This window comes from Pseudomonas sp. GL-RE-29 (assembly GCF_019947275.1).
Classification (GTDB): Bacteria; Pseudomonadota; Gammaproteobacteria; order Pseudomonadales; family Pseudomonadaceae; genus Aquipseudomonas; species Aquipseudomonas fluorescens_A.
The window spans coordinates 1-56,107 of sequence record NZ_JAGYGD010000015.1 but is presented as its reverse complement, the minus strand read 5'-3'; the positions used below and the strand labels follow the sequence as shown (position 1 = coordinate 56,107).

The following is a 56,107-nucleotide window of genomic DNA, read 5'->3' as shown; positions in this document are numbered from 1 at the left end:
ACACGGATATTCGATTGCGGCCACTGAGCGCTTACCCCGGTTTGGCGACACCGCCCGAGAGTGACGCGGCGCGGTTGCTGGCGTTGTTGAGCAACTCTTCAGACTTTGGAACGGTGGCGTTCGGGACTGAGGGAGGGCTGTTTGATCAGGCTGGCATCCCCACGGTGGTCTGTGGTCCAGGCAGCATGGATCAAGGGCACAAGCCTGATGAGTTTATTGCGGTGGAGCAGTTGAGCGGTTGCGATGCGATGCTGGTGCGATTGGCTGACTATCTGCGTGGCGACATTTAACTGTAGGAGCGAGCCTGCTCGCGATGGTCGTTAACGATAACGCGTGTTTACTGGCTACACGCGGCGCTCTTGAGTCCATCGCGAGCAGGCTCGCTCCTACAGGGGTTCTGCTACTTTCTGGGTCAGCTGCTCGCGGCAGAAGTCCACGAACAACTGCGCAGGCTTGGTCAGTTGACTGCGTTTGAGGTGGGCGGATGCCAGGCCGGACATTGTCACCGGTTCTTTGATGTTCACCGAGATCACCTTCTTGCCATCGTAAGTGCATTCCGAATGCGGGCGGGTGACCAGGATCGAGAAGCCGAAACCCTGGCCAACCATGCCGCGCACCATCTCGATCGAAGGTGAGCTGAACACGATGTTGGGCGTCAGATCCAGTTCGTGGAACAGGCTCACGAAATAAGTCCGGCTCGGCTGCACATCGAGCAGAATCATCGGCTCGCTGCACAAGTCCCGCAGCGATACTTCGTTCTGGTCGGCGAAGCGATGGCCTTCAGGCAACAGGACGTAAGGCTTTTGCGGTGGCATCAGCGGCGTGGTCTGGATGGTGCCGTCCAGCCCGTGATCGTAGAGGAAGGCCACGTCGAAAGTGCCTGCGGTCAGGCCTTGCACCAGCTCTTGTTGTTCGCCATCGCGAATGCGGATGTCCACGCCCGGGTACAGCTTGCGAAAACCGGCGATCAGTTGTGGCAAATACAACGGCGCGACGGTCTCGAAGCAGCCGATGTCGATTTGTCCGGACACCGTGTCGTTATCCGCCAGCGCATTCTGTTCAAACTCCCGGGCCATCCGCAGCAGTTCCTGCGCCTTGTGGTAGAAGCGCGTGCCGGTGGGCGTCAGGGAAACGCCCTGGGCGTGGTGGCGGATGAACAGTTGGACGTTGAATGACTCTTCCAGACTCTTGATCGCCGTGGAAACGGAAGGCTGCGCGATGTACAGCTGTCGCGAGGCTTCGGCGACGCTGCCGGCTTCTACCGTTGTGACGAAATACTTGAGTTGCCGCAATGTATAGGAAGCCACACGCACCTCGTTTTGCTCTGTTTTGCGCTGAAAGACCGGATGGCCGTCGCACAGATTGTTGACTGAACCTTACCCTATGCGGGTTCTGGACTGGGGCAGCGCTTACCCAGTTTTTTCTTATACCCCGAGCACATTTTTAATAATTTTCCTCTGCGTACGGTTGCCGCACTATCTCTCCAACCTCTGATAACAACCCCGACCACCCAGGCGGTCGTAAAGGGAGCGTAGCGTGTTCGACCTCGACTATTGGCAGCAACGAGCTGCCCGGCAAACCTTCTCTGATAAAGCCTTGATCGATGGCCGGCAGGTCGCTGCCGCTTCAGGCGCGACCTTCGATTCGATCAATCCGGCGACCAATCAGTTGCTTGCCCGTGTCGCCGCGTGTGGCGAAGTGGAAGTGGAACTGGCCGTGCGCAGTGCGCGTCGCGCTTTCAACGAAGGCCCGTGGGCACGGATGGCACCGGTCGAGCGCAAGCGGGTGATGCTGCGTCTGTCCGAGCTGGTGCTGGCTCACCGCGAAGAACTCGCGCTGCTGGATTCGCTGAACATGGGTAAGCCAGTGATGGACGCCTACAACATCGACGTCCCCGGTGCCGCCCATGTGTTCGCCTGGTACGGCGAGTCGCTGGACAAGCTGTACGACCAGGTCGCCCCGACCGCGTCATCGGCACTGGCGACCATCACCCGTGAAGCGCTGGGCGTTGTTGCGGCCGTCGTGCCGTGGAACTTCCCGCTCGACATGGCTGCCTGGAAACTTGCCCCGGCGCTGGCGGCCGGCAACAGCGTGGTGCTCAAGCCTGCCGAGCAATCACCGTTCTCGGCGCTGCGTCTGGCCGAACTGGCGCTGGAAGCCGGTTTGCCGCCGGGCGTGCTGAACGTGCTGCCGGGGCTGGGCGAATCCGCCGGCAAGGCGCTGGGCTTGCATCCTGACGTCGACTGCCTGGTGTTCACCGGGTCGACTCAGGTGGGCAAATACTTCATGCAGTACGCCGCGCAATCGAACCTCAAACAGGTGTGGCTGGAGTGTGGCGGCAAGAGCCCGAGCCTGGTGTTCGATGATTGCCGTGATCTTGATCTGGCGGCGGAGAAAGCGGCGTTCGGCATCTTCTTCAATCAGGGCGAGGTGTGCTCGGCCAACTCGCGGCTGTATGTGCAGAACTCGGTCAAAGATGAGTTTATCGAGCGTCTGTTGGAGAAAGCCAAAGCCTGGATGCCCGGCGATCCACTTAACCCTGCAAGCCCGGCTGGCGCGATCGTCGATTCGACCCAGGCGTCGTGCGTGATGAGTGCGATCGAACGCGCCCACGAAGACGGCGCCCGACTGCTTACCGGTGGCCGTCGCTTGAGCTTCAACGGCTCCGACAACTTTATCGAGCCGACCATTTTTGCCGACGTTGATCATGACTCGCACCTGTCCCGTGAAGAAGTGTTCGGGCCGGTGCTGGCGATTTCCACCTTCGACAGCGAAGAACAAGCGGTGCGCCTGGCCAACGACAGCATCTATGGCCTGGCCGCTTCGGTGTGGAGCGACGATCTGAATCGCGCACACCGAGTGGCGCGTGCACTGAAGGCCGGCACGGTTTCGGTGAATACCGTGGACGCCCTCGATGTCAGCGTGCCGTTCGGTGGTGGCAAGCAATCGGGTTTCGGCCGGGACCTGTCGTTGCACTCGTTTGATAAATACACCCAGTTGAAAACCACCTGGTTTCAATTGCGTTGAGTGTTTCCTGAGTGAATAGCCGCACGTTATTTGCGTGCGGTTAAAGAATAAAAAGATGTTCTCGCGCGGCTTGTAGTGCGCGTACTTGCGGCCGCGTGGTCGTGACTGCCTCAGTAACTAATCACAATTAAAAAGTGAGGGAGCTTCCATGTTCAAATATTCAACTTCGAGTGTTACAGCAGCGGCTGGTTTAACTGCGCTACTGGTCGGTACGGTGCCGGTTATTGCACAGGCCGAAAGTCTCACGGTTATTTCGTTCGGTGGTGCGACCAAGGCGGCGCAGGAGGGGGCTTACTTCAAACCCTTCGAACAAAGCGGTGCTGGCAAAGTTGTGGTCGGCGAGTACAGCGGAGAACTGTCCAAAGTCAAAGCCATGGTCGATGTCGGCCAGGTCAGCTGGGACGTGGTCGAAGTGGAAAGCCCTGAGCTGCTGCGTGGCTGTGAAGAGGGATTGTTTGAGCGGCTGGACCCGGCGCTGATCGGGGATTCAAAAAGCTATTTGCCGGGTGCGGTCAGCGAGTGCGGCGTGGCCAGTTACGTGTGGTCGATGGTGCTCGCCTACAACTCGAACAAGGTCAGCGCAGCGCCCACGTCTTGGGCGGACATGTGGAACCTGCAGCAATTCCCCGGCAAGCGTGGCCTGCGCAAAGGCGCCAAATACACGCTGGAAGTGGCGCTGCTCGCTGACGGGGTCAAACAGGATGACCTGTACAAAGTGCTGGGCACCAAGGAGGGCGTGGACCGGGCGTTTCACAAGCTCGACCAGATCAAGCCCTCGATCCAGTGGTGGGAAGCCGGCGCCCAGCCGCCGCAATGGCTCGCGGCCGGTGACGTCGTGATGTCGGCCGCCTACAACGGCCGGATTGCCGTGGCGCAGAAGGAAGGTTCGAAACTCGCCATCTCGTGGAACGGCCACCTCTATGATCCTGATCACTGGGCGATTGTTCGCGGCAGTCCGAACAAGGCGCTGGCCGAGCGTTTCATCGTGTTTGCCAGCCAGGCGAGCGGTCAGAAATCCTTCTCCACGCAGATTCCCTACGGCCCGATCCGCAAGGACGTGCTGGCGCAGCTACCGGCCGACACGCTGGCCCAACTGCCAACGGCTCAAGCCAATTTGTCTGAAGGTCAGTTGGTGGATGCCACGTTCTGGGTCGATCACGGCGAAGAGCTGGAGGAACGTTTCAACGCCTGGGCGGCACGCTAAGCCGCTGTTGTCATCAATCGCCACTCAAGGATGAGTCGCGATGTCCCTGCCTTCCACGCGGAGGCAATCAACAACAAGAAAACACGGGGAGTTTGTCATGAGTTCAACTACAACCGCGTCCATCCAGGCGCCGTCCGGTGGTTTGCGCCGGGTCCTGGGGCTGGGCTCGCTGCTGGCCGTTGCGGTGGGCGTCGTGGTCTCGCAAGGCGTCATGGTGCTGATGCTGCAAGGTGCGGGCATTGCCGGTTTCGGTTTTATCATTCCGCTGGCCATCGCCTATGTGCTGGCGATCACTTATGCCTGGTCGTTTTCCGAGCTGGCCTTGATGATCCCGCGAGCGGGCAGCCTCAGCAGTTACACCGAAGTGGCGATCGGGCATTTCCCGGCGATTCTCGCGACCTTCTCGGGCTACATGGTGGTGGCGATGTTTGCGCTGTCTGCCGAATTGCTGTTGCTGGACCTGGTGATCAGCAAGGTCTATCCGGATGTCATTCCGCACATGGTGGTGGCCTACGGCGTGCTGGGGTTGTTCACCGTTTTGAACCTGTTCGGCATTGATGTCTTCGCCAAACTGCAGAATGTGCTGGCGCTGGTGATGGTGGTGATACTCGTCGCCATGGGCCTGGCGTCACTGAGTAACGGCCAGGCGAGTTTGCAACTCCCGCTGGATCAGGGCTGGAACCCGCTGGAGTTCGGCGCAATCACCTTGGCGGCCATGGCTGTCTGGGGTTTTGTCGGGGCGGAATTCGTCTGCCCGCTGGTGGAAGAAACCCGCAATCCGGAGCGCAATATTCCACGCTCGATGACCATTGGCTTGACGGTGATTTTCGGCGTGATTGCCTTGTATTGCTTCGGCGCTTTGCTGTGCATCCCGCGTGAGCAATTGGCCAGTGATGCCTTGCCTCATTACCTGCTGGCCACCACGGTTTTCGGTGAGGCCGGCAAGTTGTTCCTGGTGGTAGCGGCCATTACCGCGACTTGCAGCACCGTGAATTCGTCCTTGGCGGCCTTGCCGCGCATGCTCTACGGCATGGCGCAAAACGGTCAGGCATTCCCGCAATTCAAGAAGCTTACGGCGCGTGGTCGCACGCCTTGGGTGGCGGTGCTGTTCGTTGCAGCGATCACCGGCCTGCCGATCCTCATTCTGGGGCACGACGCGGCGGCGATCAGCTTGCTGCTTCTGGCGGCCGCGCTCGCCTGGCTGCTGGCCTACATCATCGTGCACATCGATGTAATCGCCTTGCGCCGGCGCTATCCCCATCTGGCCCGTCCATTCCGCTCACCGTTTTATCCATGGCCACAGGTGGTCGGCATTCTCGGCATGCTGTTTGCGATCTACCACGTGTCGCCAACGCCAGAGATGACCGCCAGCATTTTCGGTTGCGCCGGTGTGGTGCTGGGCGTGATATCGGTGATTGCCGTGGTGTGGGTCAAGTTCGTGATGCGCAAACCACTGTTCACGCCAGAACCACTCATTCAAAACCAATCCCAGGGCAACGACGTGCCGAAGATGACACCGATCGCCACGGTGTCCGGGAACTGAACCTTTATTCAATTCAGGAGAATAAGAGATGACAACTGACTACAAACCCCAGCGCGAAACCAAGGACTATCAAGCGGCCGACGCCGCCCACCACATTCACGCATTCCTCGATCAGAAGGCGTTGAACGAAGAGGGTCCGCGCGTGATCGTCGGTGGCGACCGTCTGCATCTGTGGGACAACGACGGCAATCGTTACCTCGATGGCATGTCCGGTTTGTGGTGCACCAACCTCGGTTATGGGCGCAAGGATCTCGCCGCAGCGGCGACCCGTCAGCTGGAACAGTTGCCGTACTACAACATGTTCTTCCACACCACTCACCCGGCCGTGGTCGAGCTTTCCGAACTGCTGTTCAGCTTGCTGCCCAAGCACTACAGCCACGCGATCTACACCAACTCCGGCTCCGAGGCCAACGAGGTGCTGATCCGCACTGTGCGCCGTTACTGGCAGGTGCTCGGCAAGCCGCAGAAGAAGGTCATGATCGGTCGCTGGAACGGATACCACGGCTCTACCCTGGCTGCCAGCGCGATGGGCGGGATGAAGTTCATGCACGAAATGGGCGGGGTGATTCCTGACGTCGCGCACATCGATGAACCCTACTGGTTCGGCCATGAAGGTGATCTGACGCCCGCCGAATTCGGCCTGCGCGCGGCTCAACAACTGGAAACCAAGATTCTCGAACTGGGCGCGGAAAACGTTGCCGCGTTCATCGCCGAGCCGTTCCAGGGTGCTGGCGGCATGATCTTCCCGCCAGAGAGCTACTGGCCGGAAATCCAGCGAATCTGCCGCAAGTACGACGTGCTGTTGTGTGCTGACGAGGTGATCGGTGGCTTCGGACGCACGGGCGAATGGTTTGCCCACCAGCACTTTGATTTCGAGCCGGACACCCTGTCGATCGCCAAGGGCCTGACGTCGGGTTACATCCCCATGGGCGGACTGATTCTGAGTCGGCGCATGGCCGAAGTGCTGGTCGAGCAGGGCGGTGTGTTTGCCCACGGCCTGACCTATTCCGGTCACCCGGTGGCGGCGGCCGTGGCGATTGCCAACCTCACGGCGTTGCGCGATGAGGGCGTGGTCAGCCAAGTGAAGAGCGACACTGGCCCGTACTTTCAGCAGTGCCTGCGCGAGGTGTTTGGCAATCACCCGCTGGTGGGTGAGATTCAGGGTGTCGGCCTGGTCGCGGCGTTGCAGTTTGCCGAGGACAAGGCGACCCGCAAGCGCTTCGCCAACGAAGGCGACATCGCCTGGCGTTGCCGCACGATTGGCTTTGAAGAGGGCGTGATTATTCGCTCGACGCTTGGCCGCATGATCATGGCACCGGCATTGATCGCGACCCGCGCTGAAATCGATGAATTGGTTGCCAAGACCAAGATTGCAGTTGATCGAACCGCGCAAGAAATTGGCGTGCTCTAAATAACGATCAGGCTCGCTCCATGAACTGTAGGAGCGAGCCTGCTCGCGATGGTCGTTAACGATAATGTGTATTGCCTGAATGAACGCGGTGCTTTCAAGTTTATCGCGAGCAGGCTCGCTCCTACAGTGACTGTGTTTATCCAGAAAGTACCGAACTTAGTTGTTGGTTAGTTTTTTCATGGGCAGCAACTACAAAAATCATAATTTCGTTCTTGGCATTCGCTAAGCACAATAAAACTACCCCGCCTGCAAAGTTGTTTACGCGGAATTAATTATTCAAACAGCAGAATTGTCGCGACATGTCGCGCCATAGTCGCCTCTCTGAAGGACACAAGCATGAATGATAAAAAGATAGAAATAGATACGCTTGTTGTCGGTGCCGGCCAGGCTGGCGTCGCCATGAGCGAGCACCTGAGCAAACTCGGTGTGCCGCATCTCGTCCTTGAGCGTAATCGCATCGCAGAAGCGTGGCGCACCGGGCGCTGGGATTCGTTGGTTGCCAACGGCCCGGTCTGGCACGACCGCTTTCCCGGATTGGCTTTCGAAGAGCTGGAACCGGATGCCTTCGCCTCAAAAGATCAGGTGGCGGCTTATTTCGAAGCCTATGCCGAGAAATTCGAAGCGCCGATTCGTACCGGTGTAGAAGTCAAAAAGGTTGTACGCAACGCCGATCGCCCAGGCTTCACCATCGAAACCTCAGAAGGCGTAATCGAAGCCAATCGCGTGGTGGCGGCCACCGGTCCTTTCCAGCGCCCGGTCATCCCACCGATTGCGCCGAAAGACGACACCATCACACAGATTCACTCGGCTCAATATTTCAACCCGCAGCAACTGCCCGAGGGCGGCGTGCTGGTGGTAGGCGCAGGCTCCTCCGGGGTGCAGATTGCTGATGAGTTACAGCGCGCCGGTAAACAGGTTTATCTTTCGGTCGGCCAGCATGACCGTCCGCCTCGCGCCTATCGCAACCGTGACTTCTGCTGGTGGCTCGGGGTTCTGGGGCTGTGGGATCTGGAAACCATGGAGCCGGGTCGTGAGCACGTCACTATTGCGGTGAGCGGCGCGCGTGGCGGGCAGACCGTGGATTTCCGAGTGCTGGCCCAGCAAGGCGTCAAACTGGTGGGGCTGACCCAGTCGTTCAACGACGGCGTGGTGACGTTCCAGCAGGACCTCGCGCGCAACATCGCTGCCGGAGACGAGAATTACCTGTCGCTGCTGGATACCGCAGATGCCTACGTGGCGCGCAACGGCCTCGACCTGCCGGAAGAGCCCGAAGCTCGCTTCACCCTTCCTGATCCTGACTGCGTTACAAACCCGATTCTTGAACTGGATCTGGCGGAAGCGGGTATCACCTCGATCATTTGGGCCACCGGCTATGCAGTCGATTACAGCTGGCTACAAGTCGACGCCTTCGACGACAAGGGTAAGCCTCGTCATCAACGTGGCGTGTCGAGCGAGCCCGGGGTTTATTTCGTCGGTCTGCCGTGGCTGTCGCGCCGGGGTTCGAGCTTTATCTGGGGCGTTTGGCACGACGCCAAACACGTCGCCGGGCACATCGCGACCCAGCGCCAGTACCTGGAATACCGCGACCCGTCGCAGCGCTGAGAATCGATCGAGGAATGGCCCGCCGGCCATTCCCACAACCTTATCAATCAAGTTTCAGGGGAGTCAGTTGATGCCTACTCACACGCGAATCCGCATGTTCAATACCAAAGACACCTATCCCAATCAGTCGCTGGATAACGATCTTTGCCAAGCCGTACGCGCCGGCAACACGGTGTATGTACGCGGCCAGATCGGCACCGATTTCGACGGCAACCTGGTGGGCCTTGGTGATCCGGGCGCGCAAGCGGAACAGGCGATGAAAAACGTCAAACAGCTTCTGGAAGAGGCGGGCAGCGATCTGTCCCATATCGTCAAAACCACCACCTACATCATTGACCCGCGCTACCGCGAGCCGGTGTATCAAGTGGTGGGCAAGTGGTTGAAGGGCGTGTTCCCGATCTCCACCGGCCTGGTCATCTCCGGGCTCGGCCAACCGCAATGGCTGATGGAAATCGACGTGATCGCGGTCATCCCGGACGACTGGAAAAAAGACTGACTTGTAGGAGCTGTCTCGCGAAGCGAGGCTGCGATCTTTTGACTTTGATTATTAAGATCAAGATCAAAAGATCGCAGCCTCGTTTCACTCGACAGCTCCTACAGGTTTTGTGTCCGGCGGGTTATGGCGCGGCGGGCAGGAGGAACCGCGCAATCACCGGCAGATGATCGGAGATGCGCAAGGTATCGTCCTGTCTCACCGTTGCCTCGACCCGTTTGATGCGCGGGCTGTAGAACAGGTAGTCGACCGTGCGGTCCGGGCCGCTCACACCCGGATCGTTCGGGTAATGGGTCAGCCAGCGCGCGCGGTCGGCTCCGCCGGCTTCGTTGTTGGTGGGGATCATCGGGTATTTGTCCCACAGCAGATGCAGCGCGCTGTCGGCGGAGTAGGGCGTGCGTTGTTCGTCGGGCAGGCGCTGAAATTGCCCCAGCGGCAGCAAATTGAAATCGCCGCCGATCAACCACGGCGTGCCACGGCTTTCAAATTTGTCGAGGAACCTGGCCACGGCCGAGATTTGCCTGTTCACGCTATCGTCAGGTTGCGCTACGCGGTCCAGATGGGTGTTGAGAATGGCCATCTGGCCGCCGTCGCTCAATGGCAGGTAAGTGACCAGCAAGGCGTTTCTCGGGCTGAACTGGCGGCTGACGAGGTTGCCCTGGATGACTGGCAGTTGCAGGCGTTCGGCGTGTTCGATCTGGTAGCGGCTGAGGGTCGCCAGTTGCCGGCCGACGCTGCCGAAGATGTGCAGGTCAGGGACGAAGTCGGCTTTCCAGTCGAAGGCATGGGTGCTGCAGGGGTAAAGATCGGCGACCCGTTCCTGGAGCAATTTGAGCTGGTTCTGATAAGCGCTGGCCTTGGCGCCGTCATCGAGCTCCTGCAACAGCACGACGTCCGGCTCCTCATCGCGAATCACGCGCGCCACTTCATCGAGGCTGAAAGCCATGTCTTCCGTCGTGGGGGATTCATCGGTTCCGGCCGCCAGGTCATTCCAGAACACGTAACGCTTGCCCGCCAGGTACTGGACGTTCCAGGTCATGACTTTCAGCGCCTGGCCGGGAGCCAGGGTCGGTGCCTGAGTGCTGCAACTGACCGGCAACACTTCCTTGGCGTCGGGGCGCCAGGTCAGGCTGTAGATCATCACGACGATCAGGCCGATGACGATCAACGATGCCAGCAGGGTGTAGCGCAGTAGTCGGGTCATGGCTCGGCTTATAGCGTTACGAAAGTTGACCCCGAGCATACCCGACTGACGGGCGGTCGCCCACGGTCAACGTGGCCCATCGATTTTTTCCGGTACTTCGCTGATCAGCATGAACAGCCGGAACAGCACCACGCTGGTGAACAGTTGCAGGAAGCTGTGGGCACTGTCGATCAACAACGAGACCACCGGGTTCTGCGGCTCGGGGTAGACCGCCAGCGTCGCGCCCTTGAGCAGCCACAAAGGCGCCATCACACACAGGATGCACACCAGGATGCGCAGGAAATGCCCACGGGTCAGGCGCAGGCTTTCCTTCATTGCCGCCAGCGGGGCTAGGCCACGCAACACCAACAGGTATTCGCCGAACGCCAGGGTCACCATCAGGTAGATACCCGGCAGGAAGTACAGCGACAGGCCGAGCAGAATCAGCAAGGTATTGAGCGCCGTCAGCACGGCGAAGCGCGGCCACAGGTAAGCGGACCTCGACAGCAGGGCGCGAGTGCTCGGCGATTCGCCACGGCTGCGGGCGTCGAGAAACAGAATCAGCGCGGCGGTGTACAGCGGATAAACCAGCAGGCCGACCATCACGCTGATACCGGGAAAACTGTCCGGCTCGGTGGAGCGGTCGACCACTAGCTGCAACAGCGCCTCGAAAATCACCAGCGGCAGGCACAGCTGCACGATCTGGCCCAGATTGCGCTTGAAGAAATAAAGGGAGTCACGCAGCACATCTAACGGATTCATCAGTCGGTATCGCAGGTGGAAAGCAGTGGCCCACTTTAACCGATGATGTGAGGGAGGGCGCAAACGTAAACGTTCGGTAAAGGACATTGAAACGACTTGTTTCAGCCTCCATTAAGGTCGGGCACCTTATCCTCTGTGGATAAAGGCAACGATTTCCCCGGCAATCTACGAGGTCGCCATGAACAGCGAAGAACAAACCCTGATCGATGGACTGTTTTCCCGGCTGCAACAGGCCGAAACGGACTCAGCCCCGCGCGACGCCCAGGCCGAGGCGCGGATCAAGGAACACCTGACACGCCAGCCGGCGGCAGGTTATTTCATGACCCAGGCGATTCTGGTGCAAGAGGCGGCGATCAAGAGCCTCGACGAGCAGAACAAACAACTCACCGCTCAAGTCCGGCAATTGCAGGCCGACCTGCAACAGGCCAAGGCTCAGACAGCCGCACCGGCGCCGAGCAGCGGTGGTTTCCTGTCGAGCATCTTTGGTGGCGGCAATCGTGATCCGCAACCTGCGCCCGCGCAAAGTGCGCCGGTGTCGAGCGGTGGCGGCTGGCGAGAACCGGCGCGTCCTGCATTCAACTCGCAGCCGCCACAGCAAAACTTCGGCGCGCCGCAGCAAAACTACGCCCCGCAACAGCAGGCAGCGGCGGGCAGCAGTTTTCTCGGTGGCGCGTTGAAGACTGCGGCCGGTGTCGCCGGTGGCGTGATGTTGGCGCAAGGCATCAGCAGCCTGTTCCATCACAATCAGCAGCCGGAAGAAATCGTCGAAGTCATCAAGGAAGAACCGGCCCAGGTCAACGATCAGGGCAACAACGGCTGGGGCGACGACCAGCGCATGGCCGGTAACGATTCCTACGGCAATGACCAGGGCGGTTTTGCTGACGCCAACTACAGCGATGACAGCTCATCGTTCTTTGGCGGAGACGACGACTCCTACGTCTGAAAACCCCGAACCTGTGGCGAGCGAGCTTGTTCGCGCTGGGTCGCGAAGCGGCACCCTGCTCTGTGTTTAGAAAGAAGCGGGTCTGCTGCGCAGCCCAGCGGGAGCAAGCTCCCTCGCCACGGGTTTTCATTTCATAGTGCCATTCGTCTGGGCTGCCCAAGCGCTTGCGGCCGATTATTCGCGGAACCCTCCTTCAGGCTGGCATACTGGGCGACTTTTCGGGCCTGGTGCCTGAGTCAGCCTTGAGGAACTCCGGTGAAAAAAATCGCAGTGTTCGCCGATGTCCAGAACCTCTATTACACCGTGCGTCAGGCCTATGGTTGTCACTTCAACTACGCCGCGCTGTGGGCTGATGTCAGCAAACAGGGCGAGATCGTCGAGGCCTACGCCTACGCGATCGACCGTGGTGACAGCAAGCAGCAGCAGTTCCAGCAGATCCTGCGCAACCTCGGTTTCACCGTGAAGCTCAAACCGTACATCCAGCGCAGCGACGGCTCGGCCAAGGGCGACTGGGACGTGGGCATCACCCTCGACATCATGGACGCCGCCGACCACGTCGACGAAGTGGTGCTGGCTTCCGGTGACGGTGATTTCGACATGCTGCTGGAACGCATCATCAGCAAGCACGGCGTACAAGCGGTGGCCTATGGCGTACCGGGCCTGACCGCCAATTCGCTGATCCGCGCCGCCAGCCGCTACGTGCCGATCGAAGGCGCCTTGCTGCTCAAGAATTGATTTTTACGGAGTTGAAACAGGTTTGGAACGCATCGCAGTCATCGACTTTGAAACCACCGGGATCTCCCCGAGCAGCAGCTGCCGGGCCACGGAAATTGCCGTGGTGATCCTTGAACAGGGGCGCATCGTCGAGCGTTACCAGAGCCTGATGAACGCCGGCGTGCGCGTCCCGGCCTTCATCGAACAACTCACCGGCATCAGCAATGCCATGCTGCGCACCGCGCCATCGGCCGAGCAGGTGATGAACGAGGTCAACGAATTCGTCGGCATCACGCCGTTGCTGGCGCACAACGCCGCGTTCGACCAGAAGTTCTGGGACTTCGAACTCGGCCGGATCAAACGCACCCGCCTGCAAAACTTTGCCTGTTCGCTGCTGTTGGCCCGCCGCCTGATGCCTGCGGCGCCGAACCACAAACTCGGCACCCTCACCACCTTCGCCAACCTGCCGCACACGGGCAAGGCTCACCGGGCGATGGCGGATGCCGAGATGGCAGCCAACCTGACGGCGCATCTGGCTGAAGAGCTGCGGCAGAAGCATGGCTTGCACGAGTTGTCCCATGATTTGCTGTGCAAGTTGCAGAAAGTGCCGGCGGCGAAGATCAACGAACACCTCAAACGCCATCGCGGGTTCTGACAGACAGACCGCAATCCCCCTGTAGGAGCCGACTTGCTGGCGATAGCGGTGTATCGGTCGACATCAATGTTGAATGACGAACCGCAATCGCCAGCAAGCCGGCTCCTACAGGGGCTGTGTCGTATCAAACTTTTCCATTGCCTTCCAGCTGCCCCAACGGCACGCGCTTCTCTATCGCACTCGACAACACAATCGACGTCTTGCTGAACCCAAACGTGGCAATCTGGTTGATCAACTCTTCCAGCTCCGGCATCGAGCCCACCGCCGCTTGCATGATTACGCACGGATCGCCCGTCACGCGGTGGCATTCAGTTAACTGTGGGATTTTTATCAGGTCGTCGTAGGCCTTCTGGTTGCCGTGCTGGTTCAGGCGCAGTTCGATGACGCACTGGATCGGCAGCCCGAGCTTGGCCATGTCGACTTTCGCCTGGTAACCGGTGATCACGCCGCTGGCTTCCAGTTTGGCCACGCGTTCGGCCACGGCCGGGGCGGACAGGTTGACCTTGCGCGCCAGGTCGGCGTAGGACGCGCGACCGTTTTCCAACAGGGCGCTGAGCAGCATGCGGTCGTACTTATCCATCGAGCTGGCTCCTGAAAATCACGGACTTTCGAAAGCACGGTTTATAGCGTTGAACTCCGTGTTTTGAAAAGTGTACCGATGCTTTAAACAGGTTTTGTAACTTATTTTTACGCGTCTGCCTTTTTAGAATAGCTGTTCACTTGTCTTGCCTGTGAGCTGCCCGCCATGCCTGGTCCACGTCGCTTTCCCTTGCCGTTAATCGCTGCCTTCTTCGCGTTGTACGTGATTTGGGGTTCGACCTATCTGGTGATTCGTATTGGTGTGGAGTACTGGCCGCCGTTGCTGCTGGCGGGGATCCGCTTCGTGATCGCCGGGACTTTGATGTACGCCTTCCTGCGTTGGCGCGGGGCGCCGGCACCGACCTGGGCACAATGGAAAGCTGCGGGGATCATTGGCGTGTTGCTGCTGGCTTGCGGCAACGGCGCGGTGAGCGTGGCCGAGCACACGGGTGTGGCCTCTGGCGTTGCGGCGTTGGCGGTGGCGACGGTGCCGCTGTTTACCTTGCTCTGCGGTTATTTCTGGGGCGCACGCAATACCCGTCTCGAATGGGCCGGGATTGTCCTCGGATTGATCGGCATCGGCATGCTCAACCTCGGCTCCAACCTGCAATCGAGCCCGCTGGGCGCTGCACTGCTGATCTTTGCGGCGGCGGCCTGGGCCTTTGGCTCCGTTTGGAGCAAACACCTGCCATTGCCCCAGGGCGCCATGGCCAGCGCCGTGGAAATGTTAGTCGGCGGCGTGGTGTTGCTGGTCGCCAGTGCAGTCAGCGGCGAACACCTGGAAAAGATGCCGCCGATCGAAGGCTGGGCCGCGCTGGCGTACCTGACTGTCTTCGGTTCGATCATCGCCTTCAACGCCTACATGTACCTGTTGAAACACGTGCGTCCGGCGGCGGCCACCAGTTATGCCTACGTCAACCCGGCGGTGGCGGTGTTATTGGGCATCGTGTTTGTCGGCGAGACCATTGGCACCGAGGAAGCGCTGGCCATGTTGGTGATCATCAGCGCCGTGGTGCTGATCGGCCTGCCGCAATGGCGTCGCACACCGGAACGGCCAGTGGTGAAGGCAGTGCCGACAGAATCCCGTGTGAATTAGGGTAAACTGCGCGGCATTGCACACTTGTCGCACAACCGCGCTGAATTTTCCTACGGTATTCCCATGACTTTCGCCACCCTTGGCCTGATCGAACCCTTGCTGCGCTCCCTCGAGACGCTCGGCTACCAGACTCCGACGCCGGTTCAGGCGCAAGCCATTCCCGCGGTGCTGGCCGGTCGCGACCTGATGGCCGCCGCCCAGACCGGCACCGGCAAGACCGCCGGTTTCGCCCTGCCGCTTCTGCAATTGCTGGCGATGGAAGGGCCGAAAGTCACCGCCAACTCGGTGCGTGCGCTGATCCTGGTGCCGACCCGTGAACTGGCCGAGCAGGTTCACGAAGCCGTGCGCCAGTACGCCGAGAACCTGCCGTTGCGCACGTACGCGGTGTACGGCGGCGTCAGCATCAACCCGCAAATGATGAAGCTGCGCAGCGGCGTCGATTTGCTGGTGGCGACCCCGGGCCGTTTGCTCGATCTGTTCCGCCAGAACGCGCTGAAGTTCAACCAGTTGCAAACCCTGGTGCTGGACGAAGCCGACCGCATGCTCGACCTGGGTTTTTCCGAGGAGCTGGCGAACATTTACCGCGCGCTGCCGAAGAAACGTCAGACGCTGCTGTTCTCCGCGACCTTCTCCGACGAGATCCGCCTGCTGGCCGGGCAGATGCTCAACGACCCGCTGACAGTCGAAGTCAGCCCGCGCAACGTCGCCGCCAACACCGTCAAGCAATGGATCGTGACGGTGGACAAGAAGCGCAAGCCGGAACTGTTCGTGCACCTGATGCGCAAGGGCAAGTGGAAGCAGGTGCTGGTGTTCGCCAAAACCCGCAACGGCGTGGATGCGCTGGTGGAAAAACTCCAGGGCCTGGGCATCAATGCCGACGGCATCCACGGCGATAAGCCGCAGGCGACCCGTCAGCGTGCGCTGGACCGGTTCAAGGCGAGTGAAGTGCAGATCCTGGTCGCCACTGACGTGGCGGCTCGTGGCCTGGACATCGAAGACTTGCCGCTGGTGGTCAATTTCGACTTGCCGATCGTGGCCGAGGACTACATCCACCGCATCGGTCGTACCGGCCGCGCGGGCTCGACCGGCGAGGCAATTTCGCTGGTTTGCGCGGATGAAGTGAATCTTCTGTCGGCCATCGAGATGTTGACCCGTCAGACGTTGAAGCGTCAGAACGAACCTGACTTCGAGCCTGAGCACCGAGTGCCGGATACCGATGCCAGTGGGCAGGTCGTCAAGAAGCCGAAAAAACCGAAGAAGCCGAAGGCTTCGGGTGGTGGCGGCAAACGCAATCTGGGTAAGTGGGTTGATAGCGGTGAAGTTGCGCCGGCGGAACCTTCGGTCAAGCCTGTGCGAAAAGTGCCGGTGTTTAACACTGGGCCGCGTAAGCGTAAGCCTTGATTAGCGGCGGCGTCTGGTAGGCCGTCATCGCCAGCAGGCTGGCTCCCACAGGTTTTTGTGAACGACGCAAATCCCCTGTAGGAGCTAGCCTGCTGGCGATGGGGACGACTCGGTTTTCAGCCCTTGCGTTGCAACCACTCCACCATCCCCATTCCCGCCGCACGCCCACTGGCAAAACACGCGGTCAGCAGATAGCCGCCCGTTGGCGCTTCCCAATCCAGCATCTCTCCCGCGCAGAACACACCCGGCAATTGCTTGAGCATCAAGCGCTCATCCATTGCTTCGAACAACACACCGCCAGCGCTGCTGATGGCTTCATCCAGTGGACGGGTTTTTACCAGCGTCATCGGCAACGCCTTGATCGTCTTGGCCAGCAATGACAGGTCGCTAAAGGTCTCGGCTGATGTCAGCTCTCGCAACAGCGCCGCTTTCACCCCGTCGATTCCCAACTGACTGTGCAGATGTTTGGCCATCGAGCGTGAACCGCGCGGTTTGCTTAATGCAGCCTGGATTTTATCCACAGGCCGGCCCGGCAGCAGGTCCAGGTGAATGGTTGCCGAACCGTGCTGGTTGATCGCCTCGCGGATGGGTGCCGACAGCGCGTAGATCAAACTGCCTTCAATACCCGTGGCAGTGATCACGCATTCACCGAGTCGCGGCACGTCGTCGTTGAGGCCGATGGCGATGTTTTTCAGCGGTGCTCCGGCGAATTTGCTGACCATCAATTCGCTCCAGGCCTGCACTTCGAAGCCGCAATTACTTGGTTGCAAGGGCGCAAGTCCTACGCCGCGTTGCTCCAGTGGCAACATCCACGCGCCGTCCGAACCCAGACGCGCCCAACTACCGCCGCCGAGGGCGAGCAAGGTTGCGTCAGGCGTTAAGGTTTTTTCACCTTCGGGACTCGAGACTTTCAAGCTGCCATCGGCATTCCAGCCGAGCCAGCGGTGGCGGGTGTGGATAACTACGCCACTGTCGCGCAAGCGCTTGAGCCAGGCGCGCAACAGTGGCGCGGCTTTCATGTCGGTGGGAAACACCCGGCCGGAGCTGCCGACAAAGGTTTCAATGCCCAGGTCGTGTATCCACTGGCACAACGCATCGGCACCGAAACTGCGCAGCAGCGGCGCAATCTGCGGTGCGCGTTCGGCGTAGCGCGAGAGAAACGCCGGGTAGGCTTCGGAGTGGGTGATGTTCATGCCGCCGACACCGGCCAGGAGAAACTTCCGACCAACCGAGGGCATGCCGTCGTACAGGTCGACCTTGATCCCGGCCCGGCTCAACACTTCAGCCGCCATCAGCCCGGCGGGGCCGCCGCCGATGATGGCGACTTGGGAGGAGGGAGAAGTGCTGGCCTGAGTCATGATGAGAGCTGCGGTGTGGCGGAGTAGCCGCGCATTCTAGCAGTACGCGATAACTGTGGGAGCGGGCTTGTCCGCGATTGCGGATTATCAGTCAATGAGATGTTGAATGTGCCGGCCTCATCGCGGGCAAGCCCGCTCCCGCAGGGGGTTGAGGATGATTTAAAAGGTGATTAAAAAATGATCACTGCACTGTAGCCCAAGCTCCGCATGGCTTGTAGTCCCTTTCACTCAGGTTATCCACAGGCAGTTCCACAGGCATTGTGGGTAAAGCATCCACAACTCAATGACAGCCTGATGACTGCCAGACGCGCTGCGCACTGTGATGAAGGATGCCGTGGCGGCGGGCGAGGGCCTTGCGGTCCTTGCTGTAGCCGCCGCCGATCACGCCGACTACCGGTATGTCGCGACCCAGGCAATGACGCATGACGGCTTCATCGCGGGCGGAGACGCCTTCGTCTGTGAGCTTCAGGTAACCGAGGGCGTCGTCCTTATGCACATCGACACCGGCGTCGTAGAGCACCAGATCCGGTTGATAGAGCGGCAGCAAATAATTGAGCGCGTCATCCACCACCTTCAGGTAATCGGCATCGCCCATGCCGTTGGGGAGCGGGATGTCCCAATCACTTTCGGCCTTGCGTGCAGGAAAATTCTTTTCGCAATGCAGGGAAACGGTCACCGCCTCCGGTGTGTTGTGCAGGATGCGTGCAGTCCCGTCGCCCTGATGCACATCGCAGTCGAAAATCAGCACCCGGTTGACCCGACCGCTTTCCAGCAGGTAATGACTGATCACTGCCAGGTCGTTGAAGATGCAGAACCCGGCCGGGTGGTCGTAGTGCGCGTGGTGGGTGCCGCCGGCCAAGTGACAGGCAAGGCCATGCTCCAGCGCCTGCTCGGCCGCCAGCAACGAGCCACCGACTGCCCGCACCGTACGCCGGGCAAGCGCTTCGCTCCAGGGCAGGCCGAGGCGTCGTTGATCCTCGCGTGACAATTCGCCGCCCATGTAGCGTTCGATATACGAAGGGTCATGGGCGAGGGCGAGAATCTCTGGCGGGCAAAGCTGTGGGCGCAGCAGGTCGGCGTCGCGGGTCAAGCCACTGTCCACCAGGTGGTCACGCAGCAGGCGAAACTTGTCCATGGGGAAGCGGTGATCCGCCGGGAACTCGGGGCTGTAGTCTTCGTGATAAATCAGCGGCAGCGGCATGATGATTTCATACGGGAATGAGTGAAGGATCCTACCAGCGATGTAGACTTGCGGCACGGAAACGGGGGAACACGATGGAGCCGATACTGGAACTTGCGAGCGCGCGATTGCTGTTGCGCCAGTGGCGCGATGAGGATTTGCCGGAGTTTGCGGCGATGTGCGCCGATCCACAGGTCATGCGCTATTTTCCTGCACCCTTGAGTCGACTGGAAAGCGCTTCGCTGATCGGGCGGGTTCGCGGTCATTTTGCCGAGCATGGCTTTGGCCTGTGGGCGCTGGAACGCAAGGACACCGGGCAGTTCATCGGATTTACCGGGCTCGGCGTGGTTGGTTTCGATGCGCCTTTTACCCCTGCCATCGAAATCGGTTGGCGGCTGGCGCGCGAGCATTGGGGCCTGGGTTACGCCAGCGAAGCGGCCTGGACCGCTCTGCGCTGCGGGTTTGATCGTTTGGCCCTGAACGAAGTCGTGTCCTTCACCGCTGACAGCAATTTGCCGTCGCAGAAAGTCATGCAGGCCATCGGCATGCACCATGACCCGGGTGATGATTTCGAACACCCGAATCTTGCCGTCGGTCATCCCCTGCGACATCACGTGCTGTATCGCATCAATCGCGAACAATGGCTGCAAACCTTGCATGGATAACCTGTCACGGACGTTTACAATGGCCCTCATGATGGCCCGGGCCAGAAACTGAATCGACCGACGCAGCCAAGACTGCGCGGCATTGCGTTGTGTGAGGAGAGTCTGAATGAGCCAAGTGTTGGAAGATCTGGTCGACCTGCTGACCCTGGAGCCGATCGAAGAAAACCTCTTCCGTGGTCGCAGTCAGGACCTGGGTTTTCGGCAGTTGTTCGGTGGTCAGGTATTGGGCCAGTCCTTGTCGGCAGCCAGTCAGACCGTCGAAGAGACGCGCCATGTGCATTCGATGCACGGTTATTTCCTGCGTCCGGGCGATGCCGGATTGCCGGTGGTGTATCAGGTTGACCGGGTGCGTGACGGCGGCAGTTTCAGCACGCGCCGCGTGACGGCCATCCAGAAGGGCCACCCGATCTTCACGTGCAGCGCTTCGTTCCAGTACGACGAAGTCGGCTTCCAGCATCAGAGCGAAATGCCGCAAGTGGTCGGCCCGGAGAACCTGCCGTCGGAGCTGGAATTGACTCAGCAACGCGCGCACCTGATCCCCGAGAAAATGCGCGAAAAGCTACTGTGCCCGAAGCCGATCGAGTTCCGGCCGATCACTGAAAAAGATCCCTACAACCCACAGCCGTCCGACCCGATCAAGTACGTGTGGTTTCGCGCCGACGGTGCGCTCGCCGACTCGCCGGCGCTGCACAAATACCTGCTGGCCTACGCATCGGATTTCGGTCTGCTGACCACCTCGATGCAGCCTCACGGCAAATCGGTCTGGCATAAGGACATGCAGGTCGCCAGCCTTGATCACGCGCTGTGGTTCCACGCCGATCTGCGTGCCGATGACTGGTTGCTGTACGCGATGGACAGTCCTTGGGCCGGTAACTCTCGTGGTTTCTCCCGTGGCAGCGTGTTCAACCGCGCCGGGCAACTGGTGGCGTCGGTGACGCAGGAAGGCTTGATTCGTCATCGCAAGGATTGGGCATGAGTCTGGCCGACGTGCGTCATTGGGTGTTCGACATGGACGGCACCCTGACGGTGGCCGTGCATGATTTCGCCGCGATTCGCGTGGCGTTGGCGATCCCTGCCGACGACGACATCCTGACCCACCTCGCTGCGCTGCCGTCCGATGAAGCGGCGGCCAAGCATGCCTGGTTACTGGAGCATGAACGGGATCTGGCGCTCGGTTCGAAACCGGCACCGGGCGCCGTGGAATTGGTGCGTGACCTGGCCGGACGCGGTTATCGCCTGGGGATTCTCACGCGCAATGCCCGCGAACTGGCGCATGTCACGCTGGAGGCGATTGGCCTGGCCGATTGCTTCGCGGTTGACGATGTATTGGGCCGCGACGAAGCACCGCCAAAACCGCATCCCGGTGGTTTGCTGAAACTGGCACAAGCCTGGAACGTGCCGGCGAGCGAACTGGTGATGGTCGGTGATTACCGCTTTGATCTGGATTGCGGGCGAGCGGCGGGGGCGCGGACGGTGTTGGTGAATTTGCCGGATAACCCGTGGCCGGAATTGACCGATTGGCATGCGGCGGATTGTGTCGAGTTGCGGCAGATGTTGTCGGCTTGATTTTTTAAAGTCAAAAGATCGCAGCCTTCGGCAGCTCCTACATGGGAATCGCGTACCCCTGTAGGCGCTGCCGAAGGCTGCGATCTTTTTGCGGTTACTGAAACAACGCCTTCTGTCCCTCCGGCGATGTAAACATCCCATCCCCGTTATGCCCGACACCGGGCACCTCGATCAGTTGCTGATTCAGCCCCTGCGGTTGCAGGCGCTTCAGATAATCGAAGTAAAAACGCCCACGGGCCAATCGATTCGGGCCCTGAGCCTTGGCTTCGCAACTTTTATCCAGCGCCGGATGGTTCGAGTCGTTGTCCTGCTGCCCCAACAGATAAACGATGTCGCGCTTGAGGTATTTTTCCTGCAATTGCGCGGGCGTTTGTCCTTCAGCGTAGGCAGGCAAGTCTGTCAGCCCGTACTTCCAGCGATTGAACTGCGGACATCCGGCGTGATTGAAGGCCACCGGCCGGCGCTCATCGAAATAGGCGTATGAAGACGGATTGGCGATCACGTAGCGCACCTTCACTCCAGCGGCTTCGAGGGCCGAAAGGTCGTGGCCTAGCATGGCGTAACGCTGCACCACCTGAGCGCCGCCGGAGTGCCCGGCGATGACGATTTGCTTCACGTCCGAGAACTGCTGGCGATCACTCAGTCGGGCGATGATTTCGTCCAGCGCCTCGTAAGAACTCATACGAAACGGCGCGGTAGATTCGCCCCCGGCCATCCACTCATTGCCCTGCCAGCGCAAAACCGTGTCAGACACGGGATGCAGCGCGACGTCCGTTTCATTGAGAAATTGCGGAGCGATCACCAGAGTCGTCGCACTTTGTCCGGCCAGTTCGGCCGCGTGTTCGCCCGTTTTCAGGTAGGTTTGTGCATTGCGCGGGCGACCGTGGACGATGATCAGCACGCGTTCGATTTTCGCCGGGGCGGGACTGATGCCCACCGCCATTTCACCTGATTTCAACAACAGGCGACCGGGGCTGAGTTCCTTGACCCCCAACTCGGCAGCCTGAGTACTTGCGCAAGTGACCAGCAGCGCCAACAACCATTTTTTCATCTACAGATTTTTCGCCGAAAAGGTATCGCACTGGCCAACCTGGCCTTGGGCGAAACCGGTTTTGAACCAGCGCACCCGTTGCGCTGACGTACCATGGGTAAACGAGTCCGGCACCACGCGGCCCTGACCCTGTTGCTGCAAACGATCGTCGCCAATGGCATTGGCGGCGTTCAGTGCTTCTTCGATGTCGCCCGGTTCCAGCCAGTTCAACCGCTGCTGGGCATTGTTGGCCCAGACCCCGGCCAGGCAATCGGCCTGCAGTTCCTGACGCACTAGCAAACCACCATCGCCTTCCATCTGCCGGCCTTGCTGGCGGGCTGTCTGAATTTTCGCGGAAACGCCGAGCAACGTCTGAACGTGGTGTCCGACTTCGTGAGCGATCACGTAGGCCTGGGCGAAGTCGCCGGCGGCGGCAAAGCGTTGTGACATCTCCTGAAAGAAACTCGTGTCCAGATAGACCTTCTGGTCTGCCGGGCAATAAAACGGGCCGGTCGCCGACGTCGCCAGGCCGCAAGCCGAGTTCACGCGGTTGCTGAACAACACCAGGGTCGGATCTTTGTATTGCTTGCCGGCCTGCTGGAAAATCTGCCGCCAGGTGTCTTCGGTGTCGCCGAGGATCGAGCGCACGAACTCGGCGCCCTCATCATTGGCCGGTGGCGCCTTGCGGGTCTGGTCAGTGGCAGGCGCCGATTGCTCGCTCATCTGGCCCGTCAACTGACCGAGGATTTGCATCGGGTCCTGGCCGGTGATCCAGCCGATCCCGACAATCAGGATGATCGCGGTCAGGCTCAGGCCCTTGCCACCACCAAAGCGCATCCCGCCGCCACCGCCGCCGACATCATCGCCACGGGCATCGACCACGTTGTCGCTGCGTCGGCCTTTTTTCCATAGCATGTGGGAATCCTCAGGTTGTCCGTGCGATGAGTGTTGCTGCTGAGTGGGAGCGGCGCCAGTCCGGTCGTCCGGCTTTTCCTGCGCACGCGGCTATTCTCGGCAACCCCAAGGAGGGCTACCGAGAACATTCAGGCTTGTATTGAACACGGATCCCCCATCGAATTCCGTCGGACGATGGGTTTTTATGTGGGGCCTTACTTGTCGAACGCATCCCACACCGGCGCAAAGTCCGGGCTGACCTGACGCTCGCGCTTTGACAACCCGGCGATCAACGCACGGTCGTCTTCATCCAGTTGCACTTGCAGCGCCGCCAGGTTGGCCAGTTGATTGGCCTCACTGCTGGCCTTGGGAATGGCGGCCACGTTCGGTTGATCCAGCAGCCATTTAAGCGCGACCTGAGTCGGCAGCACGCCGTGTTTGGCGGCGATCTGCTGGATCACCGGGATGTCCGAAACCTTGTTGCGTGCCAGCGGCGTGTAGGCCGTCAGCGCCAGATCGTGTTGACGGGCGTAATCGAGCAAGGCGTTTTGTCCGAGCAGCACGTGGTATTCGACCTGAATGGCTGACAGCGGCGCGCCCAGTTCCTCGACGACTTTGCGCAGCAGCGGCAGTGGGAAATTCGCCACGCCAATGTTGCGCGCCAGTCCTTGCTCCTTGAACGAGACCAGGGTTTCGATGGTTTTCGGCAGGTCCCAATCGGTGGTCGGCCAATGGATCATGAACAGATCGACGTAATCGCTGCGCAACGCCTTGAGGCTGCGCTCCATGGAATGGCGCATGGCGTCAGGGTGCAACTGGTCCCACCAGACCTTGGTGGTGACGTGAATTTGCTCTCGCGGCGTAGGACTGTTCACCAGCGCCTGACCGACAGCGTCTTCGTTGTTGTAGGCCGCCGCCGTATCGATGTGCCGATAACCCAGCGCCAGGGCCTGTTCCACGGCCCGAGTGCATTCCTCACCCAGCATCGGCCAGGTGCCGAGGCCCAGCTTGGGCATGTTCAAACCCTGTGCATTAACGATGTGCTGCATGGTCGATCTCCTTTTCATAAGCGGTGATGCCTGCGATATGGCGCGCGGCGATGTAGCCAAAGGTCAGCGCCGGGCCAATGTTGATGCCGCCAGCGGGGTAGTGCCCGCCCATGATGCTGGCCATGTCGCCGCCTGCCGCATACAGCCCGGCAATGGCCTGACCTGTGTCGTCGAGGACTTGGGCGTGGGCATTGACCTTGAGCCCGGCGAAGGTGCCGAAGCAGCCGGGCTGGACCTTCACGGCATAGAACGGGCCCTGCTCTATCGGCGCGACGCAGGGGTTGGGTTGCTGCAACGCGTCCCCTTGTTTGCGGTTGTAAGGCGTTGAGCCGCGACCGAACTGCGGATCTTCACCGTTGCTTGCGTGGCGGTTGTAGTTCGCCACGGTGGTGCGCAAGCCGATGGGGTCGATACCGCAGGCCGAGGCCAATTCCTCAAGGGTTTTGCCGGTTTTCAGATAGCCGCTGCGGACAAAGGACGACACCGGTAGCGGAAACGGCCGAGAGATGCCCAGGCCATACCGACGCTGAAACCCATGGCTGCAAATCAGCCACGAGGCGACTTCTTCGCCGGGCGGGGCGGCGGCGACCATGGCCGTGACGTAGTCGTAGTAGCCGTTGGCTTCGTTGACGAAGCGCTGGCCGTTGCTCAGTACACCGATGATGCCTGGCTTGCCGCGTTCGATGATGTGCGGGAAATGGCCCGTGCTCCCATCACCGTGTGGCACCTGCGAAACCGGTGCCCAGGCGACCGGTGACGCCATGGCGGTGTTCACTTTGGCGCCTGCGCTTTCGCCCAGGCGCAACCCGTCGCCGGACACCGCCAGCGGCGGCAAGGCCAGGTGTTCATGCCCGGTGGGCGTGCGCGGGAACAAGGCTTTTCGTCGCTCGATGTCATTGGCGAAACCGCCAGCCGCGAGCACCACGGCTTTGCGGGCCTTGATGCGCACCGGACCTTTGGCGGTGCTGACTATCGCGCCGCGCACCTGATTGTTCTCGCGCAGTAATTCGGTGACCGGCGCCGATTCCCAAAGCAAGACGCCGAGGTCTTCGGCGGATTTCGCCAGGCGTGCCACCAGCGCCACGCCGTTGACCAATTGCATCGCCCGGCCATGGACGGCGAGGTCGAGCAGGTGCCGGGTAAAACGCCGGGTGACGTGCCAGGCCGCCGACGCTGAGCGAGTCAGGTTGAGAAACGCCGTGAGGTCGGCGCCCGCCATGATCGGCATGCCCATGAAGGACGTTTCCCGCATGGTTTTGCGAAGACGCTTAAGCAGTTTGCCGACTTTTCGCCCGTCGTAAGGCGCGGCGATCACCGAGCGTCCGCCGGTGCCGGCGCCGGGCGTGTCGCCATGAATATCGGCAATGGCGTTGCCGTCGGCGAATTGCAGCGAGGTGTACTTCTCGAAGAACGCGACCATGTGCGGGCCGGCCTCGAGGAATGCGTCGATCATCGCCGGTTCATAGCGCTCGCCCAGTTCGTGTTTCAGGTAAGTGCATGGCAGTTCCACGTCTTCGACGATGCCGGCGCGGCGGGCCAAGGGGTTGCACGGTACCCATGCCCAGCCACCGGACCAGGCCGTGGCGCCGCCGAACACCGGGTCTTTTTCTACAACGATGACTTTCAAGCCATGCCACGCCGCGGTAACCGCGGCGGACAGCCCGGCCGCACCGGAACCGACGATCAGCACATCGCAGTCGACGTCGGGAAGAAAGTGCGGTTCATCAGGCATTTGTGTGTGCTCCAGCGGTTTATTGTTTTGGAATCAGGTTCCAAAAAATATAAGAGTCCGTCTGTAACGGGCAAGCTTGAGCGGGATAAAATGGGCGGTTATCGGACATTCAGTTCCACATTTCGCATTCGGCCGGTTGTCTTCTAGAATCGAGAAAATTTTGCGTGGAAATACCATGGCCGGCAGTCAGATCGAACGTGTTTTCAGTGTGCTCGAAAGCCTCACCAGCGACCCGCGTGGCCTGCCGATGCAGGCCTTGGCGGAGCAACTGGACATCCCCAAAAGTGCGACCCATCGCCTGCTCGCCGAGCTGATCCGGCTGGGTTATGTGCGGCAGAATCCAGAGAACCTGCGCTACCACTTGTCGACCAAGCTGGTGGCGATGGGGTTCCGTTATCTGTCGAGCAGCGGCGCCGATATCGTGCAGCCGGTGCTTGATCGCCTGGCTCAGGAGACCGGCGAATTGGTGCGCCTCGGGGTAATCGAAGGCGAGCGGCAGACCTGGATCGCCAAGTCTCAGGGTGCCCGTTCCGGCCTGCGTTACGACCCGGACATGGGCCGTGATGCGCCACTGTTCTATACCGCTTCGGGCCATGCGTGGCTGGCGTGCATGAGTGACGCCGAGGCCTTGTCGCTGGTCGAACGTCAGGCGGAAGACCGGCCGCTGGAGCTGGGGCCAAATGCGCCGCGCTCCAACATTGAACTGCTTGAGCGTCTGCGCCTGGCCCGGGAACAGGGCTACGCCTGTGTCGAAGAAAGTTCGGCGGTCGGCACTTCGGCGATTGCTGCGGTGGTACGCCATCCTGGCGATGGGCGGGTGATTGGTGTACTGAGCATCGCGGGACCGAGCGCACGGATGCCGGGGGCGCGGCTGCATGAATTGGCGCCGTTGTTGTTGGCGTTTACTGATGAGTTGTCGGCGGCGAGTCTGGCTTCGGAGCTATTCAGTTGAGGCCTGCGTAAGTCCCCTGTAGGAGTGAGCCTGTTCGCGATAGCGATGTGTCAGTCAATGACTATGTTGAATTCAAATTCCTCATCGCGAGCAGGCTCGCTCCTACAGTTTCAATCGCGCAGGTCCGAGAAGCTGTGCGCTATTCGAACACTTTCAATTCGCGCCTGTGTAAGAATCTGGAACCAGGTTCTAAATTGTTGGAAAAAACCTTCCAACAATAATCACAAGAGGACCGCGACATGAGTTCGCCCCTTCGCATCGCTCTGATCGGTGCTGGCAACATGGGTCAGCAGCATTACCGGCATTTGATAACCCTGACCGAAGCGACCCTGTGCGCAGTGGCCGATCCCGGGCCGCAAGCGGCAAGTCTCGCGGCTGATTGGGGCGTGGCGTATTTCGCCGATCACCGTCAGATGCTGGAGCAGGCGAGGCCGGACGCCGTCATCGTCGCCAATCCAAACACGCTCCACGTCAGCACCGCCCTCGACTGCCTCGCTGCGGGCGTGCCGGTGCTTTTGGAGAAACCGGTGGGCGTGCACATGGATGAAGTCCGCGAGCTGGTGGCGGCTTCGAAGGCCACGGGTGTGCCGGTGCTGGTGGGCCATCATCGACGCCATAATCCGTTGATCGTCCGCGCCCATGAACTGGTCCACAGCGGTGCCCTGGGACGACTGACCACGGTCACGGCGCTCTGGCAATTGCGCAAGCCCGACAGCTATTTCGAGATTCCCTGGCGCCGCGAGGCCGGTGCGGGAATGTTGCTGACCAACCTGATCCACGACCTCGACCTGCTGCGGCATTTGTGCGGCGAAGTGCGTCAGGTTCAGGCCATCACCAGTAACGCGATTCGCGGGTTTGCCAATGAAGATTGTGCGGCGGTGTTGCTGCAATTCGATAACGGCGCGCTGGGCAGCCTGACCGGTTCCGACGCGGTGGCGGCACCCTGGAGTTGGGAGCTGGATTCCGGGGAAAACCCCGTCTATCCGCGTCAGGCTGACCAGCCTTGCTACTTGCTGGCCGGGACGGGCGGGGCGCTGAGCATTCCGCAACTCAAGCGCTGGCATTACACGGAAGCTGACGGTGGATGGCATGAGTCGTTGCTGCAGACGGAGGAAACGTTCAGTGCCGATGAAGCCTTGCGTTTGCAGTTGCAGCACTTCGTGCGCGTCGCGCGTCGGGAAGTCGAGCCGTTGGTGAGTGTCGCTGATGCCGCCCGCACGCTGGCGCTGATCGAAGCCATCCGCGAGGCCGCCGAAACTGGCCGCGCTTGCGCACCATCCTTGATTGAGGGCTGACCATGAGCGAACGCATCTTTTCCCTGGCCAGTCTGACTGTGCTGGAGCTTTCACCACCGGACATGGTCGAAGTCGCGGCACGGGCCGGTTACAGCCATGTCGGTTTGCGCCTGGTGCCGGCGACAGCGGAGGAACACCATTTTGCGTTGGTGGCCGATGGCGAACTGCGCCGTCAGACCCTGGCGCGTTTGCGCGATACCGGCATACGCGTTCTGGATGTTGAAATCCTGCGTCTGAAACCGGACACCGTCGTCGCCGACTTCGAGAAAATTCTGGCTGTCGGCGCGGAATTCGGTGCCACTGAATTGCTCGTGGCCGGTAACGATTCTGACGAACAGCGCATGACGGAAAACTTTGCCGCGCTCTGTGATTTGGCAGCGCCTTATGGGTTGCATCCGCATCTGGAGTTCATGCCCTGGACCGATGCTCGCGATCTTGTGCAAGCCGAGCGCATCGTCGAAAACGCCGGGCGCGATAATGGTGCGGTGCTGGTCGACGCGTTTCACTTTGACCGTTCGGGTTCACGGCTGGAAGATCTGGCCAGGGTTGCCCCTTCACGGTTACGGTATGCGCAGTTGTGTGATGTTGCCGGGCCAAAGCCTGCGGACATGGCCGAGATCTTGCGTCAGGCTCGTAACGAGCGACGTTTTCCGGGCGACGGTGATTGCGATCTGTCGGGACTGTTGCGCTGTTTGCCAGCTAACATTCCCCTGAGCCTGGAGATTCCCACTGTGCGATTGCTGGAGCAGGGTGTGAGTGGGTTGGATCGGGCGCAGATGGCGTTGGATAAGACGCGGGAATTGTTGGCGCGGCTTTGACCTGATGTTGTGGCGAGGGAGCTTGCTCCCGTTCGACCGCAGCTTTCGTGTGTGCTGCGGGCACCTGTAGGAGCAAGCTTGCTCGCGATGAGGTTGGCACATCCAACATCACTGGTGACTGAAACGCCGCCATCGCTGGCAAGCCAACTCCTACAGGGGATTTATGGCCGTACACAGCTTTCGTGTCGTTGCGGGCATGCTTTGGGACTGCCGCGCAGTCCAGCGGGAGCAAGCTCCCTCGCCACATATTGATTTCACTCAGAGGCTTTCATGACCGTCAGCACCCCGCTATCCGGCGTCAACAAACCCTTCAAGGGGATCCTGCTGATCGTTGTTGCGACCTTCCTGTTTTCCAGTCATGACGCGTTGTCGAAATACCTTTCCGGGTTCTATCCGATCGTCATGGTGGTGTGGGCGCGGTACGTGGTGCACACCTTGTTGATGGCCGGGATTTTCCTGCCGCAATCGGGGTTGCGGGTGCTGCGTACCAAGCGGCCAATGCTTCAGCTGATCCGGGCGTTATGCCTGCTGGGCACCAGCCTGTTTTTCACCACCGGGTTGATGTACATCCCGCTGGCCGAGGCGACATCGGTCAACTTCCTCGCGCCGGTGCTGGTCACGGCGTTGTCGGTGCCGCTGCTCAAGGAACGGGTGACCCGCGGGCAATGGCTGGCGGTGATTTTCGGTTTTATCGGAGTGCTGATCATCGTGCATCCCGGCGGCGATTTGTTCACGCCGGCGGTGTTGCTGCCGTTCTGCTCGGCGCTGTTTTTCTGCTTCTACCAACTGCTGACGCGCAAGCTCAGCGAGATCGACAGCCCGACCACCAGTAACTTCTTCGCCGGGCTGTGCAATACCTTGGTGATGAGTGCGATGGTGCCGTTTTTCTGGCAGGTGCCGACCCTGGTGCATGGCGCGATGATGTTGGCGCTGGGCGCCTGCGGGATGACTGCACACTTGTTTCTGACCCAGGCTTTTCGCCTTGCGGCGCCAGCCTTGTTGGCGCCGTTCAGCTATTGCCAGATCGTGTTTGCCGGCCTGCTGGGCTGGCTGCTGTTTTCCCACACGCCAACCCTGACCACCGTCGTCGGGATCGCCGTGATTTGCTGCAGTGGCCTGGCGGCGGCCTGGCAACAAAGCCGCCGCTGAACGCACTCAAAACTTGAAACGTACCACCAGGTTTTGCAGGCCCGCGGCCAATTGCGAGAGTTCCTGGCTGGTGGCACTGGTGCGGGTCGAAGCATCGGCGCTTTGCAGCGACAGATCGCGGATGTTCAGCAGATTCCTGTCGACTTCGCGGGCCACGGCGGCTTGCTCTTCCGAGGCACTGGCAATCACCAGATTGCGCTCGTGGATCTGCTCCATGGCCCGGGTGATTTCCGCCAACGCGATGCCGGCCTGCTCGGCGATCGACAGGGTTTCGGCAACGCGCTGGCTGTTGCCGTGCATCGACAGCACCACACTCTCGGTATCGCCCTGAACCCGGCCGATCATCTGTTCGATTTCCCGGGTCGATTGCTGGGTGCGATGGGCCAGTGCACGCACTTCATCGGCGACCACCGCAAAACCCCGCCCGGCTTCCCCGGCCCGGGCCGCTTCGATGGCGGCATTGAGCGCCAGCAGGTTGGTCTGCTCGGCGATGGCGCGAATCACGTCCAGTACCTTGCCGATTTCCCGGGATTGCTCGGCCAGGGTTTGCACTTGTTGCAAGGCCGTGCCGGCATCGGCGCTCATGGCCTGGATCGAGTCCAGTGTTTCGATGACTCGCGCCTGGCCTTGACTGGCCTGCTGCGTCGATTGGCGCGTGCTGTCAGACGTCGAGACGGCATTGCGTGCGACTTCTTCCACGGCAACCGTCATCTCATTCACGGCGGTGGCGGCTTGTTCGATTTCATTGTGTTGCTGTTGCAGGCGCCCGGAATCCTGATGGGTGCTGTGATTCATTTGCTCGGCGGCTGCACCCAGTTGCGTGGAAGCGGCGCTGATCCGTTGCAGGGTTTCGCGCAGGCTGGTTTGCATGATCGACAGGGCAGTGAGCAGGCGCGCGGTCTCGTCGGCGCCGTGGCTCTGGATCGGCGTGCCGAGATCGCCAGCGGCCACTTGCTCGGCCACCGCCACGGCCTGACGGATCGGCACCACGATGCTGCGAATCAACAGCCAAGCGAGGAGAGCGGTCAGCAACGACACGGCGATCAACGCGCCGATTACCGTGACTTTAACCTGGGAATAGAGCGTATCGGCCTGCTGTGCCGACTGACTGACCTGGTTGGCGGTGAGTGCCACCAGCTCGGCGAACTGGTCACCGGTCTGGGTCGAGTACTCCTGGATCTTTCCGTTAAGCAGCGCAGTCATTTCTTCCAGGCGATTGGCCTGCGACAGGGTCTCGTATTGCGCCAGCGCCTGACGGTAACTGCTGACCGTCGCGACGAACTTTTCGTACGGCACGCGGTTGTAGTCACCTACGAGCGGGGTGAATTTTTCCAGGGCTTGTTCGAGCCAGCCTTGCACTTGATGCAGGCGCGTGACGGTGGCGTCTAGCACTTTTGGCTCGCGGTTCAGCGCCATGCGCAAACTGAGCACACGGATGCTCAGGACGTAGTCGCGGATTTCCCCGAGATAGCGGGTGCTGGGCAGGGAAACGTTCTCGGTGTGTTGGCCGGTGGCGCGCACTTGGGCGACTTGCTTGAGGGCGAACAAGCCTTGCAACAGAACCAGCAGGGCGATGAGGCCGAAGCTGATCACGGCGCGTTTGGCGATGCTCAGGTGACCTGGCGACATGGTTTGACTTCCTTGGCATTGAGCGAAAGGGTGAATTCATAAAACGCAGGCACAAAAAAAGCGCAGGCCCGAAACCGGGCCTGCGCCGAGGGAACATCAGTCTTCGATTTTCGGAATCTTGCGCGGTGCCATGAAGTACATCCAGGTCAGCGCAATGAAGTACATCGCCGGAATCATGGTGAACAGCACGGTGTAGTTGTTGTTGGTGATAGTCAGGATGTGGCCGACCAGTTGGGTCATGAACATCCCGCCAATCGCGGCACACATGCCGCCGAAGCCGAACACCGTACTCATCATGTGCTTGGGCGTGTAGTCCATCACCAGGCTCCAGATGTTCGCGGTCCAGGCCTGGTGCGCACCGATGGCCAAGGAGATGGCGGCCACTGCGACCCACAGGTTGCTGGAGCCGGCCGCCATGATCACGCCGATGATGCAGCAGGCGAACAGGAACATGGACATCAGTCGCGCCTTGATCGGGTTGACACCGCGGCCGATCAGGAACGAGGACAGAATCCCGCCACCGACACTGCCGAAGTCGGCGGTGAGGTAGATGATGATCAGCGGGATACCCATTTGGGTCACGTTGATGCCCAGGTTGTATTGCTGATTGAGGAACGGTGGCAGCCAGTACAGGTAGAACCAGAACACCGGCGCGGTGATCGAGTAGGCGAGGGCAAAGGCCCAGGTGCCGCGCATGCGCAGGATTTTCGAGAACGGTACGCGGGTTTGTTCCGGTTCGACTTCGTTCTGGATGTAGTCCAGTTCCGACTGTTTGACGCTCGGGTGATCTTCCGGGTTGAAGTACTTCAGGCCCCAGAACAGCAACCAGATCCCGCCCAGTGACGCCATGCACAGGAACGCGGCCTGCCAGCCCCACACGTGAAGGATCAGCGGCAGCAGCATCGGGGTGAACATTGCGCCGACGTTGGTCCCGGCGTTGAAAATGCCGGTGGCCACCGCACGTTCACCGGCCGGGAACCACAGGCGAGTGGTTTTCACACAGGCCGGGTAGTTGGCGGCTTCGGTCAGGCCGAGGATGAAGCGGCAGACCATGAAGCCAACCGCCGAAGTAGCCAGGCCATGGGCGCCAGTCGCCAGGCTCCAGAGCAGCACGGCGCAGAAGAACACGCGCTTGACGCCGACCCGGTCGATCAAGCGGCCTTGCAGCACGAAACCGATGGCGTAACCGACCTGGAACCAGAAGTTGATGTTGGCGTAGTCCATCGCCGTCCAGCTCATTTCCTTGGCCAGGATGGGCTGCATGACGCCGAGGGCGGCGCGGTCGATGTAGTTCAGGGTGGTGGCGAAAAACACCAGTGCCAGCATGCCCCAACGGGTCTTGCCGACCGCCATGGCGCCGCGGATTTTGTCGCCGATGCCGCCAGTGGCAGTAGTCATGGAGGAGCGCTCCACGGGAGAACTTTGAGAAGGAGTCATGTAGTCCACCGATTATTTTTATGTGGTGTTCCGGGTCTTTGGTAACCGAGCTGAAGGGTTGTCGACCCGGCTCAATGTGGTGTTGATGTTGAGCAGTGGACGAAAAATCGTCAATTCGCCAAAGGCCATTTCGTTCGATAATCGCACGCAAAACTAACCGGGTAGTACACTTTAAATTGCCGAGAAGGATCGTCAGGCCAATAATTCAATCAAAGCTAAACGCAATCTCCTACAAAGAGCCAAGCGTGCGATGTCCCTAACAAGATTGCCTCCATCACCGGGAGTCGAAATATGCAGCGTTCCATTGCCACCGTATCCTTGAGCGGTACCCTGCCGGAAAAACTCGAAGCCATTGCCGCCGCCGGTTTCGACGGCGTCGAGATTTTCGAAAACGACCTTCTCTACTACGACGGTAGCCCGCGGGAAATTAAACAGATGTGCGCCGATCTCGGGATCGCCATCACCCTGTTTCAACCGTTCCGGGATTTCGAAGGCTGCCGCCGTGACCGTCTGTCGCGCAACCTGGAGCGGGCCGAACGCAAGTTCGACCTGATGCAGGAGCTGGGCACCGACCTGGTGCTGGTGTGCAGCAACGCCTCGGCCGATTCCATCGGTGATGAACAGATTCTGGTCGACGACTTGCGTCTGCTGGCCGAGCACGCCGGCGCGCGAGGCCTGCGCATCGGCTATGAAGCGCTGGCCTGGGGCCGTCACGTAAACACCTATCAACAGGTGTGGAACATCGTCCGTCAGGCCGATCACCCGAGCCTGGGCGTGTTGCTCGACAGCTTCCACACCTTGTCGCTCAAGGGCGACCCGAGCGCTATCGCCGACATTCCTGGCGACAAGATCTTCTTCGTGCAAATGGCCGACGCGCCGATCCTGGCTATGGACGTGCTGGAGTGGAGCCGGCATTTCCGCTGCTTCCCGGGCCAGGGCGAGTTCGATTTGCCGGGTTTCCTCGCGCCGATCATCAAGAGTGGCTATACCGGGCCGCTGTCGCTGGAAATCTTCAACGACGGCTTCCGCGCCGCACCGCCACGGGCCAACGCCGCCGACGGTTTGCGTTCGTTGCTGTACCTCGAAGAGAAAACCCGCGAGCGTCTGGCGCAGGAAGCCAAGCCTGCCGGCCATCCGGAAATTCTGTTCGAGACGCCCAAAGCCAGCGAATACAACGGCATCGAGTTTCTCGAATTTGCCGTGGACGAAAGCCTCGGTGCCAAACTCTCCCATTGGCTGGAACGCCTGGGCTTCGTCAAGGCCGGCCAGCATCGCTCCAAGAGCGTCAGCCTGTTGCGTCAGGGCGATATCAACCTGATTCTCAACTCCGAGCCTTATTCATTCGGCCACAGCTTTTTCGAGGCGCACGGTCCATCGCTGTGCGCCACGGCCGTGCGGGTCAAGGACAGCGCCAGTGCCTTGGCTCGGGCCGTGGCCTACAAAGGTCAGCCGTATCGCGGATTGGTCGGCCCCAATGAACTGGAACTCGCCGCTGTACGCGCGCCGGATGGCAGCCTGATTTACCTGGTGGATCAGGACGCCGACGTCTACGGCACCGACTTCAATCTGCAGCCGAACGCAGTGAGCACTGGCGGCCTCAAGCGCATCGACCACATGGCCATGGCGCTGCCGGCCGACAGCCTCGACAGTTGGGTGCTGTTCTACAAGAGCCTGCTGGATTTCGAGGCCGACGACGAAGTGGTGTTGCCCGACCCGTATGGTCTGGTGAAGAGCCGTGCACTGCGCAGTCGAGACAGCTCGATTCGCCTGCCACTGAACATTTCCGAGAACCGCAACACCGCGATCTCACACGCGCTGTCGAGTTATCGCGGTTCCGGCGTGCATCACATCGCCTTCGATTGCGACGATATCTTTGCCGAAGTCAGTCGTGCGAAAGAGGCGGGCGTACCGCTGCTGGATATCCCGCTCAATTACTACGACGACCTGGCCGCGCGCTTCGATTTCGACGACGAGTTCCTCAGCGAACTGGCTTATTACAACGTGCTGTACGACCGCGATGCCCAGGGTGGCGAACTGTTCCACGTTTATACCGAGCCGTTTGAAGGGCGATTCTTCTTTGAGATCATCCAGCGCAAGAGCGGCTATGCCGGTTACGGTGCGGCCAACGTCGCGGTACGACTGGCGGCCATGGCCAAATCCCGCAGTGGTGCCGTCCGTCAGGCAAAGTTGTAGGAAATTCGTAACCGCGGGGGTAATCCGCTGCCGCACGGCTTCCTTCAGTGTGCGGCGCAGCCCATAATCGCCAGCCTGTGCAGTGACGGCCGTGAGCCCGCAATGACGATAATTCCAGAACTCTCCGTAACGCCCGACCAGCCGCTTGCCGAGCCGCGCAAGAGTCGCAAGAACAACCCGGAAAAGACCCGCGAAAATATCCTGCAAGAGGCTATTGTCGAGTTTGTGCAGCAGGGGCTTTCCGGCGCTCGCGTCGATGCGATCGCCGAGCGTATCCATACCTCCAAGCGCATGATCTATTACTACTTCGGCAGCAAGGAACAGCTCTACGTCGAGGTGCTTGAGAAACTCTACGGCGACATCCGCAATACCGAAAACCGCCTGCATCTGGCCGAACTGGCACCGGTAGAGGCGATTCGTCGGTTGGTGGAATTTACCTTCGATCACCATGACCGCAATGTCGATTTCGTGCGTATCGTCAGCATCGAGAACATTCACAACGCCGAATTTGTGAAGCGCTCCGATGCGATCAAGGCGATGAACAACACCATCCTCGATTCACTGGGCGAAATTTTGCGTCGCGGTGCCGAGGAAGGGTTGTTCCGCACCGGGCTTGATCCGTTGGACGTGCATTTGCTGATCAGCTCGTTCTGCTTCTATCGCGTCTCGAACCGCCATACCTTTGGTGAGATTTTTCAGATCGACTTGCCGGACGAAAGCATCAAGCAGCGTCATCGGGAGATGATTTGCGAGTCCGTTCTGCGATATCTGCAGGCCTGATTCAGCTGTGTGAAGCGCCTTTGTAGGAGCCGGCTTGCTGGCGATTGCGTCTGTACGATCGCCATCGCCAGCGAGCCGGCTCCTACAGGTTACGTCAGCCATTCATGCTCTGAAAATGCGCCAGCATCCGCTGAACATCCGGCACCACGCCGCTGAACAATTCGAACGCTTTCACCGCCTGAAACACAGCCATGTTGCCGCCATCCAGGGTGCGGCAGCCCAGGGCGCGGGCGTTGCGCAGCAGTTCGGTTTCCAGCGGAAAGTAAACAATCTCCGCCACCCACAGCTCCGCCCGCAGCAACTCCACAGGCACGGGCATGCCCGGCAGTTTTTTCATGCCCATGGGCGTGGTGTTCACCAGGCCGTCAGCCTCGGCCAGCGTCAGTGCCAGGTCGTGACCGGCCACTGCGCGGCCGCTGCCGAAATGCTGATTCAGATTGTCCGCCAGGCTCTGCGCACGGCTGATTTCCACGTCGAAAATGCTCAGCTGTTGTACGCCTTCGCTCAATAACGCGTGGGCCACTGCCGCACCAGCGCCACCGGCGCCCATTTGGACGACGCGCTCAACGGCAACGCCCTGCAAGCCACGGCGAAAACCTTCGGCAAAGCCCAGGCAATCGGTGTTGTGGCCGATGCGTTTGCCGTCCTTCAGCACCACGGTGTTTACCGCACCAATACCCCGGGCTTCTGGCGACAATTCGTCGAGCAGCGGGATGATCGCCTGCTTGCACGGAAACGTAATGTTCAGGCCGGTGAAATTCATGCGTTCGGCAGCCATCAGCAGGTCGGGCAGGGCGTTGCAGTCGAGTTTCAGTTGATCGAGGTCGATCAGGCGATAGAGGTAACGCAAACCCTGGGCATCGCCTTCATGCTCGTGCAACGCCGGGGTGCGAGAAGCCTGGATGCCGGCGCCGATCAGTCCGGCCAATACCGTTTGGTTCTGATTCATGACGTTCAACCCTTCAGACGTTGGCTGAAATGCTCCAGTGCCAGGCGATAGCCATGGCTGCCGAAACCGGCCAGTACCGCGGTGGCAATGCCCGAGACGAAGGAGTGATGACGGAACGGTTCGCGGGCGTGGACGTTGGACAGGTGCACTTCGATCACCGGCAATTCGCTGGCAACCAGCGCATCACGGATCGCCACCGAGGTGTGGGTCCAGGCTGCCGGGTTGATCACGATCCCGGCGCAACGCTTGCGGGCGGCGTGAATCCAGTCGAGCAATTCGCCTTCGTGGTTGGTCTGGCGAAACTCCACTGCCAGGCCGAACTCTTCTGCGGCGCGGCCGCACATGGCGGAAATATCAGCCAGGGTTTCGTGGCCGTAAGTCGCCGGTTCACGGGTGCCCAGCAGATTCAGATTCGGGCCGTTGAGCACCAGAATGATGGGGGACATCGAACTTTCTCCACTTATTATTTTTGGCGTTGGCCGAGGTTTTCAGCCTGTGGAGATAAATTGTACTAGCTAGTTAGTTTGGTCAATTGAAGAGGCGGTTAGTGGGCGTATTGTGTGCGGTGATCGGACATAAAAAGATCGCAGCCTACGGCAGCTCCTACATTTGAAACGCGTTCCCCTGTAGGAGCTTTCGCAGGCTGCGATCTTTTAACGAGGCAAATGCTCAACCAAAAAATCAATGAAGGCCCGCAATCGCAGAGGCATATGCCGGCTCTGCGGATAAAGCAAAGTAAACGGCCGCGAGCGCCCGCCATAAGGCTTTAGCACTTCCACCAGCGAACCATCGGCCAATTCCTTCTCGACGATAAAGCGATAGGTTTGAAACAACCCCGCCCCGTGTTTCGCCAGGGTCACGCCACCCAATACATCGTCGGAGCAGCTGAAGTTGCCCTCGGCCAGAATCTCCCTCTCAACTCCGTTGTCATTGAACAACCAGGCAATGCGCCGGCCGCTGCTGGGCAGTTCGTACTGAATGCATTCGTGCTGTTGCAAGTCGTCGAGGGTTTGCGGCGTGCCGGCACGCTTGAGGTAGTCCGGGCTGGCAATCATCACCAGCACGCCGTCTTCGAGTTGCCGCGCGATCAGGCCGGAATCCGGAATCGCGCGGACGCGAATGGCCATGTCATAGCCTTCACCGACGAAATCGATATTGCGGTTGCTGATGTGCGACTCGACCTTCACCGCCGGAAACCGCGCACGAAACGCTGGCAGCAACGGCAGGATTCGATGGTGGGCGTAGGTGGTCGGAATACTGATACGCAAGGTCCCGGAAGGCACTTGCTGCTGACCCATGACTTCGCGCTGGGCTTCGACCAGTTGCGCCAGTGCCTGTCGGCATTCCTCGTAATAGCGACGACCGCTGTCAGTCAATTTGACGCTGCGGGTGGTACGGGCGAACAATCGCACGCCCAGGCGTTCTTCCATGCGTGACACCGAACGGCTCACCGCGGCCGGGGTGACACCCGCTACCAGCGCCGCCGCGGTGAAGCTGCCAGCTTCTGCGGCCAGGCAGAACAGTTCGATGCTGCCCAGCTGAAGATCGTCAAATTGTCGCTGCATGATTGATTACACCGGGGATCAAATGAAGTGTCTGAATCAGTATTTATCAGATGCCGGCACACAGATACAGTGAGTTCACGTGGTAAGCCTTTCTTAATCAGCCGAGCAGGAGAAGAAGCATGCCTTTCGTCAGCGTACGTATCACCCGTGACGGCGTTACCCGGGAGCAGAAAGCCCAGGTCATCGCTGAAATCACCGAGACTTTGCAACGCGTCCTCGGCAAGCCGCCGGAACTGACCCACATCGTGATCGAGGAAATCGATACGGATAACTGGGGATACAAGGGCATTACCACGACCGAGTTTCGAAAAAATCAGCCGGGGTGATCCGATAAAGCAACCTGTAGGAGCTGCCGCAGGCTGCGATCTTTTGACTTTGATTTTTTAAAGCAAGATCAAAAGATCGCAGCCTGCGGCAGCTCCTACAGGGATTGGATCGTTTTTCGGGATTACGCCGACAAAAAAGCCGTCGTGATGACGGCTTTTTTGTGTCTGGCATCTGCAATCAGCGCCGGGTCAACAACACCCCGGATTCCATGTGATGGGTCCACGGGAACTGGTCGAACATCGCGCATTGGGTGATGCGGTGGGTGTCGTGCAGTTGGGCGATGTTGGCCGCCAGGGTTTCCGGGTTGCAGGAAATGTACAGGATGTTGTCGAAGCGACGAGTCAGCTCGCAGGTGTCCGGGTCCATGCCGGCGCGGGGCGGGTCGACGAAGACGCTGCCGAATTCGTAGCTCTTGAGATCGATGCCGTGCAGGCGGCGGAACGGCCGCACTTCGTTCAGCGCTTCGGTCAGTTCCTCGGCGGACAGCCGGACCAGCGTGACGTTATCCACAGCGTTTTCGCTGAGGTTGCTCAAGGCTGCGTTGACCGAAGTCTTGCTGATTTCGGTGGCCAGCACTTTGCGCACACGGGTGGCGAGCGGCAGGGTGAAGTTGCCATTGCCGCAATACAACTCCAGCAAGTCGTCCGGACGATCGCCGAGCGCGTCGTACGCCCAATTCAGCATCTTCTGGTTCACCGTGCCGTTGGGCTGGGTGAACGCGCCTTCCGGCTGGCGGTAGCTGAAGGTGCGGCCGCCGACTTCCAGCTTCTCGACCACATAATCATGACCGATGACTTCGCGCTTGCCCTTGGAGCGGCCGATGATGCTGACGTTCAGGTCCGTCGCCAGCTTTGAGGCTGCTGCATGCCAGTGCTCATCCAGCGGACGGTGATAACACAGGGTAATCATCGCATCGCCGGCCAGGGTGGTCAGGAACTCCACCTGAAACAGCTTGTGGCTCAACGCCGAACTGGCTTGCCATGCGGCCTTGAGCTGCGGCATCAACTGGTTGATGCGCAGGCTGGCGATCGGGAATTCTTCGATCAGGATCGGCGTGCGTTTGTCTTCCTGGGAAAACATCGCGTAGTGACGCTCGCCGGCTTCGCGCCACAGTCGGAATTCGGCGCGCAGACGGAAGTTCTGCAGCGGCGAATCAAAGACGCTCGGCTGCGGTGCATCGAACGGGGCCAGCAGGTCACGCAAACGCGTGACCTTTTCTTCGAGCTGAACGGCGTAGGCCTGGGAATCAAAAGTCATGCGTTGAACCAACCCAGTTTGATCACGAACAGAATCGACAGGATCACCAGCGCCGGGTTCAGCTCACGGCCGCGACCGGACATCAACTTGATGGCGGTCCAGGCAATGAAACCGAAAGCGATGCCATTGGCGATGGAGTAAGTGAACGGCATCGCCAGGGCGGTGATCACCACCGGCGCGGCAACGGTGATGTCGTCCCAGTCTATTTCGGCCAGACCGGATGTCATCAGCACGGCGACGAACAGCAGGGCCGGTGCAGTGGCGAAAGCAGGAACGCTGGCGGCCAGTGGCGAGAAGAACAGCGCCAGCAGGAACAGGAACGCAACGACAACGGCGGTCAGGCCGGTGCGGCCACCGGCACTCACGCCGGCGGCGGATTCGATGTAGCTGGTGGTGGTCGAGGTGCCCAGCAGGGAACCGGCCATGGCGGCAGTGCTGTCGGCGATCAGCGCACGGCCCATTTTCGGCATGTGGCCGTCCTTGCCCATCAGGCCGGCGCGCTTGGCGACGCCGATCAGGGTGCCGGAGTTGTCGAACAGGTCAACGAACAGGAAGGCGAAGATCACGCTGACCAGACCGATGTCCAGTGCGCCCTTGATGTCCAGTTGCAGGAAGGTCGGGGCCAGCGAAGGCGGCATCGACATCACGCCACCGAATGGAGTGAAGCCCAAGGCGATGGAAGCGATGGTCACCACCAGAATGCCGATCAGCACCGCACCGCGCACGGCAAGGGCTTCAAGCGCGACAATCAGGGCAAAGCCGAGGGTGGCGAGAATCGGAGCCGGTTGTTTCAGGTCGCCGAGGCCAACCATGGTCGCCGGGTTGCTGACCACGATACCGGCGTTGTGCAGGGCAATCAGTGCCAGAAACAAACCGATACCGGCAGCAATCGCCGAGCGCAGCGGCAGCGGGATGCTGTTGATGATCCATTCACGGATGCGGAAGATCGACAGCAGGAAGAAGCACACGGCCGAGATGAACACCGCACCCAGCGCCACTTGCCAGGTGTGGCCCATGTGCAGGACCACGGTGTAGGTGAAGAAGGCGTTCAGGCCCATGCCCGGTGCGAGGGCGATCGGGTAGTTGGCGATCAGGCCCATGACCGTCGAGCCGATGGCGGCTGCCAGGCAGGTGGCGACGAACACCGCGCCCTTGTCCATACCGGTCTCGCCGAGGATGCTCGGGTTGACGAACAAAATGTAGGCCATGGCCAAAAAGGTCGTGACGCCCGCCAGAATCTCGGTGCGTACGTTGGTGTTGTGTGCCTTGAGTTGAAACAGCCTTTCCAGCATGTCTGCTCCCCGTGGCGCGCCCGGCGCCGTGAATGTATCGACCTCAACAGCAAAGCACAGACCACTGCAGGCGCCCGGGAATTTTCTGTGGGTCGGAAAAAGCCGCGCATCATACCAGTAGCACAGGGTTATGGCTGCTTATGGCGGTGATCGTCGTCGATGTTTTGCGTTTAACCCAAACCGGCCATACTGCGCGCTGGTTTTGGGGATGGGTTTTTGCATGAAAAAGCGTCTGTTGATCAGCTTGGCGATTTTGATGGCCTTGGGGACTCAGTCAGCCCTGGCGGCATCTGCTGCGCCATTGACCCAAGTGAAAGTGCTCAAGGTTGAATCGCCGGCCTGTGGCTATGAAGACATTGCCGAAGGGCAGGAACAGACGCGCTGCAATCACACCGGCCCGAACATCCGGATTTTCGTGCTGGAAGTTGGCTACGGTCGCAAGGCGCACGTTGCCCTGGATGGTTTTGACGTCAACGGAACACGTACGCCGGTCTGTGCTTTTGATAACGGCAACCTGACCGAATGCAGCGTCGGTAAAAAAACCGTCGGCTATCTCTATATCTTCGATCTGGCGGGCAAGCAGGAAGGCACCTTTACCTTCAGCAACACGTCGATCAACGCGCCGGGCAACACCATGTCGACGCAGCTTTACATCAAGTAACGGCTGGGCTCGAACAAGGGCAGGGAAAGCTGACTACGCTTTAAAGATCATTCCGTGGATTGCACTCATGACCTTTAGAGCTTTGATTACCCTCGCCGAGGGCATCGATGATCTGCAAGCAGTGACCCTGGTCGATGTGCTACGCCGCGCCAAAGTGGAAGTGGTAGTGGCCAGCATCGAAGGGCGACGCATGCTCACCTGCGCCCGCGGCACTCGCCTGACGACCGATGCGATGCTGGTGGATTTGCTGGCCCAGCCATTCGATCTGATCGTTCTGCCCGGCGGTGCCGTCGGGGCGCAGCATTTGGCAGCCCATCAACCCTTGCAACAACTGATCAAGGATCAGGCCGCAGCCGGTCGCCTGTTCGCCGGCATCGCCGAAGCCCCGGCACTGGCGCTGCAAGCCTTTGGCGTATTGCGCCAGCGACGCATGACGTGCCTGCCGTCGGCCAGCCATCAACTGTCTGGCTGCAACTTTGTCGACCAACCGGTGGTGGTCGATGGCAACTGCATCACCGCCCAAGGCTCGGGCGCCGCGCTGGCGTTTGCCCTGACGCTGGTGGAACAGCTCTGCGGCAAAGCCGCGCGGGCGGCGGTGGCGGGGGAGTTGGTGGTTTAGACGGCGTCAGCCTTCACCTCTTCCTTCGGCACATGCATCCGGTCGCGGTTGGCCAGGGTCGGGAAGAGTTTGATCCAGGTTCCGGTCACCACCAGCGTACCGATGCCGCCCATGACCACCGCCGGCACGGTGCCGAACCAGTGGGCGGTCAGGCCGGATTCGAATTCGCCTAACTGGTTGGAAGCGCCGATGAACAGACCGTTGACGGCGCTGACCCGACCGCGCATTTCGTCCGGGGTTTCCAGTTGTACGAAAGACGCACGGATCACCATGCTGATCATGTCTGCCGCGCCCAGCACCACCAGCACGGCCAGGGAGAACCAGAACGAGGTCGACAGACCGAAGGCGATAGTCGCCACGCCGAACACACCCACGGCGGTGAACATCACCCGCCCGACGTTGCGTTCCACGGCAAATCGCGCGAGGAACAGCGACATCAATAGCGCCCCCACCGCCGGTGCCGATCGTAGCAGCCCCAGGCCCCACGGGCCGGTCAGCAGAATGTCCTTCGCGAATACCGGCAGCAACGCCGTCGCGCCACCGAGCAGGACGGCGAACAGATCGAGGGAAATCGCCCCGAGGATGTCCGGACGGCTGCGAATGAAGCGAATGCCGGCCAGCAGCGAATCCAGAGTGGCCTTGCCCTTGTTCAGCGGCGTTTGCCGGGCGGGCAGGTTGAGCATCAGCGAACAAGCAATGATGTACAGGATCACCGTCGGGCCGTAGACCCAGACGCTGCCGAAGGCATAGAGCAAACCGCCGAGGGCCGGGGCGACGATGGTCGCCGATTGCTGGGCCGATTGCGCGGCGGCAACAGCGCGGGGGAACAGCGCGCTGGGGACGATACTCGGCAACAAGGCCTGAGTGGTCGGCATTTCGAAGGAACGGGCGGCGCCCAGCAGGAACGCGAGGATGAAGATCATTTCCCGGGTGACATGGTCGGTCGCGCTGCCGATGGCCAGCGACAGGGCGATCAACGCCTGCACGGACTGGCAGATCGCTGCGACCTTGCGCCGGTCATAGCGGTCGGCGACATGCCCGGTGTGCAGCATGAACAGCACCCGCGGCGCGAACTCCACCAGCCCGACCAGGCCTAGATCCAGCACGTTGCCGGTCAGCTGGTAGAGGTTCCAGCCAATGGCCACGGTGAGCATCTGAAAACCGCTGGCGGTAAAAACCCGTGCCAGCCAAAAGGCGATGAAAGGGCGGTGATGACGTAACAGCAAGGGCTCTTGGCTGGGCATTTGAGGGCAGATCTGCGGGAGGGGAAGGGCGAGATTATCACCAACCTGTAACAGGAAGTTGCGGTGACAGAAAATTTAGTTAGCTAGGTACCGATCATCTGCTGGGCCAGATTCCTGTGGCGAGGGCGCTTGCTCCCGTCAGGCTGCGAAGCGGCCTCAAACCCTGACATTTCGGCGCTTCAGGTAAACCGCATTTATCGATATGACGACTGCTGCGCAGTCGAGCACGAGCAAGCTCGCTCGCCACAGTAAATACCACAGCCCTATGAGGCAACTTGTCACGCGGCAAAAGACCACGCGGTTCATCCCCGGAAATGGGACTACTCTTTCAACGTTGCTTGATCCAGATCAAAACCCTCCGCAGGAATTGGTTTGGTGGCCGTAAGGCCAGACTCCCTGCGTTGTGATGCGTAGAAAAAAAGAACAAATAGAGATTCGCCGCACTCCATATTCGTGGGGCCGAGGATGCAGGCCTCCAGCCGGCAGCCGTACTACCTGACAGAGGAAGACTTATGTTCGGTTTAGAGGCACTTGATCTCGCCCGAATTCAGTTCGCGTTCACCATCTCATTCCACATCCTGTTCCCTGCCATCACCATTGGCCTGGCGAGTTACCTGGCGGTACTTGAAGGCTTGTGGCTGAAAACCCATAACGATACTTACCGTGACCTCTACCATTTCTGGTCGAAGATCTTTGCCGTCAACTTCGGCATGGGTGTGGTGTCCGGTCTGGTCATGGCCTATCAATTCGGCACCAACTGGAGCCGCTTCTCCGACTTCGCCGGTTCCGTGACCGGGCCGCTGCTGACATACGAAGTGCTGACTGCTTTCTTCCTGGAGGCCGGTTTCCTCGGCGTCATGTTGTTTGGCTGGAACAAGGTCGGGCGCGGCTTGCACTTCTTCGCCACGGTCATGGTCGCCATCGGCACGCTGATCTCGACCTTCTGGATTCTCGCGTCCAACAGCTGGATGCAGACCCCGCAAGGCTTCGAAATCATCAACGGTCAGGTCATCCCCACCGACTGGCTCGCAGTGATCTTCAACCCGTCGTTCCCGTATCGCCTGATGCACATGGCCACGGCGGCGTTCGTCGCGACCGCATTCTTCGTCGGGTCCTCGGCGGCCTGGCATTTGCTGCGCGGCAAGGACAACCCGGCGATCCGCACCATGCTCTCGATGGCGATGTGGATGGCGCTGATCGTGGCGCCGATCCAGGCAGTCATCGGTGACTTCCACGGCCTCAATACACTCGAGCACCAACCGGCAAAAATCGCCGCGATCGAGGGCCACTGGGAAAACAAAGGCAACGAGGCGACGCCGTTGATACTGTTCGGCTGGCCGGACATGAAAGAAGAGAGAACCAAATTCGCCGTCGAGATCCCGTACCTGGGCAGTCTGATCCTGACCCACTCGCTGGACAAACAGGTGCCGGCGCTCAAGGAATTCCCGCCGGAAGACCGGCCGAATTCGACCATCGTGTTCTGGTCGTTCCGGATCATGGTCGGCCTCGGTTTCCTGATGATCTTCACCGGGTTGTGGAGCCTGTGGCTGCGCAAGCGCGACAAGCTGTATACCTCGCGCCCGTTCCTGTACCTGGCGTTGTGGATGGGGCCGTCCGGCCTGGTTGCGATTCTCGCCGGCTGGTTCACCACTGAAATCGGTCGTCAGCCGTGGGTGGTCTACGGATTGATGCGCACGGCGGATGCGTCGTCCAACCACAGCTTCATGCAGATGAGCATCACCTTGATCCTGTTTGTGGTGGTGTATTTCGCGCTGTTCGGTGCCGGTCTGGGCTACATGATGCGCCTGGTGCGCAAAGGGCCGAAGATCGACGAAGGCAAGGAAACCAACGACGGTGGCCCCGGCCAGAAACGCACACCGGCGCGTCCGCTCTCCGCAGCCGATGACGAGCATGCCGATACCGACCACGTCGTGACCAAGGAGATTTGAATCATGGGTATTGATCTTCCGCTGATCTGGGCCGTGATCATCATCTTCGGCATCATGATGTACGTCGTCATGGACGGATTCGACCTGGGCATCGGGATTCTTTTCCCGTTCATCCCCGGCAAGACCGATCGCGACGTGATGATGAACACCGTCGCCCCGGTCTGGGACGGCAATGAAACCTGGCTGGTATTGGGCGGAGCGGCATTATTCGGCGCTTTCCCGCTGGCCTATTCGGTGGTGCTCTCGGCGTTGTACCTGCCGCTGATTTTCATGCTGATCGGGCTGATCTTCCGCGGTGTGGCGTTCGAGTTCCGCTTCAAGGCCAAGGACGACAAGCGCCACCTCTGGGACAAGGCGTTCATCGGTGGTTCGGTGGCCGCGACGTTCTTCCAGGGTGTGGCACTGGGCGCTTTCATTGATGGCTTGCCGGTGGTCAATCGCCAGTTCGCCGGTGGCTCACTCGACTGGTTGACGCCGTTCACCATGTTCTGCGGTGCCGCGCTGGTGGTGGCCTATGCGCTGCTTGGCTGCACCTGGCTGATCATGAAAACCGAAGGCAAACTGCAGGAGCAGATGCACGACCTGGCGCGGCCACTGGCGTTTGTTCTGTTGGCGGTGATTGGCGTCGTCAGCATCTGGACCCCACTGGCCCACGCCGAAATCGCCGCTCGCTGGTTCACCCTGCCAAACCTGTTCTGGTTCCTGCCGGTACCGATTCTGGTGTTGGTGACCTTGTACGGCCTGATCCGCGCAGTGGCTCGCAACGCGAATTACACACCGTTCCTGCTGACGCTGGTGTTGATCTTCCTCGGCTACAGCGGTTTGGGCATCAGCCTGTGGCCGAACATCGTGCCGCCGTCGATCTCGATCTGGGACGCCGCCGCGCCGCCACAAAGCCAGGGCTTCATGCTGGTGGGCACGCTGTTCATCATCCCGTTCATCCTGGGCTACACCTTCTGGAGCTACTACGTGTTCCGCGGCAAGGTCACCCACGAAGATGGCTACCACTAGGCTGCAGCGCAAGAAAATGTGGGAGCGAGCCTGCTCGCGATGGCGTCCTCAAAGGCGCCATCTATCCTTACTGGAGGATTGAAGCAATGACCAACAAACCATCCCTGCACGACATTCAACAAGCCGAAAAAAAACCGCTGTGGCAGCGGCTCGGCTGGCTGGCCATGATCTGGGCTGGCAGCGTCGGTGCACTGTTCATCGTCGCCAGCCTGATGCGGATGTTCATGAACGCTGCTGGCCTGACGACTCACTGATAGACCTGACATCCCATCCCGTTGCCTTGCAGCACGGATTGACAACCCTCCTGACGGAGGGTTTTTTTGTCGTTATTTGCGGGCTTTGAGAATCACGAATTTCGGTGTGGCCGCCACTTGCTCGACACCGCGGAACAAGCGCGCGAGTTTGCTGTGATAACCCAAGTGGCGGTTGCCGACGATGTACAGCGCACCGCCCACCACCAGCGCATCCCGTGCTTGCTGGAACATGCGCCAGGCGAGGAAGTCGCCGACCACTTGTTGCTGGTGAAAGGGAGGATTGCACAGCACCACGTCCAGCGACTGCGGTTCCTGCCCGGCGAGTCCATCGCCGGCGCGCACGGTCACCTCCCGGTCACCCAGCGCCGCATGCCAGTTTTCGGCGGCCGATTGCACCGCCATGAACGATTCGTCCACCAGCGTGTAATGGGCGTCGGGGTTTTGCAGCGCACTGGCGATAGCCAGCACACCGTTGCCGCAACCGAGGTCAGCGACCCGTGCTGAACCGAGGCCTTTCGGCAAGTGCGGTAAAAACGCCCGCGTGCCGATATCCAGGCCTTCACGGCAGAACACGTTGGCGTGGTTAAGCAATTCGATCGCAGGTGTGTCGAGGCGATAGCGGGTCGGGTAGGGCGATGTGACCGGTGCTTTGGCTTCAGCGGTGGCAATCAGCAGTCGGGCCTTCTTCACCGCCAGCGAGGCTTGAACCGGGCCGATATAGCGCTCCAGCAGATCACCTGCGGCACGTGGCAGGTGCTTGATCATCGCGCCGGCAATCACTTGTGCGCCGGGTGCCAGTTGGCCTTGCAGGCGGATCAGTTGTTCTTCGAGCAGCGCCAGTGTCTTCGGTACCCGGATCAGCACCCGATCAAATGGCCCCGCCAGGGCTTCACTGGACGGTATGTGCGTTACCGCATCAAACGCCATTCCATTGCGGGCGAGATTCTTTTCCAATCCCTGAGCGGCCAGAAACGAATCGCCGCTGCTGACCACGTTGACCTTGCCCGCCAGGCTGGCGGCCAAAGCGCCGAAACTGTCATTCAGTACCAGCACCCGCAGCTCGGCCGCAGGCTGCTGTTCGGCCAGATGACTGAGCAGGTACTCATCTGCCGCGTCAAAGGCTTGCAGGGGTTCGTTCTGCTGTTCGGGCTGGCGGATCAGGTCGAGGCTGGCGAAAGGGGTTTCGAGCAGTGGCATGGGGTGGGGCTCAGGGTAATCAACGGGGTATCCCGCGGCCAGAGGCGTCTTGCGGGCGGGGCCGCCCGAGCGGACTTCGTCGCGGGAGTTCACACGACATCACTCAGGATGGGACCGCGAATGGTACGTTTTTTTGAGTCGGATTACCCGCAGGTTTTTCTGCTCAGCGCATCGCTCCGCTGTTGAGATAGCCGGCCTTGACGGCGGCGATGACGGCCGAAACCTTGTTGTTGACCCCCAGTTTGCGAATGGCTTCCTGGACATGGAAATTGATGGTGCGTGCGCTGAGATTGAGAATTCTGGCGCTCTCATAGGCCGTTTTGCCATCCGCTGCCAGTTTCAATACGTCGACTTCCCTTGGCGATAAATGCGGCGCAGCCGGTTTGGCAGGTGCCTTGGGCAGCGTTTGCGCAATCAATTTATGCAGGTGATGCCCAATGAACACGGAGAAACCGAGATTCTCATACAGCTCCCAGGCGCTGACCGGGCAGTGGCTTCTCGCCAGGCTCAGAATGCTGCACAGGCCGGTTTCCTCGTCATGAACGGCTTGGGACCAGCCATGCTGTAATCCTTTGGTTTCCATGGCATCCCATAGAAAGGGTGCATTGCTGAAAAGTTCTTCACTCCAAAGAATGGGGAGTACGGAATGATTGCAATGCGCCACTACCGGGTCGCTCGCAGCGTACTTCTTTTTCTCGTATTCAGTGTTCCAGTCGGTTGGATAATTGTTGAACCGAAGAGTATGAAACTGCTCATTTTTTGTTGGGTAACTTGTTGAAAAGGCGAAAAATTTGAACCCGATGTTTTTCGCGAAACTCAATGAGATTCTGTAGGCACTCTCCATTTCGGTTGTATCGGATAACTGTATAAGTTGCAGCTCCTTCCACCGTTCCATTATGGACTCCATCTATAAAATGATGCTTAAAGGGCGCATTGGATCCAACGGGTCTGCGCGAGCTGGAGTGTAGGATGTTTCCTATGGTCACGTTGAGAATTTTTTGTTTTGTTCGAGTTTTGTAAAGCAGTATCCGGTTCTAATCCCATGGCAGAAAAAAGATAACTTGTATGTCGATACTAATCTCATCGCGTTCCCCTCACGATTAACTGTTTGGTTAGCAAATTACTTGCTAATTATTTTCCAAAACAAATGAGAATAAGAGTCCTTGTCTAAAAAGCACTACAAAACATCGGTGTTTATGGCGTCCTCTTTGCGAGACACTGCGGCTATTCGTTGAACGGAGCCGCCCATGACTGCCAGTGAAGAGAAATTTACTCGCCAGACCTTGCTGGACGTCCAGCCACTGACGCCGAACCTGTTTACCCTGCGCGCCACCAGGGACAAGGGCTTTCGATTTCGCGCGGGGCAATTTGCACGCCTGGGTGTGACCAAAGCTGACGGCAGCACGGTTTGGCGCGCCTATTCGATGGTTTCATCGCCCTTTGACGAGTTTCTCGAGTTCTTCTCCATTGTGGTTCCGGGTGGTGAGTTCACCAGTGAACTGAGTCGGCTGGACGTCGGCGATACGTTGCTGGTTGATCGCCAGGCCTATGGCTACCTGACGCTCGATCGTTTCGTCGACGGACGGGATCTGTGGTTGTTATCCACAGGCACGGGGATCGCGCCATTTTTGTCGATCCTGCAGGACTTCGAGGTATGGGAAAAATTCGAACGAATCATTCTTGTCTACAGCGTTCGTGAGTCCCGCGAGCTGGCGTATCAAGAACTGATCGCCGGGCTGACGCAGCGCGACTACCTGGCGGAATACGCGCACAAGTTGCAGCTCATCAACACAGTCACGCGTGAGCAACATCCCGGCGCCCTGAATGGACGGATTACGACGTTGATCGAAAATGGCGAGCTGGAGCGAGCGGCCGGAGTGGCGCTGACGCCCGAGCATTCGCGGGTCATGCTGTGCGGCAACCCACAAATGATCGATGACACGCGCAAGTTGCTCAAACAGCGCGACATGCATTTGAGTCTCAGCCGACGGCCCGGTCAGGTGGCCGTGGAAAACTTCTGGTAAAAAAAAACGGCGCCAGAGGGCGCCGTTTTCTGTTCCGCTAAAGCGGTCCAGGCCGATTGTTCTGGGCCTTGAGCAGGTCGCGAATTTCCCCGAGCAGTTCTTCTTCTTTAGTCGGAACCGGCGGCAGGGTAGGAGCGACGGCTTCTTCACGCTTCAGTTGGTTGATGGCTTTGATGCCCATGAAGATCGCGAAGGCGACGATGATGAAGTCGATCAGGCTCTGGATGAATTTACCGTACGCCAGCACCACCGCCGGGGCGTCGCCGCTGGCAGCTTTGAGCGTAATGGCCAGGTCACTGAAGTCCACCCCACCGATCAACAGCCCGATTGGCGGCATGATCACGTCACCGACAAACGAGGTGACGATCTTGCCGAAGGCGGCGCCGATGATGATGCCGACGGCCATGTCGATCACGTTGCCTTTGACCGCGAAGGCCTTGAACTCACTTATCACGCCCATAGGTTATTTCCTTGTTACAGATGAGGTTGGTGGAACGCAGTGTAAATCAGCAAAACGCATCTTGCTCGACACACCAGCTTACAGAGTCGCCTGCTATCGACCTGCATTGCGCGAAAAAGTTTACAAAGTGCCATCACTGCGGAGCGAGCAAGATTGAGGGCGACGACCAGTTCTCGTAATGACGATTAGTGGTCGCCTACCTTCTTTATCTGCGACCAAAGTGACTTTTTTCGAGGGAAATCGAAGTTTGCTAAAGTCAGGGGGAAATGAAACTCCATTTGCAAGATTGCGAGTTTGATCGCAAAGGCTGAGTTGTATTTAAATCGAGGGTGAGTGCGTATGTTGCTTTGATAGTGGCTAATTGATAGTTGCCTATATATAGGTTGTACGAATTGGTTTAAATCGTCACGGGTTTGTATAGGTTAATTAGCAGCGTCCCGAGCATTGCTGGGAAAGTTTGTACAGGATGTAATCATGAAGCCTGGGTAGGACGGTAAAATTATTGAAGGAAGTTGTATGTTTTAAATCGGTTCGGTAACTCCGCCGCGCTGACCCGGTCCACCTGCGCTATCATCGCGGTTTTTGCCGGGAGTTCAGATGGCCAAGGCCAAGCGCATGTACGGCTGCACCGAGTGCGGCTCAACCTTCCCGAAGTGGGCCGGCCAGTGCAGTGAATGCGGCGCCTGGAACACCCTGACCGAAACCATGGTGGAAAGTGGCGGGGCAGCGGCGCCGAGCGGCCGCACCGGTTGGACTGGTCAGCAGGCGCAGATCAAGACCCTGGCCGAAGTCAGTGTCGAGGAGATTCCACGCTTTTCCACGGCGTCCAGCGAGCTGGATCGAGTGCTGGGTGGTGGCTTGGTCGACGGTTCGGTGGTGCTGATCGGTGGTGACCCCGGTATCGGCAAGTCGACCATTCTGTTGCAGACCTTGTGCAACCTCGCCAAGGTCATGCCGGCGCTGTACGTCACCGGCGAAGAGTCCCAGCAGCAAGTGGCCATGCGCGCCCGCCGTCTGGGGTTGCCTCAGGATCAACTGCGGGTGATGACCGAGACCTGTATCGAAACCATCATCGCCACGGCTCGCCTGGAAAAGCCCAAGGTCATGGTGATCGACTCGATCCAGACGATTTTTACCGAGCAACTGCAATCTGCCCCGGGTGGCGTGTCCCAGGTTCGCGAAAGCGCGGCGCTGCTGGTGCGCTACGCCAAGCAGAGCGGCACGGCGATTTTCCTGGTGGGCCATGTAACCAAAGAAGGTGCGCTGGCCGGTCCCCGCGTTCTGGAGCACATGGTCGACACGGTTCTGTATTTTGAAGGCGAATCCGATGGGCGTTTGCGTCTGCTGCGGGCGGTGAAAAACCGTTTCGGTGCAGTTAACGAACTGGGTGTGTTCGGCATGACCGACAAGGGCCTGAAAGAAGTCTCAAACCCTTCGGCGATTTTTCTGACCCGTGCTCAGGAAGAAGTCCCGGGGAGTGTGGTCATGGCGACGTGGGAAGGGACTCGGCCGATGCTGGTGGAAGTCCAGGCATTGGTGGATGACAGTCATCTGGCCAACCCGCGTCGGGTAACGCTGGGCCTGGATCAGAACCGACTGGCGATGTTGCTGGCGGTCCTGCACCGTCACGGCGGAATTCCTACCCACGATCAGGACGTGTTCCTCAACGTGGTCGGCGGCGTGAAAGTGTTGGAAACGGCTTCCGACCTGGCGTTGATGGCGGCGGTGATGTCCAGCTTGCGCAATCGGCCGCTGCCCCACGATCTGCTGGTGTTCGGTGAGGTGGGACTTTCCGGCGAAGTGCGTCCGGTGCCGAGTGGCCAGGAGCGCCTGAAAGAAGCGGCCAAGCATGGCTTCAAGCGCGCCATCGTGCCGAAGGGCAATGCGCCGAAAGAGGCACCACCGGGGTTGCAGATTATTGCGGTAACCCGGCTTGAACAGGCTCTCGACGCACTCTTCGAATAACCCGATCCCCTGTAGGAGCTGCCGCAGGCTGCGATCTTTTGATTTTGAAAAATCCCAAGATCAAAAGATCGCAGCCTGCGGCAGCTCCTACAACAGCGTTCATGCCTCGATCAGGGCGCCCAGCTCTCGTTCAAGTTCCGCCTGGTCTCCAAGATTGAGCTCGATCAACCGCCGCAGCCGCTCAATGGACTCCAGACTGATGTGCAGGCAGACGAAGCCCAACTGGCCGTGATCTTCGTGGGTCAGATGCACATCCATCCTGATTTCGTTGTCATCGTTCAAATGAATGTCGACTGAAAAATCCTTCTCCCGATCCCCCAGCCATGGCTCCGGACGCTCGATCAGCAAACCCTTGAGAGACAGGTCAATCAGCTTCACCGGCCAGATAAAACCCCCCTGAATCAGCTCGGTTCGGGCATCGAACTCAATACGTTTGAAGCGGCGACGTTCGGCTGGGTGCTCGCTCATGGCGCGATCCTCGGAAATGTACGCTGACTATAGACCGGCATTGTCAGCGGCTGCCAGGACACACAAGCGTCCAGATCAGTGTGGGGGGTATGGCCTTTGCCGTCAGTAGAGCTAAACTCGCAGTGGCTGTCTTTCTTGTCCACTCTGGCTGGAATCATAAAATGAAAAATAATAATAGCCCGCTACGCCATCTGCCCTGGCTGGTGCTGGCAATCATAGGTGCGTGCGCCTTGGGTGTCGTGGCATTGCGCCGAGGTGAGGCAATCAACGCCTTGTGGATTGTGGTCGCGGCAGTGGCCATCTATCTGGTTGCGTATCGCTACTACAGTCTGTTCATCGCCAACCATGTGATGCAACTCGACCCGCGTCGGGCAACTCCCGCCGTACTCAACAATGACGGTCTGGACTACGTTCCAACCAACAAGCATATCCTCTTCGGTCACCACTTCGCGGCCATCGCCGGCGCGGGGCCACTGGTTGGTCCGGTCCTGGCGGCGCAGATGGGCTACTTGCCCGGTACGCTGTGGCTGATTGCCGGTGTGGTGCTGGCGGGTGCCGTTCAGGACTTCATGGTCCTGTTCATGTCCACCCGTCGCAACGGTCGCTCCCTGGGCGACATGGTCCGTGAAGAGATGGGCCGCATCCCTGGCACCATCGCGCTGTTCGGCTGCTTCCTGATCATGATCATCATCCTCGCGGTGCTGGCGCTGATCGTGGTCAAGGCCCTGGCTGAAAGCCCTTGGGGCATCTTCACAGTAATGGCGACCATCCCGATCGCGATGTTCATGGGCATTTACATGCGCTACATCCGTCCGGGTCGCATCGGCGAGATCTCCGTGATCGGTGTATTGCTGCTACTGGGTTCGATCTGGCTGGGCGGGCAGATTGCCGCTGATCCAGTGTGGGCCAAGACGTTCAGCTTCACTGGTGTGCAGATTACCTGGATGCTCATTGGTTACGGTTTCGTCGCTGCCGTTCTGCCGGTGTGGCTGATTCTGGCACCCCGTGACTACCTCTCCACGTTCCTGAAAATCGGCACCATCATCGCCTTGGCAATCGGCATCCTGGTGACCATGCCCGAGCTGAAAATGCCGGCAGTGACCCAGTTCATCGACGGCACCGGACCGGTGTGGAAGGGCGGGTTGTTCCCGTTCCTGTTCATCACCATCGCCTGTGGCGCGGTATCCGGTTTCCATGCACTGATCTCCTCCGGCACCACGCCGAAATTGCTGGATAACGAGGTTAACGCCCGTTACATCGGCTACGGCGGCATGCTGATGGAATCGTTCGTGGCGATCATGGCCATGGTCGCTGCCTCGGTGATCGAGCCAGGCGTGTACTTCGCCATGAACAGCCCGGCCGCCGTGGTCGGCGGTGATGTGGTGGCAGTGGCGCAGGCAGTCAGCGGTTGGGGCTTTGCGATTACTCCGGAAGCCCTGCAGGCGGTGGCCCACGACATCGGTGAGACCACCATCCTGGCCCGTGCCGGCGGTGCGCCGACCTTGGCGGTCGGTATTGCGCAGATCCTGCACAGTGTGTTGCCGGGTGAAAACACCATGGCGTTCTGGTACCACTTCGCGATTCTGTTTGAAGCGCTGTTTATCCTGACGGCGGTGGACGCCGGTACTCGTGCCGGTCGCTTCATGCTGCAAGATTTGCTCGGTTCGTTCGTACCGGCGCTCAAACGCACCGAATCCTGGACCGCCAACCTGATCGCGACCGCCGGTTGCGTGGCCATGTGGGGCTGGCTGCTGTACCAGGGTGTGATCGATCCGCTGGGTGGCATCAACACCTTGTGGCCGCTGTTCGGTATCTCCAACCAGATGCTGGCCGGTATCGCGCTGATGCTCGGCACCGTCGTGCTGATCAAAATGAAACGCCAGCGCTACATCTGGGTGACCTTGGTGCCAGCGACATGGCTGCTGATCTGCACCACCACGGCGGGCTTCATCAAGCTGTTCGACGCCAACCCGGCGATCGGCTTCCTGGCGCTCGCGAAGAAATACAGCGACGCGCTGGCCAACGGTCAGATCCTCGCCCCGGCCAAGGACATCACGCAGATGCAGCACGTGATCTTCAACGCCTATACCAACGCAACACTGACTGCGCTGTTCCTGTTCGTGGTGTTCAGCATCCTGTTCTATGCACTCAAGGTCGGCATTGCCTCCTGGGGTAAAAAAGAACGCACGGATAAAGAATCGCCATTCCAGGCACTGCCGGATGCTTGATCGAGGAATGCAGCATGTTCAATGATCTGAGTCGCCTCGGTAAATACCTCGGTCAGGCCGCGCGCCTGATGGTCGGCATGCCCGACTACGACAATTACGTCGAGCACATGCAAACCAAACACCCGGACAAACCGGTAATGAGCTACGAGATGTTCTTCCGTGAACGTCAGGAAGCCCGTTACGGTGGCAAAGGTGGGCCGAAGTGCTGTTGATGCACGGTACTTAGTCAACACACAACCTCTGTAGGAGCCGGCTTGCTGGCGATGGCGTTCTCGAAATTGCCATCGCCAGCAAGCC

The 56,107-nt window shown here is 59.7% G+C and carries 53 protein-coding genes and 1 pseudogene (1 of these 54 cut by a window edge); 31 read left to right on the top strand and 23 right to left on the bottom strand.

Annotated elements, in window-relative coordinates; all coding sequences use genetic code 11:
• On the top strand, positions 1-290 hold the final stretch of the coding sequence (gene argE / locus KGB21_RS14370) for an acetylornithine deacetylase (RefSeq protein WP_223505481.1). It extends 874 nt beyond the left edge of the window; 290 of the gene's 1,164 nt are visible here — the last part of the coding sequence; its start codon lies beyond the left edge, outside the window; its stop codon occupies positions 288-290.
• Between the two features lie 96 nt (positions 291-386).
• Here argE and KGB21_RS14365 read toward each other — a convergent pair whose 3' ends face one another.
• Positions 387-1,307, bottom strand: coding sequence for a LysR family transcriptional regulator (locus KGB21_RS14365; protein ID WP_223505480.1), 921 nt, complete (start codon positions 1,305-1,307; stop codon positions 387-389).
• Between the two features lie 229 nt (positions 1,308-1,536).
• Here KGB21_RS14365 and KGB21_RS14360 point away from each other — a divergent pair, with 229 nt between their 5' ends.
• The 6 genes from KGB21_RS14360 to KGB21_RS14335 all read left to right on the top strand — a co-directional run bounded on the left by KGB21_RS14360 (position 1,537) and on the right by KGB21_RS14335 (position 9,283).
• Positions 1,537-3,027: an aldehyde dehydrogenase gene (locus tag KGB21_RS14360; protein ID WP_223505479.1), complete on the top strand. Its 1,491-nt coding sequence runs from the start codon at positions 1,537-1,539 to the stop codon at positions 3,025-3,027.
• Positions 3,028-3,175: 148 nt separating this feature from the next.
• Positions 3,176-4,231, top strand: a complete 1,056-nt coding sequence (locus KGB21_RS14355) for an ABC transporter substrate-binding protein (RefSeq protein ID WP_223505478.1) — start codon at positions 3,176-3,178, stop codon at positions 4,229-4,231.
• A 97-nt stretch (positions 4,232-4,328) separates the two neighbouring features.
• A complete protein-coding gene (locus KGB21_RS14350; protein ID WP_223505477.1) occupies positions 4,329-5,774 on the top strand; it encodes an APC family permease in 1,446 nt (481 codons plus the stop codon).
• A 28-nt stretch (positions 5,775-5,802) separates the two neighbouring features.
• Positions 5,803-7,185 (top strand): aspartate aminotransferase family protein, encoded by a 1,383-nt coding sequence (locus tag KGB21_RS14345; RefSeq protein WP_223505476.1) that lies wholly within the window; start codon positions 5,803-5,805, stop codon positions 7,183-7,185.
• Between the two features lie 336 nt (positions 7,186-7,521).
• Positions 7,522-8,787, top strand: coding sequence for a flavin-containing monooxygenase (locus KGB21_RS14340; protein ID WP_223505475.1), 1,266 nt, complete (start codon positions 7,522-7,524; stop codon positions 8,785-8,787).
• Positions 8,788-8,857: 70 nt separating this feature from the next.
• Positions 8,858-9,283 (top strand): RidA family protein, encoded by a 426-nt coding sequence (locus KGB21_RS14335; protein ID WP_034148163.1) that lies wholly within the window; start codon positions 8,858-8,860, stop codon positions 9,281-9,283.
• 121 nt (positions 9,284-9,404) lie between these two features.
• On the opposite strand, the gene KGB21_RS14330 is transcribed toward KGB21_RS14335, so the two are convergent.
• Both KGB21_RS14330 and KGB21_RS14325 read right to left on the bottom strand, forming a co-directional pair.
• Entirely contained in the window at positions 9,405-10,484 is a 1,080-nt protein-coding gene (locus KGB21_RS14330) for an endonuclease/exonuclease/phosphatase family protein (RefSeq protein WP_223505474.1), read from the bottom strand.
• 66 nt (positions 10,485-10,550) lie between these two features.
• Positions 10,551-11,225, bottom strand: coding sequence for a YciC family protein (locus KGB21_RS14325; RefSeq protein WP_034148165.1), 675 nt, complete (start codon positions 11,223-11,225; stop codon positions 10,551-10,553).
• Positions 11,226-11,403: 178 nt separating this feature from the next.
• Here KGB21_RS14325 and KGB21_RS14320 point away from each other — a divergent pair, with 178 nt between their 5' ends.
• The 3 genes from KGB21_RS14320 to KGB21_RS14310 all read left to right on the top strand — a co-directional run bounded on the left by KGB21_RS14320 (position 11,404) and on the right by KGB21_RS14310 (position 13,537).
• Positions 11,404-12,168, top strand: a complete 765-nt coding sequence (locus KGB21_RS14320) for a DUF2076 domain-containing protein (RefSeq protein ID WP_223505473.1) — start codon at positions 11,404-11,406, stop codon at positions 12,166-12,168.
• A gap of 255 nt (positions 12,169-12,423) precedes the next feature.
• Positions 12,424-12,903, top strand: a complete 480-nt coding sequence (locus KGB21_RS14315) for an NYN domain-containing protein (RefSeq protein WP_034148167.1) — start codon at positions 12,424-12,426, stop codon at positions 12,901-12,903.
• A 22-nt stretch (positions 12,904-12,925) separates the two neighbouring features.
• Positions 12,926-13,537, top strand: coding sequence for a PolC-type DNA polymerase III (locus KGB21_RS14310; RefSeq protein ID WP_223505472.1), 612 nt, complete (start codon positions 12,926-12,928; stop codon positions 13,535-13,537).
• A gap of 124 nt (positions 13,538-13,661) precedes the next feature.
• Here KGB21_RS14310 and KGB21_RS14305 read toward each other — a convergent pair whose 3' ends face one another.
• Positions 13,662-14,117, bottom strand: a complete 456-nt coding sequence (locus KGB21_RS14305; protein WP_223505471.1) for an Lrp/AsnC family transcriptional regulator — start codon at positions 14,115-14,117, stop codon at positions 13,662-13,664.
• A gap of 165 nt (positions 14,118-14,282) precedes the next feature.
• Here KGB21_RS14305 and yedA point away from each other — a divergent pair, with 165 nt between their 5' ends.
• Together yedA and KGB21_RS14295 are read left to right on the top strand one after the other, a co-directional pair.
• Positions 14,283-15,212: a drug/metabolite exporter YedA gene (gene yedA / locus KGB21_RS14300; protein ID WP_223505470.1), complete on the top strand. Its 930-nt coding sequence runs from the start codon at positions 14,283-14,285 to the stop codon at positions 15,210-15,212.
• 63 nt (positions 15,213-15,275) lie between these two features.
• Positions 15,276-16,613, top strand: coding sequence for a DEAD/DEAH box helicase (locus KGB21_RS14295; protein WP_034148171.1), 1,338 nt, complete (start codon positions 15,276-15,278; stop codon positions 16,611-16,613).
• A gap of 116 nt (positions 16,614-16,729) precedes the next feature.
• On the opposite strand, the gene KGB21_RS14290 is transcribed toward KGB21_RS14295, so the two are convergent.
• Both KGB21_RS14290 and KGB21_RS14285 read right to left on the bottom strand, forming a co-directional pair.
• Positions 16,730-17,971, bottom strand: a complete 1,242-nt coding sequence (locus KGB21_RS14290; protein ID WP_223505469.1) for a TIGR03862 family flavoprotein — start codon at positions 17,969-17,971, stop codon at positions 16,730-16,732.
• A gap of 280 nt (positions 17,972-18,251) precedes the next feature.
• Positions 18,252-19,172 carry a histone deacetylase gene (locus KGB21_RS14285; RefSeq protein ID WP_223505468.1) on the bottom strand — a complete coding sequence of 307 codons (921 nt, stop codon included), beginning with the start codon at positions 19,170-19,172 and terminating at the stop codon, positions 18,252-18,254.
• 74 nt (positions 19,173-19,246) lie between these two features.
• Here KGB21_RS14285 and KGB21_RS14280 point away from each other — a divergent pair, with 74 nt between their 5' ends.
• The 3 genes from KGB21_RS14280 to KGB21_RS14270 all read left to right on the top strand — a co-directional run bounded on the left by KGB21_RS14280 (position 19,247) and on the right by KGB21_RS14270 (position 21,382).
• Positions 19,247-19,816: a GNAT family N-acetyltransferase gene (locus KGB21_RS14280; protein ID WP_223505467.1), complete on the top strand. Its 570-nt coding sequence runs from the start codon at positions 19,247-19,249 to the stop codon at positions 19,814-19,816.
• A 106-nt stretch (positions 19,817-19,922) separates the two neighbouring features.
• Positions 19,923-20,792, top strand: coding sequence for an acyl-CoA thioesterase II (gene tesB, locus KGB21_RS14275; RefSeq protein WP_223505466.1), 870 nt, complete (start codon positions 19,923-19,925; stop codon positions 20,790-20,792).
• Positions 20,789-21,382 carry an HAD family hydrolase gene (locus KGB21_RS14270; RefSeq protein ID WP_223505465.1) on the top strand — a complete coding sequence of 198 codons (594 nt, stop codon included), beginning with the start codon at positions 20,789-20,791 and terminating at the stop codon, positions 21,380-21,382. Before tesB ends, KGB21_RS14270 begins: the two co-directional genes overlap by 4 nt.
• Before the next feature lie 94 nt (positions 21,383-21,476).
• On the opposite strand, the gene KGB21_RS14265 is transcribed toward KGB21_RS14270, so the two are convergent.
• The 4 genes from KGB21_RS14265 to KGB21_RS14250 all read right to left on the bottom strand — a co-directional run bounded on the left by KGB21_RS14265 (position 21,477) and on the right by KGB21_RS14250 (position 26,087).
• The gene (locus tag KGB21_RS14265; RefSeq protein ID WP_223505464.1) at positions 21,477-22,433 is read right to left on the bottom strand and encodes an alpha/beta fold hydrolase; all 957 of its coding nucleotides are present in this window, start codon (positions 22,431-22,433) and stop codon (positions 21,477-21,479) included.
• Positions 22,434-23,327 carry a neutral zinc metallopeptidase gene (locus tag KGB21_RS14260; protein WP_223505463.1) on the bottom strand — a complete coding sequence of 298 codons (894 nt, stop codon included), beginning with the start codon at positions 23,325-23,327 and terminating at the stop codon, positions 22,434-22,436.
• Positions 23,328-23,521: 194 nt separating this feature from the next.
• Positions 23,522-24,355 carry an aldo/keto reductase gene (locus KGB21_RS14255; RefSeq protein WP_223505462.1) on the bottom strand — a complete coding sequence of 278 codons (834 nt, stop codon included), beginning with the start codon at positions 24,353-24,355 and terminating at the stop codon, positions 23,522-23,524.
• The gene (locus tag KGB21_RS14250; RefSeq protein WP_223505461.1) at positions 24,339-26,087 is read right to left on the bottom strand and encodes an FAD-dependent oxidoreductase; all 1,749 of its coding nucleotides are present in this window, start codon (positions 26,085-26,087) and stop codon (positions 24,339-24,341) included. Before KGB21_RS14250 ends, KGB21_RS14255 begins: the two co-directional genes overlap by 17 nt.
• Before the next feature lie 175 nt (positions 26,088-26,262).
• Between KGB21_RS14250 and KGB21_RS14245 the strand changes: the two genes are divergently transcribed.
• The 4 genes from KGB21_RS14245 to KGB21_RS14230 all read left to right on the top strand — a co-directional run bounded on the left by KGB21_RS14245 (position 26,263) and on the right by KGB21_RS14230 (position 30,301).
• Entirely contained in the window at positions 26,263-27,039 is a 777-nt protein-coding gene (locus tag KGB21_RS14245) for an IclR family transcriptional regulator (protein ID WP_034148181.1), read from the top strand.
• Positions 27,040-27,278: 239 nt separating this feature from the next.
• A complete protein-coding gene (locus tag KGB21_RS14240; protein WP_223505460.1) occupies positions 27,279-28,334 on the top strand; it encodes a Gfo/Idh/MocA family protein in 1,056 nt (351 codons plus the stop codon).
• 2 nt (positions 28,335-28,336) lie between these two features.
• Complete coding sequence (locus tag KGB21_RS14235; RefSeq protein WP_223505459.1) at positions 28,337-29,152, top strand: sugar phosphate isomerase/epimerase family protein; 816 nt, start codon at positions 28,337-28,339, stop codon at positions 29,150-29,152.
• Positions 29,153-29,422: 270 nt separating this feature from the next.
• A complete protein-coding gene (locus KGB21_RS14230) occupies positions 29,423-30,301 on the top strand; it encodes a DMT family transporter (RefSeq protein ID WP_223505458.1) in 879 nt (292 codons plus the stop codon).
• Positions 30,302-30,307: 6 nt separating this feature from the next.
• Here KGB21_RS14230 and KGB21_RS29605 read toward each other — a convergent pair whose 3' ends face one another.
• The 3 genes and pseudogenes from KGB21_RS29605 to KGB21_RS14220 form a co-directional block, all read right to left on the bottom strand.
• The gene (locus KGB21_RS29605; RefSeq protein WP_411741396.1) at positions 30,308-31,096 is read right to left on the bottom strand and encodes a methyl-accepting chemotaxis protein; all 789 of its coding nucleotides are present in this window, start codon (positions 31,094-31,096) and stop codon (positions 30,308-30,310) included.
• A 66-nt stretch (positions 31,097-31,162) separates the two neighbouring features.
• Positions 31,163-31,930, bottom strand: a pseudogene (locus KGB21_RS29600) (MCP four helix bundle domain-containing protein); the annotation flags it as partial.
• A 96-nt stretch (positions 31,931-32,026) separates the two neighbouring features.
• Complete coding sequence (locus tag KGB21_RS14220) at positions 32,027-33,328, bottom strand: MFS transporter (protein ID WP_223505456.1); 1,302 nt, start codon at positions 33,326-33,328, stop codon at positions 32,027-32,029.
• Between the two features lie 330 nt (positions 33,329-33,658).
• On the opposite strand from KGB21_RS14220, the gene quiC reads away from it, so the two are divergent.
• Positions 33,659-35,560 carry a 3-dehydroshikimate dehydratase QuiC gene (gene quiC, locus KGB21_RS14215; protein WP_223505455.1) on the top strand — a complete coding sequence of 634 codons (1,902 nt, stop codon included), beginning with the start codon at positions 33,659-33,661 and terminating at the stop codon, positions 35,558-35,560.
• A gap of 102 nt (positions 35,561-35,662) precedes the next feature.
• Positions 35,663-36,340 (top strand): TetR family transcriptional regulator, encoded by a 678-nt coding sequence (locus KGB21_RS14210; RefSeq protein ID WP_223505454.1) that lies wholly within the window; start codon positions 35,663-35,665, stop codon positions 36,338-36,340.
• Positions 36,341-36,434: 94 nt separating this feature from the next.
• Here KGB21_RS14210 and KGB21_RS14205 read toward each other — a convergent pair whose 3' ends face one another.
• From KGB21_RS14205 to KGB21_RS14195, 3 genes are all read right to left on the bottom strand, one after another.
• Positions 36,435-37,289 carry a shikimate dehydrogenase gene (locus KGB21_RS14205; protein WP_223505453.1) on the bottom strand — a complete coding sequence of 285 codons (855 nt, stop codon included), beginning with the start codon at positions 37,287-37,289 and terminating at the stop codon, positions 36,435-36,437.
• Between the two features lie 5 nt (positions 37,290-37,294).
• Positions 37,295-37,735, bottom strand: a complete 441-nt coding sequence (gene aroQ, locus KGB21_RS14200) for a type II 3-dehydroquinate dehydratase (protein ID WP_034148190.1) — start codon at positions 37,733-37,735, stop codon at positions 37,295-37,297.
• Between the two features lie 207 nt (positions 37,736-37,942).
• Positions 37,943-38,854 carry a LysR family transcriptional regulator gene (locus tag KGB21_RS14195; RefSeq protein ID WP_034148191.1) on the bottom strand — a complete coding sequence of 304 codons (912 nt, stop codon included), beginning with the start codon at positions 38,852-38,854 and terminating at the stop codon, positions 37,943-37,945.
• A 119-nt stretch (positions 38,855-38,973) separates the two neighbouring features.
• Between KGB21_RS14195 and KGB21_RS14190 the strand changes: the two genes are divergently transcribed.
• The gene (locus KGB21_RS14190) at positions 38,974-39,180 is read left to right on the top strand and encodes a tautomerase family protein (protein WP_034148192.1); all 207 of its coding nucleotides are present in this window, start codon (positions 38,974-38,976) and stop codon (positions 39,178-39,180) included.
• Between the two features lie 178 nt (positions 39,181-39,358).
• Here KGB21_RS14190 and trmA read toward each other — a convergent pair whose 3' ends face one another.
• Together trmA and KGB21_RS14180 are read right to left on the bottom strand one after the other, a co-directional pair.
• The gene (gene trmA, locus KGB21_RS14185) at positions 39,359-40,438 is read right to left on the bottom strand and encodes a tRNA (uridine(54)-C5)-methyltransferase TrmA (RefSeq protein WP_034148193.1); all 1,080 of its coding nucleotides are present in this window, start codon (positions 40,436-40,438) and stop codon (positions 39,359-39,361) included.
• Complete coding sequence (locus KGB21_RS14180; protein ID WP_034148194.1) at positions 40,435-41,730, bottom strand: NCS2 family permease; 1,296 nt, start codon at positions 41,728-41,730, stop codon at positions 40,435-40,437. The genes trmA and KGB21_RS14180 overlap by 4 nt, the downstream gene beginning before the upstream one ends.
• 220 nt (positions 41,731-41,950) lie before the next feature.
• Here KGB21_RS14180 and KGB21_RS14175 point away from each other — a divergent pair, with 220 nt between their 5' ends.
• Entirely contained in the window at positions 41,951-42,391 is a 441-nt protein-coding gene (locus KGB21_RS14175; protein ID WP_034148274.1) for a DUF4879 domain-containing protein, read from the top strand.
• Positions 42,392-42,458: 67 nt separating this feature from the next.
• A complete protein-coding gene (locus KGB21_RS14170) occupies positions 42,459-43,010 on the top strand; it encodes a DJ-1 family glyoxalase III (RefSeq protein WP_034148195.1) in 552 nt (183 codons plus the stop codon).
• Here the strand turns inward: KGB21_RS14170 and KGB21_RS14165 are convergent.
• On the bottom strand, positions 43,007-44,254 hold the full coding sequence (locus KGB21_RS14165; protein WP_034148196.1) for an MFS transporter: 1,248 nt from the start codon (positions 44,252-44,254) through the stop codon (positions 43,007-43,009). The genes KGB21_RS14170 and KGB21_RS14165 overlap by 4 nt on opposite strands.
• 512 nt (positions 44,255-44,766) lie before the next feature.
• On the opposite strand from KGB21_RS14165, the gene KGB21_RS14160 reads away from it, so the two are divergent.
• From KGB21_RS14160 to KGB21_RS14150, 3 genes are all read left to right on the top strand, one after another.
• On the top strand, positions 44,767-46,203 hold the full coding sequence (locus KGB21_RS14160) for a cytochrome ubiquinol oxidase subunit I (RefSeq protein WP_034148197.1): 1,437 nt from the start codon (positions 44,767-44,769) through the stop codon (positions 46,201-46,203).
• A gap of 3 nt (positions 46,204-46,206) precedes the next feature.
• Positions 46,207-47,214, top strand: a complete 1,008-nt coding sequence (gene cydB, locus KGB21_RS14155) for a cytochrome d ubiquinol oxidase subunit II (protein ID WP_034148198.1) — start codon at positions 46,207-46,209, stop codon at positions 47,212-47,214.
• An 86-nt stretch (positions 47,215-47,300) separates the two neighbouring features.
• Positions 47,301-47,468 carry a DUF2474 domain-containing protein gene (locus KGB21_RS14150; RefSeq protein ID WP_080757943.1) on the top strand — a complete coding sequence of 56 codons (168 nt, stop codon included), beginning with the start codon at positions 47,301-47,303 and terminating at the stop codon, positions 47,466-47,468.
• 72 nt (positions 47,469-47,540) lie between these two features.
• Here the strand turns inward: KGB21_RS14150 and KGB21_RS14145 are convergent, their stop codons facing one another.
• On the bottom strand, positions 47,541-48,665 hold the full coding sequence (locus KGB21_RS14145; RefSeq protein WP_223505452.1) for a methyltransferase: 1,125 nt from the start codon (positions 48,663-48,665) through the stop codon (positions 47,541-47,543).
• Between the two features lie 163 nt (positions 48,666-48,828).
• Positions 48,829-49,560, bottom strand: a complete 732-nt coding sequence (locus KGB21_RS14140) for a helix-turn-helix transcriptional regulator (protein WP_223505451.1) — start codon at positions 49,558-49,560, stop codon at positions 48,829-48,831.
• A gap of 352 nt (positions 49,561-49,912) precedes the next feature.
• On the opposite strand from KGB21_RS14140, the gene KGB21_RS14135 reads away from it, so the two are divergent.
• The gene (locus KGB21_RS14135; RefSeq protein ID WP_034148201.1) at positions 49,913-50,689 is read left to right on the top strand and encodes a ferredoxin--NADP reductase; all 777 of its coding nucleotides are present in this window, start codon (positions 49,913-49,915) and stop codon (positions 50,687-50,689) included.
• A 37-nt stretch (positions 50,690-50,726) separates the two neighbouring features.
• Here KGB21_RS14135 and mscL read toward each other — a convergent pair whose 3' ends face one another.
• Entirely contained in the window at positions 50,727-51,149 is a 423-nt protein-coding gene (gene mscL / locus KGB21_RS14130; protein WP_034148202.1) for a large-conductance mechanosensitive channel protein MscL, read from the bottom strand.
• A gap of 597 nt (positions 51,150-51,746) precedes the next feature.
• Between mscL and radA the strand changes: the two genes are divergently transcribed.
• A complete protein-coding gene (gene radA / locus KGB21_RS14125; protein ID WP_034148203.1) occupies positions 51,747-53,114 on the top strand; it encodes a DNA repair protein RadA in 1,368 nt (455 codons plus the stop codon).
• Between the two features lie 99 nt (positions 53,115-53,213).
• Here the strand turns inward: radA and KGB21_RS14120 are convergent, their stop codons facing one another.
• A complete protein-coding gene (locus KGB21_RS14120) occupies positions 53,214-53,582 on the bottom strand; it encodes a PilZ domain-containing protein (RefSeq protein ID WP_034148204.1) in 369 nt (122 codons plus the stop codon).
• A gap of 161 nt (positions 53,583-53,743) precedes the next feature.
• On the opposite strand from KGB21_RS14120, the gene KGB21_RS14115 reads away from it, so the two are divergent.
• Together KGB21_RS14115 and KGB21_RS14110 are read left to right on the top strand one after the other, a co-directional pair.
• Positions 53,744-55,810, top strand: a complete 2,067-nt coding sequence (locus tag KGB21_RS14115) for a carbon starvation CstA family protein (RefSeq protein ID WP_223505450.1) — start codon at positions 53,744-53,746, stop codon at positions 55,808-55,810.
• A 14-nt stretch (positions 55,811-55,824) separates the two neighbouring features.
• Positions 55,825-56,022: a YbdD/YjiX family protein gene (locus KGB21_RS14110; protein ID WP_007895266.1), complete on the top strand. Its 198-nt coding sequence runs from the start codon at positions 55,825-55,827 to the stop codon at positions 56,020-56,022.
• Positions 56,023-56,107: the final 85 nt, after the last annotated feature.

Bases quoted from the DNA above. Each gene is read 5' to 3' on its own strand.
- KGB21_RS14265 (WP_223505464.1), bottom strand. From the start codon at position 22,433: ATGAAAAAATGGTTGTTGGCGCTGCTGGTCACTTGCGCAAGTACTCAG.
- KGB21_RS14145 (WP_223505452.1), bottom strand. From the start codon at position 48,665: ATGCCACTGCTCGAAACCCCTTTCGCCAGCCTCGACCTGATCCGCCAG.
- KGB21_RS14335 (WP_034148163.1), top strand. From the start codon at position 8,858: ATGCCTACTCACACGCGAATCCGCATGTTCAATACCAAAGACACCTAT.
- KGB21_RS14210 (WP_223505454.1), top strand. From the start codon at position 35,663: ATGACGATAATTCCAGAACTCTCCGTAACGCCCGACCAGCCGCTTGCC.
- KGB21_RS14285 (WP_223505468.1), bottom strand. From the start codon at position 19,172: ATGCCGCTGCCGCTGATTTATCACGAAGACTACAGCCCCGAGTTCCCG.
- KGB21_RS14350 (WP_223505477.1), top strand. From the start codon at position 4,329: ATGAGTTCAACTACAACCGCGTCCATCCAGGCGCCGTCCGGTGGTTTG.
- KGB21_RS14220 (WP_223505456.1), bottom strand. From the start codon at position 33,328: ATGACTACTGCCACTGGCGGCATCGGCGACAAAATCCGCGGCGCCATG.
- KGB21_RS14205 (WP_223505453.1), bottom strand. From the start codon at position 37,289: ATGAATCAGAACCAAACGGTATTGGCCGGACTGATCGGCGCCGGCATC.
- KGB21_RS14195 (WP_034148191.1), bottom strand. From the start codon at position 38,854: ATGCAGCGACAATTTGACGATCTTCAGCTGGGCAGCATCGAACTGTTC.
- KGB21_RS14320 (WP_223505473.1), top strand. From the start codon at position 11,404: ATGAACAGCGAAGAACAAACCCTGATCGATGGACTGTTTTCCCGGCTG.
- KGB21_RS14120 (WP_034148204.1), bottom strand. From the start codon at position 53,582: ATGAGCGAGCACCCAGCCGAACGTCGCCGCTTCAAACGTATTGAGTTC.
- KGB21_RS14175 (WP_034148274.1), top strand. From the start codon at position 41,951: ATGAAAAAGCGTCTGTTGATCAGCTTGGCGATTTTGATGGCCTTGGGG.
- KGB21_RS14140 (WP_223505451.1), bottom strand. From the start codon at position 49,560: ATGGAACGGTGGAAGGAGCTGCAACTTATACAGTTATCCGATACAACC.
- KGB21_RS14250 (WP_223505461.1), bottom strand. From the start codon at position 26,087: ATGCCTGATGAACCGCACTTTCTTCCCGACGTCGACTGCGATGTGCTG.
- cydB (WP_034148198.1), top strand. From the start codon at position 46,207: ATGGGTATTGATCTTCCGCTGATCTGGGCCGTGATCATCATCTTCGGC.
- aroQ (WP_034148190.1), bottom strand. From the start codon at position 37,735: ATGTCCCCCATCATTCTGGTGCTCAACGGCCCGAATCTGAATCTGCTG.
- KGB21_RS14180 (WP_034148194.1), bottom strand. From the start codon at position 41,730: ATGCTGGAAAGGCTGTTTCAACTCAAGGCACACAACACCAACGTACGC.
- KGB21_RS14115 (WP_223505450.1), top strand. From the start codon at position 53,744: ATGAAAAATAATAATAGCCCGCTACGCCATCTGCCCTGGCTGGTGCTG.
- radA (WP_034148203.1), top strand. From the start codon at position 51,747: ATGGCCAAGGCCAAGCGCATGTACGGCTGCACCGAGTGCGGCTCAACC.
- KGB21_RS14305 (WP_223505471.1), bottom strand. From the start codon at position 14,117: ATGGATAAGTACGACCGCATGCTGCTCAGCGCCCTGTTGGAAAACGGT.
- KGB21_RS14160 (WP_034148197.1), top strand. From the start codon at position 44,767: ATGTTCGGTTTAGAGGCACTTGATCTCGCCCGAATTCAGTTCGCGTTC.
- KGB21_RS14135 (WP_034148201.1), top strand. From the start codon at position 49,913: ATGACTGCCAGTGAAGAGAAATTTACTCGCCAGACCTTGCTGGACGTC.
- KGB21_RS14230 (WP_223505458.1), top strand. From the start codon at position 29,423: ATGACCGTCAGCACCCCGCTATCCGGCGTCAACAAACCCTTCAAGGGG.
- KGB21_RS14110 (WP_007895266.1), top strand. From the start codon at position 55,825: ATGTTCAATGATCTGAGTCGCCTCGGTAAATACCTCGGTCAGGCCGCG.
- mscL (WP_034148202.1), bottom strand. From the start codon at position 51,149: ATGGGCGTGATAAGTGAGTTCAAGGCCTTCGCGGTCAAAGGCAACGTG.
- KGB21_RS14150 (WP_080757943.1), top strand. From the start codon at position 47,301: ATGACCAACAAACCATCCCTGCACGACATTCAACAAGCCGAAAAAAAA.
- KGB21_RS14190 (WP_034148192.1), top strand. From the start codon at position 38,974: ATGCCTTTCGTCAGCGTACGTATCACCCGTGACGGCGTTACCCGGGAG.
- KGB21_RS14255 (WP_223505462.1), bottom strand. From the start codon at position 24,355: ATGCAGCACATCGTTAATGCACAGGGTTTGAACATGCCCAAGCTGGGC.
- KGB21_RS14295 (WP_034148171.1), top strand. From the start codon at position 15,276: ATGACTTTCGCCACCCTTGGCCTGATCGAACCCTTGCTGCGCTCCCTC.
- yedA (WP_223505470.1), top strand. From the start codon at position 14,283: ATGCCTGGTCCACGTCGCTTTCCCTTGCCGTTAATCGCTGCCTTCTTC.
- KGB21_RS14165 (WP_034148196.1), bottom strand. From the start codon at position 44,254: ATGCCCAGCCAAGAGCCCTTGCTGTTACGTCATCACCGCCCTTTCATC.
- KGB21_RS14290 (WP_223505469.1), bottom strand. From the start codon at position 17,971: ATGACTCAGGCCAGCACTTCTCCCTCCTCCCAAGTCGCCATCATCGGC.
- KGB21_RS14280 (WP_223505467.1), top strand. From the start codon at position 19,247: ATGGAGCCGATACTGGAACTTGCGAGCGCGCGATTGCTGTTGCGCCAG.
- KGB21_RS14260 (WP_223505463.1), bottom strand. From the start codon at position 23,327: ATGCTATGGAAAAAAGGCCGACGCAGCGACAACGTGGTCGATGCCCGT.
- KGB21_RS14325 (WP_034148165.1), bottom strand. From the start codon at position 11,225: ATGAATCCGTTAGATGTGCTGCGTGACTCCCTTTATTTCTTCAAGCGC.
- KGB21_RS14235 (WP_223505459.1), top strand. From the start codon at position 28,337: ATGAGCGAACGCATCTTTTCCCTGGCCAGTCTGACTGTGCTGGAGCTT.
- KGB21_RS14270 (WP_223505465.1), top strand. From the start codon at position 20,789: ATGAGTCTGGCCGACGTGCGTCATTGGGTGTTCGACATGGACGGCACC.
- KGB21_RS14170 (WP_034148195.1), top strand. From the start codon at position 42,459: ATGACCTTTAGAGCTTTGATTACCCTCGCCGAGGGCATCGATGATCTG.
- KGB21_RS14340 (WP_223505475.1), top strand. From the start codon at position 7,522: ATGAATGATAAAAAGATAGAAATAGATACGCTTGTTGTCGGTGCCGGC.
- KGB21_RS14245 (WP_034148181.1), top strand. From the start codon at position 26,263: ATGGCCGGCAGTCAGATCGAACGTGTTTTCAGTGTGCTCGAAAGCCTC.
- KGB21_RS14240 (WP_223505460.1), top strand. From the start codon at position 27,279: ATGAGTTCGCCCCTTCGCATCGCTCTGATCGGTGCTGGCAACATGGGT.
- KGB21_RS14355 (WP_223505478.1), top strand. From the start codon at position 3,176: ATGTTCAAATATTCAACTTCGAGTGTTACAGCAGCGGCTGGTTTAACT.
- KGB21_RS14330 (WP_223505474.1), bottom strand. From the start codon at position 10,484: ATGACCCGACTACTGCGCTACACCCTGCTGGCATCGTTGATCGTCATC.
- quiC (WP_223505455.1), top strand. From the start codon at position 33,659: ATGCAGCGTTCCATTGCCACCGTATCCTTGAGCGGTACCCTGCCGGAA.
- KGB21_RS29605 (WP_411741396.1), bottom strand. From the start codon at position 31,096: ATGAATCACAGCACCCATCAGGATTCCGGGCGCCTGCAACAGCAACAC.
- tesB (WP_223505466.1), top strand. From the start codon at position 19,923: ATGAGCCAAGTGTTGGAAGATCTGGTCGACCTGCTGACCCTGGAGCCG.
- KGB21_RS14345 (WP_223505476.1), top strand. From the start codon at position 5,803: ATGACAACTGACTACAAACCCCAGCGCGAAACCAAGGACTATCAAGCG.
- trmA (WP_034148193.1), bottom strand. From the start codon at position 40,438: ATGACTTTTGATTCCCAGGCCTACGCCGTTCAGCTCGAAGAAAAGGTC.